This is a genomic window from Streptomyces sp. S3(2020) (assembly GCF_013044505.1).
GTDB lineage: Bacteria > Actinomycetota > Actinomycetes > Streptomycetales > Streptomycetaceae > Streptomyces.
Genome location: NZ_JABERD010000064.1, coordinates 1 through 47289, shown reverse-complemented (window position 1 = coordinate 47289; position 47289 = coordinate 1). Strand labels below are relative to the sequence as shown.

Annotated in this window: 43 protein-coding genes and 1 pseudogene; 33 read left to right on the top strand and 11 right to left on the bottom strand. The window is 69.9% G+C overall.

Annotated features, from left to right (window positions below):
• The coding region (locus HLK59_RS21605) for a hypothetical protein (RefSeq protein WP_171143137.1) at window positions 1–408 on the top strand (408 nt) is incomplete at its 5' end.
• Window positions 409–431: 23 nt separating this feature from the next.
• On the opposite strand, the gene HLK59_RS21600 is transcribed toward HLK59_RS21605, so the two are convergent.
• Entirely contained in the window at window positions 432–737 is a 306-nt protein-coding gene (locus HLK59_RS21600; protein ID WP_171143136.1) for a ferredoxin, read from the bottom strand.
• Window positions 738–1171: 434 nt separating this feature from the next.
• On the opposite strand from HLK59_RS21600, the gene arc reads away from it, so the two are divergent.
• From arc to prcA, 6 genes are all read left to right on the top strand, one after another.
• On the top strand, window positions 1172–2938 hold the full coding sequence (gene arc, locus HLK59_RS21595; RefSeq protein ID WP_171143135.1) for a proteasome ATPase: 1767 nt from the start codon (window positions 1172–1174) through the stop codon (window positions 2936–2938).
• Between the two features lie 245 nt (window positions 2939–3183).
• Entirely contained in the window at window positions 3184–4695 is a 1512-nt protein-coding gene (dop, locus tag HLK59_RS21590) for a depupylase/deamidase Dop (protein ID WP_346779788.1), read from the top strand.
• A 189-nt stretch (window positions 4696–4884) separates the two neighbouring features.
• The gene (locus HLK59_RS21585) at window positions 4885–5103 is read left to right on the top strand and encodes a ubiquitin-like protein Pup (RefSeq protein WP_206327399.1); all 219 of its coding nucleotides are present in this window, start codon (window positions 4885–4887) and stop codon (window positions 5101–5103) included.
• Window positions 5104–5127: 24 nt separating this feature from the next.
• Window positions 5128–5730, top strand: coding sequence for an endonuclease VII domain-containing protein (locus tag HLK59_RS21580; RefSeq protein ID WP_171143133.1), 603 nt, complete (start codon window positions 5128–5130; stop codon window positions 5728–5730).
• Window positions 5682–6527, top strand: a complete 846-nt coding sequence (gene prcB, locus HLK59_RS21575; RefSeq protein WP_171143132.1) for a proteasome subunit beta — start codon at window positions 5682–5684, stop codon at window positions 6525–6527. The genes HLK59_RS21580 and prcB overlap by 49 nt, the downstream gene beginning before the upstream one ends.
• A gap of 61 nt (window positions 6528–6588) precedes the next feature.
• Window positions 6589–7326 (top strand): proteasome subunit alpha, encoded by a 738-nt coding sequence (prcA, locus tag HLK59_RS21570; RefSeq protein WP_171143131.1) that lies wholly within the window; start codon window positions 6589–6591, stop codon window positions 7324–7326.
• A gap of 64 nt (window positions 7327–7390) precedes the next feature.
• Here prcA and HLK59_RS21565 read toward each other — a convergent pair whose 3' ends face one another.
• The gene (locus HLK59_RS21565) at window positions 7391–8410 is read right to left on the bottom strand and encodes a LacI family DNA-binding transcriptional regulator (RefSeq protein ID WP_171143130.1); all 1020 of its coding nucleotides are present in this window, start codon (window positions 8408–8410) and stop codon (window positions 7391–7393) included.
• A gap of 121 nt (window positions 8411–8531) precedes the next feature.
• Between HLK59_RS21565 and HLK59_RS21560 the strand changes: the two genes are divergently transcribed.
• The 12 genes from HLK59_RS21560 to HLK59_RS21505 all read left to right on the top strand — a co-directional run bounded on the left by HLK59_RS21560 (window position 8532) and on the right by HLK59_RS21505 (window position 20765).
• Window positions 8532–9791, top strand: a complete 1260-nt coding sequence (locus tag HLK59_RS21560; RefSeq protein WP_171143129.1) for an MFS transporter — start codon at window positions 8532–8534, stop codon at window positions 9789–9791.
• Between the two features lie 9 nt (window positions 9792–9800).
• Window positions 9801–11162 (top strand): Pup--protein ligase, encoded by a 1362-nt coding sequence (pafA, locus tag HLK59_RS21555; protein WP_171143128.1) that lies wholly within the window; start codon window positions 9801–9803, stop codon window positions 11160–11162.
• 128 nt (window positions 11163–11290) lie between these two features.
• On the top strand, window positions 11291–12292 hold the full coding sequence (locus tag HLK59_RS21550) for an FKBP-type peptidyl-prolyl cis-trans isomerase (RefSeq protein ID WP_171143127.1): 1002 nt from the start codon (window positions 11291–11293) through the stop codon (window positions 12290–12292).
• 60 nt (window positions 12293–12352) lie between these two features.
• Complete coding sequence (locus HLK59_RS21545) at window positions 12353–12724, top strand: FKBP-type peptidyl-prolyl cis-trans isomerase (RefSeq protein ID WP_171143126.1); 372 nt, start codon at window positions 12353–12355, stop codon at window positions 12722–12724.
• 129 nt (window positions 12725–12853) lie between these two features.
• Window positions 12854–13807 (top strand): WYL domain-containing protein, encoded by a 954-nt coding sequence (locus HLK59_RS21540; RefSeq protein ID WP_171143125.1) that lies wholly within the window; start codon window positions 12854–12856, stop codon window positions 13805–13807.
• An 18-nt stretch (window positions 13808–13825) separates the two neighbouring features.
• Window positions 13826–14878 (top strand): WYL domain-containing protein, encoded by a 1053-nt coding sequence (locus HLK59_RS21535; RefSeq protein WP_171143124.1) that lies wholly within the window; start codon window positions 13826–13828, stop codon window positions 14876–14878.
• Window positions 14875–15168 (top strand): hypothetical protein, encoded by a 294-nt coding sequence (locus tag HLK59_RS21530; protein WP_171143123.1) that lies wholly within the window; start codon window positions 14875–14877, stop codon window positions 15166–15168. The genes HLK59_RS21535 and HLK59_RS21530 overlap by 4 nt, the downstream gene beginning before the upstream one ends.
• A 10-nt stretch (window positions 15169–15178) precedes the next feature.
• Entirely contained in the window at window positions 15179–15373 is a 195-nt protein-coding gene (locus tag HLK59_RS21525; RefSeq protein WP_171143122.1) for a hypothetical protein, read from the top strand.
• A gap of 261 nt (window positions 15374–15634) precedes the next feature.
• On the top strand, window positions 15635–15925 hold the full coding sequence (gene tatA / locus HLK59_RS21520) for a Sec-independent protein translocase subunit TatA (protein WP_171143121.1): 291 nt from the start codon (window positions 15635–15637) through the stop codon (window positions 15923–15925).
• Between the two features lie 47 nt (window positions 15926–15972).
• Window positions 15973–16941 (top strand): twin-arginine translocase subunit TatC, encoded by a 969-nt coding sequence (gene tatC, locus HLK59_RS21515; RefSeq protein ID WP_171143120.1) that lies wholly within the window; start codon window positions 15973–15975, stop codon window positions 16939–16941.
• 31 nt (window positions 16942–16972) lie between these two features.
• The gene (locus tag HLK59_RS21510; RefSeq protein WP_171143119.1) at window positions 16973–17863 is read left to right on the top strand and encodes a diacylglycerol kinase; all 891 of its coding nucleotides are present in this window, start codon (window positions 16973–16975) and stop codon (window positions 17861–17863) included.
• Window positions 17864–17903: 40 nt separating this feature from the next.
• Window positions 17904–20765, top strand: a complete 2862-nt coding sequence (locus HLK59_RS21505) for a DEAD/DEAH box helicase (RefSeq protein ID WP_171143118.1) — start codon at window positions 17904–17906, stop codon at window positions 20763–20765.
• Window positions 20766–20829: 64 nt separating this feature from the next.
• On the opposite strand, the gene atzF is transcribed toward HLK59_RS21505, so the two are convergent.
• The 4 genes from atzF to HLK59_RS21485 are packed head-to-tail and all read right to left on the bottom strand — an operon-like array spanning window position 20830 to window position 27422.
• Window positions 20830–22473 (bottom strand): allophanate hydrolase, encoded by a 1644-nt coding sequence (gene atzF, locus HLK59_RS21500; protein ID WP_171143117.1) that lies wholly within the window; start codon window positions 22471–22473, stop codon window positions 20830–20832.
• A gap of 25 nt (window positions 22474–22498) precedes the next feature.
• A complete protein-coding gene (locus HLK59_RS21495; protein WP_171143116.1) occupies window positions 22499–26002 on the bottom strand; it encodes a 5-oxoprolinase/urea amidolyase family protein in 3504 nt (1167 codons plus the stop codon).
• A complete protein-coding gene (locus tag HLK59_RS21490; RefSeq protein WP_171143115.1) occupies window positions 25999–26601 on the bottom strand; it encodes an urea amidolyase associated protein UAAP2 in 603 nt (200 codons plus the stop codon). The genes HLK59_RS21495 and HLK59_RS21490 overlap by 4 nt, the downstream gene beginning before the upstream one ends.
• The gene (locus tag HLK59_RS21485) at window positions 26598–27422 is read right to left on the bottom strand and encodes an urea amidolyase associated protein UAAP1 (RefSeq protein ID WP_171143114.1); all 825 of its coding nucleotides are present in this window, start codon (window positions 27420–27422) and stop codon (window positions 26598–26600) included. Before HLK59_RS21485 ends, HLK59_RS21490 begins: the two co-directional genes overlap by 4 nt.
• Before the next feature lie 250 nt (window positions 27423–27672).
• Between HLK59_RS21485 and HLK59_RS21480 the strand changes: the two genes are divergently transcribed.
• The 6 genes from HLK59_RS21480 (at window position 27673) to HLK59_RS21455 (ending at window position 33088) form a co-directional block, all read left to right on the top strand.
• Window positions 27673–28299, top strand: coding sequence for a TetR/AcrR family transcriptional regulator (locus HLK59_RS21480; RefSeq protein ID WP_171143113.1), 627 nt, complete (start codon window positions 27673–27675; stop codon window positions 28297–28299).
• Between the two features lie 251 nt (window positions 28300–28550).
• Complete coding sequence (locus HLK59_RS21475; RefSeq protein WP_171143112.1) at window positions 28551–30134, top strand: ATP-binding protein; 1584 nt, start codon at window positions 28551–28553, stop codon at window positions 30132–30134.
• On the top strand, window positions 30131–30538 hold the full coding sequence (locus HLK59_RS21470) for a roadblock/LC7 domain-containing protein (protein ID WP_046261836.1): 408 nt from the start codon (window positions 30131–30133) through the stop codon (window positions 30536–30538). The genes HLK59_RS21475 and HLK59_RS21470 overlap by 4 nt, the downstream gene beginning before the upstream one ends.
• Window positions 30535–30942 carry a DUF742 domain-containing protein gene (locus HLK59_RS21465; protein ID WP_171143111.1) on the top strand — a complete coding sequence of 136 codons (408 nt, stop codon included), beginning with the start codon at window positions 30535–30537 and terminating at the stop codon, window positions 30940–30942. The genes HLK59_RS21470 and HLK59_RS21465 overlap by 4 nt, the downstream gene beginning before the upstream one ends.
• Window positions 30923–31543, top strand: a complete 621-nt coding sequence (locus tag HLK59_RS21460) for an ATP/GTP-binding protein (RefSeq protein WP_171143110.1) — start codon at window positions 30923–30925, stop codon at window positions 31541–31543. The genes HLK59_RS21465 and HLK59_RS21460 overlap by 20 nt, the downstream gene beginning before the upstream one ends.
• Before the next feature lie 63 nt (window positions 31544–31606).
• Window positions 31607–33088, top strand: coding sequence for a cytochrome P450 (locus tag HLK59_RS21455; RefSeq protein WP_171143109.1), 1482 nt, complete (start codon window positions 31607–31609; stop codon window positions 33086–33088).
• On the opposite strand, the gene HLK59_RS21450 is transcribed toward HLK59_RS21455, so the two are convergent.
• Together HLK59_RS21450 and HLK59_RS21445 are read right to left on the bottom strand one after the other, a co-directional pair.
• Window positions 33082–34029, bottom strand: a complete 948-nt coding sequence (locus HLK59_RS21450; RefSeq protein ID WP_171143108.1) for an RluA family pseudouridine synthase — start codon at window positions 34027–34029, stop codon at window positions 33082–33084. The genes HLK59_RS21455 and HLK59_RS21450 overlap by 7 nt on opposite strands.
• 141 nt (window positions 34030–34170) lie before the next feature.
• The gene (locus HLK59_RS21445; RefSeq protein ID WP_171143107.1) at window positions 34171–35697 is read right to left on the bottom strand and encodes an amino acid permease; all 1527 of its coding nucleotides are present in this window, start codon (window positions 35695–35697) and stop codon (window positions 34171–34173) included.
• 282 nt (window positions 35698–35979) lie between these two features.
• Here HLK59_RS21445 and HLK59_RS21440 point away from each other — a divergent pair, with 282 nt between their 5' ends.
• The 3 genes from HLK59_RS21440 to HLK59_RS21430 all read left to right on the top strand — a co-directional run bounded on the left by HLK59_RS21440 (window position 35980) and on the right by HLK59_RS21430 (window position 38516).
• A complete protein-coding gene (locus HLK59_RS21440) occupies window positions 35980–36570 on the top strand; it encodes a PadR family transcriptional regulator (RefSeq protein WP_171143106.1) in 591 nt (196 codons plus the stop codon).
• A 174-nt stretch (window positions 36571–36744) separates the two neighbouring features.
• Complete coding sequence (locus HLK59_RS21435) at window positions 36745–37743, top strand: ATP-binding cassette domain-containing protein (RefSeq protein ID WP_171143105.1); 999 nt, start codon at window positions 36745–36747, stop codon at window positions 37741–37743.
• Entirely contained in the window at window positions 37740–38516 is a 777-nt protein-coding gene (locus HLK59_RS21430) for an ABC transporter permease (RefSeq protein ID WP_171143104.1), read from the top strand. The genes HLK59_RS21435 and HLK59_RS21430 overlap by 4 nt, the downstream gene beginning before the upstream one ends.
• 58 nt (window positions 38517–38574) lie before the next feature.
• Here the strand turns inward: HLK59_RS21430 and HLK59_RS21425 are convergent, their stop codons facing one another.
• Together HLK59_RS21425 and HLK59_RS21420 are read right to left on the bottom strand one after the other, a co-directional pair.
• Entirely contained in the window at window positions 38575–39414 is an 840-nt protein-coding gene (locus HLK59_RS21425; RefSeq protein ID WP_171143103.1) for a siderophore-interacting protein, read from the bottom strand.
• A gap of 148 nt (window positions 39415–39562) precedes the next feature.
• On the bottom strand, window positions 39563–40492 hold the full coding sequence (locus HLK59_RS21420; RefSeq protein WP_240982561.1) for a 5'-3' exonuclease: 930 nt from the start codon (window positions 40490–40492) through the stop codon (window positions 39563–39565).
• Window positions 40493–40646: 154 nt separating this feature from the next.
• Here HLK59_RS21420 and HLK59_RS21415 point away from each other — a divergent pair, with 154 nt between their 5' ends.
• The 4 genes and pseudogenes from HLK59_RS21415 (at window position 40647) to HLK59_RS21400 (ending at window position 45084) form a co-directional block, all read left to right on the top strand.
• Entirely contained in the window at window positions 40647–41696 is a 1050-nt protein-coding gene (locus HLK59_RS21415) for a betaine/proline/choline family ABC transporter ATP-binding protein (protein ID WP_171143102.1), read from the top strand.
• Window positions 41689–43479: pseudogene (locus tag HLK59_RS21410) on the top strand (ABC transporter permease/substrate binding protein); the annotation flags it as partial. The gene HLK59_RS21415 and the pseudogene HLK59_RS21410, both read left to right, overlap by 8 nt.
• A gap of 319 nt (window positions 43480–43798) precedes the next feature.
• Window positions 43799–44368 (top strand): XRE family transcriptional regulator, encoded by a 570-nt coding sequence (locus tag HLK59_RS21405; RefSeq protein WP_171143101.1) that lies wholly within the window; start codon window positions 43799–43801, stop codon window positions 44366–44368.
• Window positions 44365–45084, top strand: coding sequence for a helical backbone metal receptor (locus tag HLK59_RS21400; RefSeq protein ID WP_171143100.1), 720 nt, complete (start codon window positions 44365–44367; stop codon window positions 45082–45084). Before HLK59_RS21405 ends, HLK59_RS21400 begins: the two co-directional genes overlap by 4 nt.
• Here the strand turns inward: HLK59_RS21400 and HLK59_RS21395 are convergent.
• On the bottom strand, window positions 45032–46171 hold the full coding sequence (locus HLK59_RS21395; RefSeq protein ID WP_171143099.1) for a TDT family transporter: 1140 nt from the start codon (window positions 46169–46171) through the stop codon (window positions 45032–45034). The two genes, HLK59_RS21400 and HLK59_RS21395, sit on opposite strands and share 53 nt — an antisense overlap.
• Window positions 46172–46241: 70 nt before the next feature.
• On the opposite strand from HLK59_RS21395, the gene HLK59_RS21390 reads away from it, so the two are divergent.
• Entirely contained in the window at window positions 46242–47171 is a 930-nt protein-coding gene (locus HLK59_RS21390; RefSeq protein ID WP_240982559.1) for a LysR family transcriptional regulator, read from the top strand.
• The last annotated feature ends 118 nt before the right edge of the window (window positions 47172–47289 follow it).

Sequence of the window (47289 nt, the reverse complement as noted above, 5' to 3'; positions counted from 1 at the left end):
GTCACCGCCCCCGACCCCACCGACATCGACTTCCCCATCGAATGCGGCCCGGTCAAGGCACTGGTGGTGAAGAAAGCCTCCGGCGACCTCGACGGCGACGGCAGGCCCGAAACCGTCGCCGTCGTCCACTGCGACGCCCCCATGGGCACCCCGCCCGACGGCGTCTACGTCCTCACCCAGGCCGCCGACGCCAAGACCCCCCGCGTCGTGGCAACCCTCGTCGACCCCAAGGACCGCATCACCGTCAAGACCCTCACGGTCTCCGACGCGACGGTCGCCGCCGACATGGTCGGCTACTCCTCGGACTCCGTACCCAGCTGCTGCCCCGACGTGAACACGAGCGCCAAGTGGCAGTGGAAGGACGGCGCGTTCGTCCGGTCCACGCCCGCAGGCGCCCACAGCGTCTAGTACGCACGCAGGGCGCCGAAGACTCAGCCCGCGTCGGGCCCGAACACCTCGACCCGGTCCGACACCCGCCGCACATGGATGCACTCACCGGGACACTCCTTGGCGGAGTCCACCACATCCGTCAGCAACGGCAGCGGCACCGGCGTCGTCGCGCCCTTGTCCTGGAGCAGCTCGTCACCCGAGCCCCGCACATAGGCCAGCCCGTCGATGTCCAGCTCGAACACCTCCGGCGCGTACTGCACACAGATACCGTCGCCGGTACAGAGATCCTGATCGATCCAGACCTCCAGAGCCTCACCGTCGGCCACGGCTTCCTGCTGCACGCTCATGTCTCCTGCCCCATCGGGTGCTGAACTCCCTCGACCCTACCCCCGGCCAACCGCACCCGACGGCCCCGCGGAGGCTGCCGCACGCCGTGACACGCCCCGCCCGTCCGTACACGCTCCGTCAACGAACTCAAGGCGCGATCGAGCCGTACCGGAGCCCCGACGGAGCGGGCCACGGGCGCCCGAGCCGGTGTTCCACGGGCCCCCGACCGGCGGCGCTGTGGGCAACTCGGCCCCGCCGTGGAAGATTTCGAGCACTCCGACCTTGGAACAGTCCGCTTCTGAAGCACGTTCACTGGGTATCCACACGGCGTAGAGGGATGGCGCAGGGTGACCGACGACACACCTTGACACTCATAGTGATCTAGGGGTTTCAATCGACACCCACCCAGGTAGGGTCTGGAAGCGTCCAGCTCCCCTTGGAGGAGGTGAGGACCGTGGCAGCCCACGACGACGACATGAACCGCGGCATCCGCCCGGGACGAGGGTCCGACGACCCGGCCGGGCAGATTGCCTACCTTGAGCAGGAGATCGCCGTCCTGCGACGCAAGCTCGCCGACTCTCCGCGGCACACGAGGATTCTCGAAGAGCGGATCGTCGAACTGCAGACCAACCTGGCCGGCGTGTCCGCCCAGAACGAACGACTGGCCAACACACTCCGCGAAGCCCGCGACCAGATCGTGGCCCTCAAGGAGGAAGTCGACCGGCTCGCACAGCCACCGGCCGGCTTCGGAGTCTTCCTGCAGGCCAACGAGGACGGCACCGCCGACATCTTCACCGGAGGACGCAAACTCCGCGTGAACGTCAGCCCCAGCGTCGAGCTCGAAGAGCTCCGGCGCGGCCAGGAGCTGATGCTCAACGAAGCGCTCAACGTGGTCGAGGCCATGGAGTTCGAGAGCGTCGGTGACATCGTCACCCTCAAGGAGATCCTCGAGGACGGCGAACGCGCACTGGTGCAGGGCCACACCGACGAGGAGAGGGTGGTGCGGCTCGCCGAGCCGCTGCTGGACATCACCATCCGCCCCGGCGACGCCCTCCTGCTCGAACCCCGCTCCGGCTATGTCTACGAAGTCGTTCCCAAGAGCGAGGTCGAAGAACTCGTCCTCGAAGAAGTTCCCGACATCGGCTACGAGCAGATCGGCGGTCTGGGCGGCCAGATCGAGGCGATCCGCGACGCGGTCGAACTTCCCTACCTCTATCCCGACCTGTTCAAGGAGCACGAACTCAGGCCCCCCAAGGGCGTCCTGCTCTACGGACCCCCCGGATGCGGCAAGACGCTCATCGCCAAGGCCGTCGCCAACTCGCTGGCCAAGAAGGTCGCCGAAGTCACCGGCCAGGCCCAGGGCAAGAGCTTCTTCCTCAACATCAAGGGCCCCGAACTCCTCAACAAGTACGTCGGCGAGACCGAGCGGCAGATCCGCCTCGTCTTCCAGCGTGCACGCGAGAAGGCCTCCGAGGGCACACCCGTCATCGTCTTCTTCGACGAGATGGAATCCCTCTTCCGCACCCGCGGATCCGGCGTCAGCTCGGACGTGGAGAACACCATCGTCCCGCAGCTGCTCGCCGAGATCGACGGCGTGGAAGGCCTGCAGAACGTGGTCGTGATCGGCGCCTCCAACCGCGAGGACATGATCGACCCCGCCATCCTGCGCCCCGGCCGCCTGGACGTGAAGATCAAGATCGAGCGTCCCGACGCCGAGGCCGCCAAGGACATCTTCGGCAAGTACCTGACCGAACGCCTCCCCCTGCACTCCGACGACGTCGGCGAGCACGGCGGCAGCAAGACCACCACGGTCCAGAGCATGATCCAGACCGCGGTGGAACACATGTACGCCGAATCCGAGGAGAACCGCTTCCTGGAAGTCACCTACGCCAACGGCGACAAGGAAGTCCTCTACTTCAAGGACTTCAACTCCGGCGCCATGATCGAGAACATCGTGGGCCGCGCCAAGAAGATGGCGATCAAGGACTTCCTCGACCACCAGGCCAAGGGCCTCAGGGTCTCCCACCTCCTCCAGGCCTGCGTGGACGAGTTCAAGGAGAACGAGGACCTGCCCAACACCACCAACCCCGACGACTGGGCCCGGATCTCCGGAAAGAAGGGCGAACGGATCGTCTACATCCGTACCCTCATCACCGGAAAGCAGGGCGCCGACACCGGACGCTCCATCGACACGGTGGCCAACACCGGTCAGTACCTGTAAAAGCGGGGCGGCTGCGGGTGCCCTCACCGGGTACCCGCAGCCGACTGTTTTTCAGGCAACTAACCGGAACAAGAGGCGTGCAAGGCAATGACGCAAATGATCTCCCCACCAGCGCAAAGCCGTTCTAGGCTCTTCGGTACCGCCGAGTCGCGCAGTGCGGGGACGGGCACCGCACACGCACCGGAGCGCCAGCGGTACTTGAGCGCCGCCCCCGACCGAGGGCGCCGCCGGGCAAGGAGGGCCGCATGACTGTACGGCGAGTAATGGGCATCGAGACGGAGTACGGGATCTCCGTCCCCGGCCACCCCAACGCCAATGCCATGCTCACCTCGTCCCAGATCGTCAACGCCTACGCGGCGGCGATGCACCGGGCCCGACGAGCCCGCTGGGACTTCGAGGAGGAGAACCCGCTGCGGGACGCGCGGGGCTTCGACCTCGCCCGCGAATCCGCCGACTCCAGCCAGCTCACCGACGAGGACATCGGCCTCGCCAACGTCATCCTCACCAACGGCGCACGCCTCTACGTCGACCACGCACACCCCGAATACAGCGCCCCCGAGGTCACCAACCCACGCGACGCCGTCCTCTGGGACAAGGCCGGCGAGCGCATCATGGCCGAAGCCGCCGAACGCGCCGCCCAGCTCCCCGGCGCCCAGCCGATCCACCTCTACAAGAACAACACCGACAACAAGGGCGCCTCCTACGGCACGCACGAGAACTACCTGATGAAGCGGGAGACCCCCTTCTCGGACATCGTGCGCCACCTCACCCCCTTCTTCGTCTCCCGCCAGGTCTTCGCCGGAGCGGGCCGCGTCGGCATCGGCCAGGACGGCCACGAACACGGCTTCCAGATCAGCCAGCGCGCCGACTACTTCGAGGTCGAGGTCGGCCTGGAGACCACCCTCAAGCGCCCGATCATCAACACCCGCGACGAGCCGCACGCGGACGCCGAGAAGTACCGCCGCCTCCATGTGATCATCGGCGACGCGAACCTCTCGGAGATCTCGACATACCTGAAGCTCGGCACGACCGCCCTGGTCCTGTCGATGATCGAGGACGGCTTCATCGCCGTCGACCTGGCCGTGGACCAGCCCGTCCGCACCCTCCACCAGGTCTCCCACGACCCCACGCTTCAGCGCCTGGTCACCCTCCGCAGCGGCCGGACACTCACCGCGGTCCAGCTGCAGATGGAGTACTTCGAGCTGTCCCGCAAATACGTCGAGGAGCGCTTCGGCTCCGACGCCGACGAACAGACCAAGGACGTCCTCGCCCGCTGGGAGGACACTCTCAACCGGCTCGAGAACGACCCCATGAGCCTCGCCGGCGAACTGGACTGGGTCGCCAAGCGCGAGCTCATGGAGGGCTACCGGCGCCGCGACGGCCTCGACTGGGACGCGGCCAAGCTCCACCTCCTCGACCTCCAGTACGCCGACGTACGGGCCGAGAAGGGCCTCTACAACCGTCTCGCCGCCCGCGGCCGCATCAAGCGCCTCCTGGACGAGTCCGACGTCGAGCGGGCCCGTACGAAGCCGCCGGAGGACACCCGGGCGTACTTCCGGGGCCGCTGCCTGGAGCAGTACGCCGACGACGTCGCCGCGGCCTCCTGGGACTCCGTGATCTTCGACCTCCCGGGCCGGGACTCGCTCCAGCGGGTCCCAACCCTCGAACCGCTTCGCGGAACGCGAAATCACGTCAAGGAGCTCCTGGACCGCTGTCGCACGGCGGAAGACCTGGTCAGGGTCCTGTCGGGCGGCTGACCCGGTACACGGACCATGTCGGCCGGACAGAGTGGAAATCCCACCGTCCGGGAATCATCGAGGTGGCCCCCGTACGTTGAGGAAACTGCGGGGCCGATGTCAGACCGGGCTTGTAGGGTCTGATCATCACCGATCGGCGGATAAGCCGACCTGGCGACCATGTCGGGCGAAACGAGCGGGGTGAGGGTTATGTCAACCAAGGACACCGGCGGCGGCCAGCAGAAGGCCACACGCTCCACCGAGGAAGTCGAAGAGGCGGCGCCGGAAGCGGCAGCCACCGAGGACCTCAAGGAGCGGCACGAGAAGCTCAGTGATGACGTGGACTCGGTTCTGGACGAAATCGATGATGTGCTCGAGGAGAACGCAGAGGACTTCGTTCGAAGTTTCGTTCAGAAGGGCGGCCAGTAGCCTTCGATTCGAAGGTTGCGGGGGATGGTCGTTTTGGAGATCGAAGACAGCGAGAAGCGCTGCTCGCGGTGCAAGCAACACAAGCCGCGAGCAGCGTTCGCGAGCAACAAGTCGATTCGGGACGGCCTGCAGTCGTACTGCCGGGAGTGCGCGGCTGCCTACCACCAGCAGCGCCAGGTAGCCAAAGGGCGCAATGTTCGGCCCAGGGTGGGCGTGCCCGAAGGGCACAAGTGCTGCCGTACCTGCGGCGAGATCAAACCGCACAGTGAGTGGACGCGGAACCGTAGCGCTTCGGACGGGCTGGCCACTCTCTGCAAGTCATGCAAGGCGATCAAGGGTCGCGCGGGCCACCTGAAGCGTCACTACGGCCTCACCGAAGCCGACCGTGACGAGATGGTCGCCTCTCAGATGGGGCTCTGCGTCATCTGCCTAAAGGCTCCAGCCGTACATGTGGATCATTGCCACAAGACGGGTAGGGTCCGTGGCGTACTGTGCTTCAACTGCAATTCGGCCATCGGCAAGTTGGGAGACGATCCCGACGCCGTCCGTCGGGCCGCCGCTTACCTGGAAGGAAACGCGTGGAAGCCAACACTCGTAGCACCGGGCGTCTACCAGCTGCCTTCCTGACGCCTGGGTCGTCCTCGTTCATGGACTTTCTGTCCGAGCACCAGCCGGAGATCCTGCCGGGCAACCGTCAACTGCCGCCGACGCAGGGTGTGATCGAGGCGCCGCACGGCACCACGATCGTCGGGGTGACGTTCCCGGGCGGGGTCGTCCTCGCCGGTGACCGGCGGGCCACGATGGGGAATGTCATCGCGCAGCGGGACATCGAGAAGGTGTTCCCGGCCGATGAGTACTCGGCGGTGGGTATCGCCGGTACCGCCGGTCTGGCCGTCGAGATGGTGAAGCTGTTCCAGCTGGAGCTGGAGCACTTCGAGAAGGTCGAGGGTGCGCAGCTGTCCCTGGAGGGCAAGGCGAACCGTCTGTCGACCATGATCCGTTCCAACCTCGGTATGGCCATGCAGGGTCTGGCCGTGGTCCCGCTGTTCGCGGGTTACGACGTGGACCGTGAGCGGGGTCGTATCTTCTCGTACGACGTCACCGGCGGCCGCTCCGAGGAGCACAACTACGCCGCCACCGGCTCCGGCTCGATCTTCGCGCGCGGTGCCATGAAGAAGCTCTTCCGTGCCGACCTGACGGAGGACCAGGCCACGATGCTCGTGGTGCAGGCTCTCTATGACGCGGCTGACGACGATTCGGCGACCGGTGGTCCCGATGTCGCCCGCCGGATCTATCCGATCGTCACCGTGATCACCGAGGACGGCTTCCGCCGGCTCACGGACGAGGAGTCCTCCGAGATCGCCCGCTCGATCCTGGAGCGGCGTCTGGAGCAGCCCGACGGTCCGCGGGCCGCGCTGCTGTAGCGGCGGATCCGGTTCTTTCAAGGTGATCGCAGTGACTTCGACAGAAAGGGACGGATAACCGGTGTCGACGCCGTTCTATGTCTCCCCCCAGCAGGCGATGGCCGACCGGGCGGAGTACGCCCGCAAGGGCATCGCCCGTGGCCGCAGCCTGGTCGTGCTGCAGTACGCCGACGGCATCGTGTTCGTCGGCGAGAACCCGTCCCGCGCGCTGCACAAGTTCAGTGAGATCTATGACCGGATCGGTTTCGCGGCCGCCGGTAAGTACAACGAGTACGAGAACCTGCGGATCGGTGGTGTCCGGTACGCCGACCTGCGTGGTTACACCTATGACCGTGACGACGTGACCGCCCGTGGTCTCGCCAACGTCTACGCCCAGACGCTGGGCACGATCTTCTCCAGTGCGGCCGAGAAGCCGTACGAGGTGGAGCTGGTCGTGGCCGAGGTGGGTGACACGCCTGAGGGTGATCAGATCTACCGGTTGCCGCATGACGGTTCGATCGTGGACGAGCACGGTTCGGTCGCGGTGGGTGGCAATGCCGAGCAGATCAGTGGTTATCTCGATCAGCGTCATCAGGACGGTATGAGTCTCGCCGAGGCTCTCAAGCTGGCTGTCCAGGCTCTGTCCCGGGACACCAATGGCACGGAGCGGGAGATTCCCGCCGAGCGTCTGGAGGTCGCGGTGCTGGACCGTACGCGTCCGCAGCAGCGTAAGTTCAAGCGCATTGTCGGTCGTCAGCTGGACCGGCTTCTCGAGGCCGGTGGCGCGGCCACCGAGGCGGAGAGCTCCGAGGAGGAGTAGTCCCGCGCCTCGTTTCGTCTCTTTGTGTGCCCCGGCCGATGTCCCGGCCGGGGCACAAGGGTGTTCAGGGGGCGGTGGGTGGCGCTGTGGAGCCTCGTACGACGAGTTCGACGGGGATGTCTCCGGCGTCGGGTGTGTGGCCTTCCAGGACGGCCAGCAGGGCGCGCATGCCGTGTTCGCCGAACAGTTCGGCGTCGAGTCGTACGGTGGTCAGTTCCGGGTCGAGGGCGGCGGCCAGGGCGATGTCGTCCACGCCGGTGACGGAGACGTCGTCGGGGACGCGCAGGCCTTTTCGGCGCAGGGCTTTGTAGGCGCCGGCGGCCAGTTTGTCGTCGTCGCAGACGACGGCGGTGGGGTGTGGGCCGGGTGTCCGGAGGGCTGTCTCGGTGGCTGCCAGGGCGCCTTCGATGGACATGGGGGTGGGTGCTGTGTGCAGTGAGGTGCCCGGTACCGCTGCGAGGCGTGCGGCGAGTTCACGCGCGCGTACGTCGAAGGTCCAGGAGGGGATGTCGGCGGCCAGGTGCAGGAAGCGTCGGTGTCCGAGGTTCAGCAGGTGGTCGGCGATCTGGCGGGTGCCGTCGGCGATGTCCAGGTTCACGGTCGCGGCGCCCAGGCTGCCGTGGGGGTCGCTGTCGAGCATGACGAGGGGGAGCTGGTCGCCGCCGCGGATGGCGGTGAGGGTGTCGGCGGCCATGGAGGAGGCGAGGACGCCGTCGAGGGCGGTCTGGGCGGAGGCGAAGGGGTCTCTGGCGGGGCCGACGCCTTCGGGGGAGGGGTACAGGACGACGCCGAAGCCGTGTTCGGCGGCGATGCGTGCGGCGCCGGTGTAGACGCCGGCGAAGAATTCCGTGGTGAGGGCGGGGACGACGAGCAGGACGGTGCGGGTGCGGCCGAGGCGGAGGTTGCGGGCGGCGAGGTTGGGGCGGTAGCCGAGTTCGCGGGCGGCCTGGCGGACGCGTTCGGCGGTGGCCTCGGAGACGCGGCCGCGCCATTTGTCGCCGAGTACCAGGGAGACGGCGGCCTGGGAGACGCCGACGGCCTGGGCGACGTCGCGGCTGGTGGGGCGTGCGCTGCCTCGTGCCACCGGCTGCCTGCTCTTTCATCTGGACTCGTCGTCAGCGCACATGGTACGTATGACGGAGGACGTTATACGTAAAACCTCATGCGTCACCGGCGTACGTCTCACGGCACGGGAAGGGCGGGACATGTCCGCGGGATACCTGGAGATCCTCAGGGCGAGGCACGCTGCGCGGTTGCTGGTCGGCACCCTCGTGGGCCGACTGCCGAACGCGACCGCCGCCATCGCGATCGTGCTGTTCGTGCGCGCCGAGGGCGGTTCGTACAGCCTCGCCGGAGCGCTCGCGGCGGTCTACGGTGTCGCCAACGCCGTCGGTCAGCCCGTGCTGGGCCGGCTGGTGGACCTGTACGGCCAGCCCCGCGTCCAGCTGCCCGCCGCGATCGTCTCGGCCCTCGGGATGGCCGCCTTCGCCTTCACCGGCCCCGACAGTCTCGCGGCCGCCTGTGTCGCCGTGGCCGTCGCGGGGCTCTTCACGCCGCCCCTGGAGGGCGGGCTGCGGGCGCTGTGGCCGAGCGTGCTGCGCAAGGAGGGGCAGGTGCACACGGCGTACGCGATGGACGCCGTGGCGCAGGAAGTCATGTTCACCGTGGGGCCGTTGCTGGTGACGGTGTGCACGTCGCTGTGGTCGGCCCGGGCCGCCCTGCTGGTCCTGAATGTCATCGGGGTGCTCGGCGCGCTCTCCGTGGTTCTCTCGCGCCCCTCGCGCGCGTGGCGTTCGGCGCCGCGCGAGGCGCACTGGCTCGGCGCGCTGCGCTCGCCCGGACTGCTGGCGCTGCTGGGCGCGTTCCTGTTCGTCGGTATCGCGCTGGGTTCCATCACGGTCGCCTCCGTGCCGTACGCCGACGACCACGGCGGGGACGCGGTGTACGGCTGGCTGATGGCGGCGATCGGTCTGGGTGCTCTCATCGGGGGCACGGTGTACGGCGCTCGGCGGTGGACCGGTGAGCCGGGGCGTCGACTGCAGGTGCTGGTGGCCCTGCTGGCGGTGTGTTATCTGCCGTTGCTGCTGATGCCCGGGGCGGTCGCCATGGTGCTGCTCACGGTGGTCGCCGGGGTGTTTCTGGCGCCTGCCATCGCCTGTGCCTTCGTGCTGGTCGACCAGCACGCGCCGCGGGGTACGGTCACCGAGGCTTTCTCCTGGCTTGTGACGACGTTCACCGTGGGTGCCTCGGTCGGAACGGGTGTCGCGGGGCCGGTCGTAGAGGCCGGAGGGGCCCTGTGGGGGTTTGCCGTGCCGGGTGTCGCGGGGGGTGTCTCCCTGCTGGTTCTGCTGGCCACCGGACGGGTCCTCGCAGCTCCCGGTGGGCGGGGGGTGGTTGCGGCTTCATCGGAAAATGATCCAAACCGTGCCGTCGAACCCCGTTTCAGCACAGGGGATCGGGCGTAATGTTCACTCATGGACCGCCGCATTTTCGGGCTGGAGAACGAGTACGGCGTCACGTGTACGTTCAGGGGACAGCGACGGCTGTCTCCCGACGAGGTGGCGCGGTACCTCTTCCGCCGTGTCGTGTCATGGGGCCGCAGCAGCAATGTCTTTCTGCGAAACGGCGCCCGCCTCTATCTCGATGTCGGGTCACATCCGGAATACGCGACTCCCGAATGTGACAACGTGACGGAACTGGTCACGCACGACAAAGCAGGCGAGCGCATTCTCGAAGGACTCCTGGTGGACGCCGAACGACGCCTGCACGAGGAAGGAATCGCGGGCGACGTCTACCTCTTCAAGAACAACACCGACTCGGCGGGCAACTCCTACGGGTGCCACGAGAACTATCTCGTCGCCCGCCACGGGGAGTTCTCCCGGCTCGCGGACATCCTCATTCCCTTCCTTGTCACCCGTCAGCTGCTCTGCGGCGCGGGCAAGGTTCTGCAGACCCCGCGTGGTGCCGTGTACTGCGTCAGCCAGCGGGCCGAGCACATCTGGGAGGGCGTCTCCTCGGCGACGACGCGTTCCCGGCCGATCATCAACACGCGCGACGAACCGCACGCCGACGCCGAGCGCTACCGCCGCCTGCACGTCATCGTGGGCGACTCGAACATGTCCGAGACGACCATGCTCCTCAAGGTCGGTGCGACCGACCTGGTGCTGCGCATGATCGAGGCGGGCACCGTGATGCGTGACCTGACCCTGGAGAACCCGATCCGGGCGATCCGTGAGGTCAGCCATGACATCACCGGCCGGCGCAAGGTGCGTCTGGCCAGTGGCCGGGAGGCCTCCGCGCTGGAGGTGCAGCGCGAGTACTACGAGAAGGCCGTGGACTTCGTGGAGCGCCGCGGTATCCGTACCGGAACGGTCGAGCAGGTCCTGGAGCTGTGGGGCCGGGTGCTGGACTCGATCGAGGCCGAGGACCTCGACCGGATCGGCACCGAGATCGACTGGGTCATGAAGTACCAGCTCATCGAGCGGTACCGGGCCAAGCACAACATGACCATGTCCCACCCGCGGGTCGCGCAGATAGACCTCGCGTATCACGACATTCACCGTCGTCGTGGTCTCTACTACCTTCTGGAGAGGAAGGGCCAAGCCGCCCGTATCTGCAACGACTTGAAGATCTTCGAGGGCAAGTCGGTGCCCCCGCAGACCACTCGGGCCCGTCTTCGCGGTGACTTCATCCGCCGGGCTCAGGAACAGCGTCGGGACTTCACCGTCGACTGGGTCCATCTCAAGCTCAACGACCAGGCTCAGCGCACGGTGTTGTGCAAGGACCCGTTCCGTTCCGTCGACGACCGGGTCGAGAAGCTGATCGCCGGTATGTGAGCAATGCGTTCCGGTTCGCCTTCCGGAACGCCACACGGGCGCCGTACGTTATCCGTACGGCGCCCTTCTCACGCCGTAGAGTTGCGCGCACGCCATCCACAAGATCGACCGATTACGAGGCTCTTACCGTGCGCCGACGCTCACTACTGATTGCCGTACCCGCAGGAATGGCCACGCTCGCCGCGTGCAATGACGACGGGGCGAGTTCGGCGGAGAGCAGCGACAGCGCGTCGCCCTCCGCCTCGGCCACGTCCGCCGCGCCGGCGCCGAAGATCGTGGACGGTCCGCTGCCGGCGATCACCGCGGGCGTGAAGTTCGGTGAGAAGCCCACCGTCGCCAAGGGCAGCGGTGACCCGTCCGACCAGCTCGCGGTGAAGACGGTCATCGCGGGCAACGGCAGGACGGCCGCCGAGGGCGACTTCCTGGTGGCGAACTACCTGGGTCAGATCTGGGACACGGCCAAGGTCTTCGACAACTCCTTCGACCGGGGTGCCGCGCTCGCCATCCAGCTGGCCCAGGCCAGCATCATCGACGGCTGGCGGTACGCGCTGGCGGGCAAGAAGGTCGGCAGCCGCGTCGAGTTCTCCGTCCCGCCCACCTGGGGCTACGGCAAGGAGGGCTATGCGGAGGGTGGCATCAAGGGCACCGACACGCTGGTGTTCGTGGTGGACATGAAGGGCGTGTACCCGGTCACGAGCTCCGCCAAGGGCACGAACGTGGCGCAGGACAATGTGGATCTGCCCAAGGTGGGGACGAACACCGACGGCAAGGCGCCCTCCATCGAGATCCCCAAGAAGGACGCGCCGACCAAGCTCGTGTCGAGTTACATCATCGAGGGTGACGGCGAGGAGGCGGCCGCCGACAGCAGCCTGCTCGTGCAGTACAAGGGTGTGCTGTGGGACTCCGGCAAGGAGTTCGACTCGACGTACGCCCGCAAGACCCTGACGTCGTTCTCGCTCGACGGGGTCGTCAAGGGCTGGAAGCAGGGTCTGACCGGCAAGAAGGTCGGCAGCCGGGTCCTCATCGTCATCCCGCCGGCCCTGGGCTACGGCGACAACCCGCCGAGCGGCAGCGGCATCGAGAAGGACTCGACGCTGGTCTTCACGGTCGACATCCTGGCGAAGCTCTGACCCCTTCGGGGTGTAAGACTGTGTGCGTTGCCTTTCCGCAGACAAGCAGGAGCTAGAGACGTGAGCATCGAGAAGCCCGAGATCGACTTCCCTGAGGGCGAAGCCCCGGCGGACCTCGAGATCAAGGACATCTGGGAGGGTGACGGCGAGGTCGCGCAGGCCGGTCAGAACGTGACCGTGCACTACGTGGGTGTCTCCTTCAGCACCGGCGAGGAGTTCGACGCCAGCTGGAACCGTGGTACGCCGTTCAAGTTCCCGCTCGGTGGCGGCCGTGTCATCAAGGGCTGGGACCTCGGCGTGCAGGGCATGAAGGTCGGCGGCCGTCGTCAGCTGACGATCCCCGCGCACCTCGCCTACGGCAACCAGAGCCCGACCCCGGCCATCAAGGCCGGCGAGACGCTGATCTTCGTCGTCGACCTGGTCGCCGTCTGATCGTCGTACGATCACTGTCGATCACCTGGGGTCCATGCCTGTCCGGGCATGGGCCCTCGGCTTTTGCCGCGCCACTTCGGGGCGGTACGGTCATCGTCAGTAAGCACCATAGGGAGGCGAAGGGCGTCGATGGCCATTGCCAAGGCCGAGCGGCTGATGAACCTGGCGCTGTGCCTGCTGGGGACGCGCAGGCCGCTGAGCAAGCGCGAACTGCGTGAGTCCATCGAGGCCTACCTCGAAGCAGGTAGTGACGACTCGTTCAACCGGATGTTCGAGCGTGACAAGGACGATCTGCGCGAACTCGGGCTCGTCATCGAGACCGTGGAGAACCTCGACGGCGAAGTCGGCTACCTCGCCCGCCGTGACAGCAACCGGCTGCCGCCCGTCACCCTCGACGCCGAGGAGGCCGCCGCCCTCGGTCTCGCCGCCAAGGTGTGGCAGCAGGCGCGGCTCGCGGGGGCGGCGAGCGGTGCCCTGCAGAAGCTGCGTGCGGCCGGGCTGCCCGAGGACTTCGACCCGTACGAGGCGCATGGCGCCCTCGAACCGCGGATCCCGGTGCACGAGGCCGCGTTCGAGCCGCTGATGCTGGCCTGCCGCGACCGCCGTCCGGTCGTCTTCGAGTACCGCAAGGCCACCGCCGCGCGCCCCGAGACCCGCCATGTCGAGCCGTGGGCGCTGGAGTGCTGGCGCGGCCACTGGTATCTGGCGGGCTGGGACCGCGACCGGGGCGCCGAACGGGTCTTCAGGCTGTCGCGGATCACCGGCAAGGTGCGTTCGCGTGGCGCCCGCTTCACCGCCGAGGTGCCCGACGTGGTGACCGTCCGCGAGACCGTCGCGAGCTGGGCGGGGGAGACCGCCGACCGCAGCGCGCGGATCCGGCTGCGCACGGACGCCGGCTACCCGCTGCGGGCGAAGGCCACCGCGGTGCGGGAACTGGGCGGGGGGTGGGACGAGTTGGAGATTCCGTACGGCCATGGCCTGGACGCCTGGCTGGTGGAGTTCGGGCCGGACGTGGTCGTCCTGGAACCCGCCGAACTGCGGGCCGATGTGGTGGACCGGCTGCGTGCCGTGGCCAAGGGCTGAGGGGGAGCGAGCAACACAGTGGCAGGCAAACCGGTCAGGCCCGTCAACGCCATCGACCAGACCCGGCGGATGCTCTCGCTGGTGACCTATCTGAAGGAGCGGCCCGGCGCCCGGGTCGAGGACGTCGCCCGTGCCTTCGGGATCACCGAGGACGAGCTCGTCTCCGACCTCGACGTGCTGCCCATGTGCGGCACCAGCTTCCGGGGCGGCGACCTCCTCGACATCGACACCGACGGCGAGCGCATCTGGTGGCACAACCCCGATGACGTCGCCGAGCCGCTGCGGCTCGCCGCCGACGAGGCCACCGCGCTGCTCGTCGCCGCCCGGGCCGTCTCGACCCTGCCCGGTCTGCGCGAGGGCGACCGGCAGGCGCTGCTGCGGGCCACGGCGAAGGTGGAGGCCGCGGCGGGGGAGCAGGCGGGGGCCAGTTCCCGGCTGTCGGTGACCTTCGAGTCCGAGGGCGGGGTGTTCGCCGACGTCGACCGCGCGATCTCCGAGCGGCGGCGGCTGTGGATCCGCTACTACTCGCCCGCCCGCGATGAGGTCACCGAGCGGGAGATCGACCCGATCCGCCTGGTCAGCGTCGGTCACACCTACGTCGAGGCCTGGTGCCGCCGCTCTGAGGCACGCCGTACCTTCCGGCTCGACCGGGTCGCCGAGATCAAGATCCTCGACGAGCCGTCCGCGCCGCCCGAGATAGAGCTGCGGGACCTCTCGCAGGCGCTGGTGCAGCCGGCCGCCGAGGACCCGGAGGTCGTGGTCGAGGTGAGCCCGGGTGGACGCTGGGTCGCGGAGTACTACCCGCACGACAGTGCGGATGAGCTTGCGGACGGCGGGCTGCGTATTACCCTGCGCACCCCCGACCCGACGTCCCTGCGGCGTCTGGCGCTGCGGCTCGGCCGCGACGGCCGGATCGTCTCGCCGCCCGAGCTCGCCGACAGCGCCCGGCTGGCGGCCCGCGAGGCGCTGGCGGCGTACGACGGGGTCGAGGCGCAGGGTTCACACCGAACTCATACGAACGGCGACGGGCAGTACGACGGTCAGTACGACAGGCAGGAGCAGGGGCTTTGAGCGAGTCGGCGACGTCTGGTGTGCAGGGGATGTCGGTGGCGTCCGCGTTCTCGGGAATGCGGAGCGTCTCCCCGATGGTGTTCCGGGCGGGCTGCCCGGACTGCCGCGGCCATTTCGAGCTCGCCGCCGGGGCCCTGCGGCTGGTCGTCGGCGCCACCAGCAAGACCACCTTCTACTCCTTCACCTGCCCCGACTGCGACACCTCCGTCCGCAAGCCCGCGGGGGAGCGGATCGTCGAGCTGCTGACCGGCGGTGGGGTCAGCACCCTGCGGCTGCACTCCACCCTCTAGGCTCGCCACCATGTTCTGGTCGATGTTCGCGATCGCTGTGGGTTTCCTGGGTCTTCTCGTGCTCGGAGTGCTCGCCGTGCGGGTCTTCCTGGAGGCGCAGCGGCTGGGACGGCAGGTCGCGGACTCGGCGCAGCGCATCGGCAGGGCCGCGGAGGATCTGGAGCGGGCCGCCGTGAGCACGGCCCGTTCTGTGGACGCGCTGTGAGTCCTGCTGTGCACAGGATGTGAGTCCTGCGCCGGAAGCGTTTTGGGTCACTTCGCCCTGTCACCCCGGGGTGCCGGGCAGGTACGCTGCTGGTCGCGGACCGGAGAACGAGGCCCGGGTCGCGGACCGGGAGTACGCACGGGGATTGCCTCACGTTCACCCCTGAGCGTTACGATCGCTGACAACACGATCGTTCGGACACCTGTCCGACCGGTCGGACAGCACCCCACTCCAGCCGCCTCGGTGAGAAGGTAAAGACTTATGTTCGGAAGGCTCGGCGCCCCCGAGATCATTCTCATCCTCGTCGTCATCATCCTGCTGTTCGGCGCGAAGAAGCTTCCCGACATGGCGCGCTCGCTCGGCAAGTCCGCTCGCATCCTCAAGAGCGAGGCGAAGGCGATGAAGTCCGAGGGCCAGGACAACGCGGCCGCCGCGTCCGCCCCGCCCCAGGACGACCAGCAGCCCCAGGTCCAGCGCACCATCCAGGCCGCTCCCGGCGATGTGACCAGCTCCCGCCCGGTCACCGAGCCGACGGACACGACCAAGCGCTGACGCAGGGCCGGTGACCTCCGGCCCGCCGCACGAGATGGGAACGTGGGTTGCTGAAGTCTGCCCGCAATGAGGAGAAGGATCCCGAGGGGCGGATGCCCCTTGCGGATCACCTTCGTGAGCTCCGCAACCGGCTCGCCAAGGCACTGCTGGCCATCGTCGTCGTGACGATCGTCGCCGCCTTCTTCTACAACGACATCATCAACTTCCTGACGAAGCCGATCCTGGACTCGATCGGCTGCGAGCAGAGCTTCGCGGAACTCGCCAGGTCGGCCTCCTCCGACCAGCAGACCGCTGAGAAGTGCGCCCGGATCACCATCAACGGTCTGCTCGCGCCCTTCAACCTGGCTCTCCAGGTCTCGTTGATGGCCGGTATCGTGGTCGCCTCGCCGATCTGGCTGTACCAGCTCTGGGCGTTCGTCGCCCCGGGTCTGCACCGGCACGAGAAGAAGTACGCCTATGCCTTCGTCTTCACCGGCGCCCCGCTGTTCTTCCTCGGTGCCTACTTCGCGTACTCGGTGCTCCCCACCACGGCGAAGGTGCTGATCGACTTCACGCCGAGCGGCAGCATCGACAACCAGCTCCCGCTGGACGATCTGCTCCAGCTCGTCACGCGCATGGTGATCGTCTTCGGTCTCTCCTTCGAGCTGCCCCTGCTGCTGATCTTCCTCAACCTCACCGGGATGATCACTGGCAAGCGGATGCTCGGCTGGTGGCGCGGGATGATCATGGGTATCACCGTGTTCGCCGCCGTCGCGACGCCGAGCACCGACCCGCTGAGCATGCTGGCGCTGGCCGGCCCCATCTGGGTGCTGTACTTCGGCGCGACGCTGTTCTCCCTGGTCAACGACAAGCGGCGACGCCGTCGCGACGCCGAGGGCCCCGATGACGACGAGGCCTCCGACCTGGACCTCACCCCCGAGGACATCGGTGAGATCGAGACGGTCTCCGCGAGCCGGGCACTGCCCGAGCAGGCGTCGGGACCGGACCGGGTCAACGGTTATGACGACGTGACCTGAAGATCGACGAGCCGCTCGTAGGGTCGGTGACGTGACCAGCGAGATCACCCTCTTCGTCAACCCCACCGCGGGTCGCGGCCGGGGCGCCCACGCGGCGCAGCCGGCCGCTTCCGCTTTGCGGGCGGCCGGTTTCTCCGTATGTACGGTCCTCGGGGAGAACGCCGAGGACGCCCTCACGCGCGCGCGTGCCGCTGTCGCGGACGGCACCGGCGCCCTGGTCGCCGTCGGGGGCGACGGCATGGCCAGCCTGGCCCTCCAGGCCGTCGCCGGTACCCGCACCCCGCTCGGCCTGGTCGCCGTCGGCACCGGCAACGACCTCGCCCGCGCCCTGGGCCAGCCGGTGCGCGACCCGGCCGCCGCGGGCCGGCGGATCGCCGAGGCCCTCAAGGGCGGCGACCTGCGTGACATCGACCTGGGGCAGGCCGACGGCCGCTGGTTCGGCACCGTCCTCGCCTCCGGCTTCGACTCCCGCGTCAACGACCGCGGCAACCGCATGCGATGGCCCACGGGCCGTTTCAGGTACGACGTGGCGTTGGTCGCCGAACTGGCCGCGTTCAAGCCCTTCCCGTACCGGATCAGGCTCGACGACGGCGAGGTCCGGGAGATCGACGCGACTCTCGTCGCGATCGGCAACGGATCGTCGTACGGCGGAGGCATGCGGATCTGTCCCGGCGCCGACCTCACCGACGGGCTGTTCGACATCACCGTGGTCGGGGACTGCACCCGGGCCACGCTGCTCAAGGTGTTCCCGAGCGTGTACCGGGGCACGCACGTCGACCATGCCAAGGTCACCGTGCACCGGGCGGCGAAGGTCGAGATCAGCGCCGTGGGGATCACGGGCTACGCCGACGGGGAGCCGCTCGGGCCGCTGCCGCTGACCGCGCGTTGCGTTCCGGGCGCGGTGCGCGTCGCGGGGCGCTGAAGTGCACGGACCCCGGGTTTGACAAGACGGGATCCGGATAATGATCGTCCTGTTGTCAGTGGCGCCCGGTACGCTCGAAAGCACGATGACAGAGGACCTCTCACCGGCCGAGCGGTACGCGGCCGCGCGCGTGCGCGCCGCCGAGCAGGCCACCGCGCTCGCCGACTTCCGCGAGATGTACGACTTCGGCCTCGACCCCTTCCAGATCGAGGCCTGCCAGGCGCTCGAGTCCGGGAAGGGCGTGCTGGTGGCCGCCCCCACCGGCTCGGGCAAGACGATCGTGGGCGAGTTCGCCGTCCACCTCGCCCTGCAACAGGGCAAGAAGTGCTTCTACACGACACCCATCAAGGCGCTGTCGAACCAGAAGTACGCCGACCTGTCGCGTCGTTACGGCGCCGACAAGGTCGGCCTGCTCACCGGCGACAACAGCGTCAACTCCGACGCCCCGGTGGTCGTGATGACCACCGAGGTGCTGCGGAACATGCTGTACGCGGGTTCGCAGACCCTGCTCGGGCTCGGGTACGTGGTCATGGACGAGGTGCACTACCTCTCCGACCGCTTCCGCGGCGCCGTCTGGGAGGAGGTGATCATCCACCTCCCGGAGTCGGTCACCCTGGTCTCCCTCTCGGCGACCGTGTCCAACGCCGAGGAGTTCGGCGACTGGCTGGACACCGTCCGCGGCGACACCGAGGTGATCGTCTCCGAGCACCGGCCCGTGCCGCTGTTCCAGCACGTGCTCGCCGGGCGGCGGATGTACGACCTGTTCGAGGAGGGCGAGGGCCAGAAGAAGGCCGTCAACCCCGACCTCACCCGGCTGGCCCGGATGGAGGCGCAGCGCCCGTCGTACCAGGACCGCAGACGCGGCCGTGCGATGCGCGAGGCCGACCGGGAGAGAGACCGCAGACAGCGGTCGCGGGTGTGGACCCCGGGGCGGCCCGAGGTCATCGAGCGGCTCGACGCCGAGGGGCTGCTGCCCGCGATCACCTTCATCTTCAGCCGGGCCGCCTGCGAGGCCGCCGTACAGCAGTGCCTGTACGCCGGTCTGCGGCTCAACGACGACGAGGCGCGGGGCAGGGTGCGCGCGCTCGTCGAGGAGCGCACCGCCGCCATCCCGACCGAGGACCTGCACGTCCTGGGCTACTACGAATGGCTGGAGGGCCTGGAGCGCGGAATCGCGGCCCATCACGCGGGCATGCTGCCGACGTTCAAGGAGGTCGTCGAGGAACTGTTCGTCCGGGGCCTGGTGAAGGCCGTGTTCGCGACCGAGACCCTCGCGCTGGGCATCAACATGCCCGCGCGGTCGGTGGTGTTGGAGAAGCTCGTCAAGTGGAACGGCGAGCAGCACGCGGACATCACGCCGGGCGAGTACACGCAGTTGACCGGGCGTGCCGGGCGGCGCGGTATCGACGTCGAGGGCCATGCCGTCGTGCTGTGGCAGCGCGGCAGCAGTCCCGAGCATCTCGCGGGCCTCGCGGGCACGCGCACGTATCCGCTGCGCTCCAGCTTCAAGCCGTCGTACAACATGGCGGTCAACCTCGTCGACCAGTTCGGGAGGCATCGCTCGCGCGAACTCCTGGAGACGTCCTTCGCGCAGTTCCAGGCCGACAAGTCGGTCGTGGGGATCTCGCGGCAGGTGCAGCGCAACGAGGAAGGTCTTGAGGGCTACAAGGAGTCCATGACCTGCCACCTCGGTGACTTCGAGGACTACGCGCGCCTGCGGCGGGAGCTGAAGGACCGCGAGACCGAACTGGCCCGGCAGGGTGCCAGCGAGCGGCGGGCCGAGGCGGCCGTCGCGCTGGAGAAGCTCAAGCCGGGTGACGTCATCCATGTGCCGACGGGCAAGTACGCCGGACTGGCACTGGTGCTGGATCCGGGGCTGCCCGCCGGGCGGTCCAACGGGCATCGCGGGTTCGAGCACCACGACGGGCCGCGCCCGCTGGTGCTGACCGCCGAGCGGCAGGTCAAGCGGCTCGCCTCGATGGACTTCCCCGTACCGGTCGAGGCGTTGGAGCGGATGCGGATCCCCAAGTCCTTCAACCCGCGCTCGCCGCAGTCACGCCGGGACCTCGCCTCCGCCCTGCGCACCAAGGCGGGGCACATCCCGCCGGAGCGGGCCCGCAAGAAGCGCTCGCAGGCCGCGGACGACCGGGAGATCGCGCGGTTGCGGACGGCCATCCGGGCCCATGCGTGCCATGGGTGCGACGAGCGTGAGGACCACGCGCGGTGGGCCGAGCGGTACCACCGGCTGCTGCGGGACACCTCGCAGCTGGAGCGGCGTATCGAGGGCCGCACGAACACCATCGCACGGACCTTCGACCGGATCGTCGCGCTGCTGACCGAGCTGGACTATCTGCGGGGTGACGAGGTCACCGAGCACGGGAAGCGGCTGGCGCGGCTCTACGGTGAGCTCGATCTGCTGGCCAGCGAGTGTCTGCGGGCCGGGGTGTGGGAGGGGCTCGCTCCCGCCGAACTCGCGGCGTGCGTCTCCGCGTTGGTGTACGAGGCGCGGGTCGGTGACGATGCGATGGCGCCCAAGCTGCCGTCGGGCAAGGCGAAGGCCGCGCTCGGGGAGATGGTGCGGATCTGGGGGCGGCTGGATGCCCTGGAGGAGGACTTCCGGATCACCCAGACCGAGGGTGTCGGTCAGCGGGAGCCGGATCTCGGGTTCGCCTGGGCCGCGTACATGTGGGCATCCGGTAAGGGGCTCGACGAGGTGCTGCGGGAGGCGGAGATGCCGGCGGGCGACTTCGTGCGGTGGTGCAAGCAGGTGATCGATGTGCTGGGGCAGATCTCGGCCGCGGCGCCTGTCTCCGGTGGGCAGGGGTCCACGGTCGCGAAGAACGCGCGTAAGGCGGTTGACGAGTTGCTGCGGGGGGTTGTGGCCTACTCGTCCGTGGGGTGACGGATGCGTTGGCGGGTGCGGGGGGACTGTGGCTGGTCGCGCAGTTCCCCGCGCCCCTAGGGAGTTATGCCTGCTCGGCGCTTACATATGACCGCCAGCCTCCGTACGACGTGATGTCCTCGGCGTTCTCCAGCGCGCTCGGTTCGCAGAGGAAGCCGGGGACCTGGATGCCGTCCGACAGCTCCACGCTGCCAAGGGTCATCGGGCGGGGGAGGGTGGACAGCAGGCGGCCCAGGCCCTCCGCCGGAAGGCGCCACACCTCTGCCTCGATCTGCGCGCCGCCCTCGCCGATGTGGACCAGGCCCGGCTTCGGGGGATCTGTACGGAGTGCGTGCAGACGGTAGACCGGGGCCGTGGTCGTCGTACGGTCCAGGCGGGCGCCCAGGGCCAGGAGCTGGGGGTTCAAGGGCTGGCCCGACAGGTGGGCGCCGACCACGGCCAGCCGTGTCTCCGGCTGGAGCAGCGCCGCGATCCGGGCGAGTCGTTCGTCCGTGTGCGCCGGGCCGATCAGCATCACGCCGAACGGGAGGCCGTTCGCCTCGCCCGCCGGGACGGCGATCGCCGCCTGGTCGAAGAGGTTGGTGGAGTTGGTGAAGCGGCCGAGGCGGGCGTTGGCGCCCAGAGGGTCGGCGGCGACCTCGGCGAGGGTGGGGTGGCCCGGTGTGGTGGGCAGCAAGAGGGCGTCCGCGTCGGCGAGTTCGGTTTCCGCGCGGGTGCGCAGGGCGGCCAGACGGTCCTGGTCGGCGTAGAGCTGGTGGGCCGGGATGTCACGGGCGCGGGTGATGATGCCGGCGACGGTGGGGTCGAGGCCGGTGCCGCCTTCTGAGGTCAACTTGTCGACAAAGGACCCCACCGCGGTGTACCGCTCGGCGACGAAGGCGCCCTCGTACAGCATCGCGGCGGCCTCGGTGAAGGGCGTGAGGTCGATCTCGCGAACCGACGCACCCGCCGCGACGAGCCGTTCCACCGCCGCCTCGTACGCCTGCGCCCAGCCCTCGTCCAGCTCGCCGAGCTGCTCCCGCGGCGGGACCGCGATCCGCCAGGGCCCCGGTGGGCGCCCCGGAAGGGCGGGCTGTGCACCGGTCGCCATGTGGGACAGCGCCTGCTCGGCTTCCGGGAGGGTGCGGGCGAAGACCGTCACGCAGTCGAGGGAGGCGCAGGCCGGGACGACGCCGGCCGTCGGGACCAGACCCCGGGTGGGCTTGAGGCCGACGATGCCGTTGAAGGCGGCCGGGACCCGGCCCGAGCCCGCGGTGTCGGTGCCGAGGGCCAGGTCGGCGATGCCGAGGGCCACCGCCACCGCCGAGCCGGAGCTGGAGCCGCCGCTGATGCGCTCCGGGTCGTGGGCGCCGCGTACCGCGCCGTGCGGGGAGCGGGTGCCGACCAGGCCGGTCGCGAACTGGTCCAGGTTCGTGGTGCCCAGGACGATCGCGCCCGCCGCCCGCAGCCGGGCCACCACCGGTGCGTCGGCCTCGGGGTGGTAGGCGTACGCCGGACAGCCCGCCGTGGTGGGCAGCCCCGCGACATCGATGTTGCCCTTGACGGCGAGGAGGCGACAGGCGAGGGGGAGGCGCTCACCGGCGGCCACGCGTTCGGCCAGGGCGCGTGCCTCCGCCTCGACCTCGTCCTGCGGGCGCAGGTCGATCCAGATCTCGGGGCGGTCCACGGCCTCGATGCGTGCGTAGGCGGCTCGGACTCTCGACAGCATGCGTTCCTCTTTCCGTTCGCGGGCTTCAGTTCACCGGTGCGAGCACGACCAGTGCCGTCCCCGCCTCCACCTGGTCGCCCGGCCTCGCCAGGATCTCCGTCACCACGCCGTCCATCGGTGCGTGCACCCTGGACTCCATCTTCATCGCCTCCAGCGCGAGCAACGGCTGGCCCACGCTCACCTCGTCGCCCGGTGCGACGTTCAGCTGCCACACGGAGGCCGCGAACTCCGCTTCGACGAGCCGGCCGCCCTCCGGGACCTCGACCGGCGCCTGGGGTGCGGCCGGAGCGCTCACCGCGTCCGCTCGGGCGAACTCGCCCGCCGCCTCCCAGGCATCCCGCTCGGCCCCGAAGGCGGCCTGCTGGCGGACCCGGAACTCCGCTATGGACTCGGCGTTCTCGGCGAGGAACCTCCGGTACGCGGAGAGAGAGAAGGTGCCCTCCTCGATCCGTGGCACGAACCGTCCGGACGTGATGTCGGCCCGCAGCTCCAGGAGTTCGTCGGCGTCGACCGGATACCACTTGATCCGATCGAAGAACCGCAGCAGCCAGGGCGACCCCGGCTCGAACGCGCCGCGCTGCTGCCACCCCGACCACACCTGGGTCGTACGGCCCACGAACTGGTAGCCGCCGGGCCCCTCCATGCCGTAGACGCACAGGTAGGCGCCGCCGATGCCGACGGAGTTCTCCGCGGTCCAGGTCCGGGCCGGGTTGTACTTGGTGGTCACCAGGCGGTGCCGTGGGTCCAGGGGCGTGGCCACGGGCGCGCCCAGGTAGACATCGCCCAGGCCCAGTACGAGGTACTCCGCGTCGAAGACCGTGTCGTAGACGTCGTTCACCGAGTCCAGCCCGTTGACCCTGCGGATGAACTCGATGTTCCACGGGCACCAGGGTGCGTCGTCCCGGACCCCCGCCATGTAGCGGGCGATCGCCTCGCGGGTCGCCGGGTCGTCCCAGGACAGGGGGAGGTGGACGGTCCGGGAGGGGACGACGAGCTCGTCGCTCGGGGGGAGGGATACGGTGATCTCCCGTACCGCGGCGAGGAGTTCGTGCTGCGGCAGGCGCCGTGGGTCAGTCTGGATCTGGAGTGAGCGGATGCCGGGCGTGAGGTCGGTGACCCCGTCCAGGCAGGCGTCGGTCACCGCCTCCATCAGGGCGTGGACGCGCATGCGCAGCGCCAGGTCGAGTTGCATCGGGCCGAACTCGACGAGGAGGTTGTCGTCGCCGCTGCGGCGGTAGGTCACATCGCCGTCGCGGGCGAGGATGCCTCCGTCGACGATGGCAGGGCGGGGCTCACCGTCGGTGTCCACGGGCAGGAACCGCACGGTGTCGCCGGGTCGCAGCTGGCCCAGCTTCCAGCGCTCGCCGCTGAGCACGGTCGCCGGGCACACGAAACCACCGAGCGAGGGGCCGTCCGGGCCCAGCAGCACCGGCATGTCGCCGGTGTAGTCGACGGCGCCGACGGAGTAGGGGGTGTCGTGGATGTTGGACGGGTGCAGGCCCGCCTCGCCGCCGTCGGTGCGCGCCCAGCGCGGCTTCGGGCCGACGAGGCGGACCCCGGTGCGGGCCGAGTTGAAGTGGACTTTCCAGTCGGCGGCGTAGAAGTCGTGGATGTCGTCCTCGGTGAAGAACTCCGGTGCCGCATGGGGGCCTTCGGCGGCGCCGATGTGCCAGGTCCGGGTGAACAGGGGCGGGTCGTCGACCGGCCTGCCCTCGGCTTGGCCGCCGCCGTGCAGGACGTCCCCCGTGCGCAGGGCGCGCCCGCCGTGGCCGCCGAAGCGGCCCAGCGTGAAGGTGCTCGCGCTGCCCAGGAACGCGGGTACGTCGAGCCCTCCGGCGAACAGCACATAGGTCCGCAGGCCGTGTTCACCAGGCGCCCCGATGTCCAGCACGGCCCCCGCGGGCACGGTCACCGGCTGCCACTGGGCAACCGCGGAGCCGTCCACGGTCACCGGTGCGGGCGCCCCCGTGACACACACGGTGGTGGCGTGGCTGAACCTCAACGAGGGGCCCTGGAGGGTGCATTCGAGCCCTGCCGCCCCCTCGTGGTTGCCGAGGGCCTGGTTGCCGAGCCGGAAGGACAGGTCGTCCATGGGGCCGCACGGGGGCACCCCGACCTGCCAGTAGCCGGTGCGGCCCGGCCAGTCCTGCACGGTGGTGAGGGTGCCCGCGGAGACGACCTCGATCCGAGGCGTGCGGTCGCGCACCCCGGCGAGGGTCGCCGTCGAGTGGGTCGCCCCGATGAAACGGGAGTCCGCGAGCGCCGCCCTGACCAGGCCCAGGTTCGTCTCGATGCCGTCGACGCGGGTGCGGGCCAGCGCCTCGTCGAGCCTGCGGAGCGCATGGGCCCGGTCCGAGCCGAACGCGATCACCTTCGCGAGCATCGGGTCGTACGACGTCGTCACCTCGGTACCGGTCTCCACCCAGCCGTCGACGCGCACGCCCGGCGGGAACTCGACCCGTGTCAGCAGTCCGGCGCTGGGCCGGTGTTCGCGGGACGGGTCCTCGGCGTAGATCCGGGCCTCGACGGCGTGACCGTGCGGGGTGTCCGGCTCGCGGACGACGTCGCTCTCGCCGCGGGCCAGCCGCAGCATCCAGGCGACCAGGTCGACGCCGTAGATCTCCTCGGTGACCGGGTGCTCCACCTGGAGGCGGGTGTTGACCTCCAGGAAGTAGGCCTCCTCGCGGGTGGCGTCGTAGACGAACTCGACGGTTCCGGCGGAGCGGTAGCCGACCGAGGCGCACAAGTCGTGGGCCGAGCGCGCGAGTTGCTCGCGCACGTGGTCCGGCAGGCCCGGTGCCGGTGCCTCCTCCAGCACCTTCTGGTTGCGGCGCTGGAGAGAGCAGTCGCGGTCGCCGAACGTGACGACCCGGCCCTCCCCGTCGCCGAAGACCTGCACCTCGACATGGCGGGCGTGCTCGACGAGGCGTTCCAGGAAGACACCGGCCGAGGAGAAGGAGGCGGCGGCGACACGCTGTACGCGCTCCCAGGCGTCCGCGAGTTCATCGCCCGAGCGGCATGCCGACATGCCGATACCGCCGCCACCGCCGGTCGCCTTGAGCATCACGGGGTAGCCGATGACCTCGGCCTGTGCGAGGGCCTCGGTGAGCGAGGCCAGCAGCCCTGTCCCCGGTGCCAGCGGCACCCCCGCCGACTCGGCCGCCGCCCGTGCCGTGTGCTTGGCGCCGAAGAGCTCCAACTGCTCCGGCGTCGGGCCCACGAACACGATCCCGGCCTCCTCGCAGCGCCGGGCGAACGCCGCGTCCTCGGAGAGGAAGCCGTATCCGGGGTGAATGGCGCCCGCTCCCGTGTCCTTGGCCGCCTTCAGCACCAGATCCGCGTCGAGGTACGACTCCTTGGCGGGCGCGGGACCCAGTCGTACGGCCTCGTCCGCGAGCCGTACATGAGGTGCCGTGCGGTCCGGGTCGGAGTACACGGCGACCGTGCGCAGGCCGAGTTCGCGGGCGGTGCGGATGATCCGTACCGCGATCTCGCCCCGGTTGGCGACGAGCAGGGTGTCGAAGGTCATGTGCCCGCTCCGCTGATCGTCATCTCCACGGCCGTCGGCTCGAAGCCGTTGCAGGGGTTGTTGATCTGCGGGCAGTTGGAGACGAGGACCAGGACGTCGCGCTCGGCGCGCAGGGTCAGTCTCAGACCGGGTGCCGAGATGCCGTCGACGATGCCGAGGGTGCCGTCCTTCTCGACCGGCACGTTCATGTACCAGTTGATGTTGGAGACCAGGTCCCGCTTGCCGAGGCCGTGACGGGCGCCCTCCGCCAGGAAGTTGTCCACGCACGCGTGCTGCGACCAGGTGTGGTGGCCGTACCGGAGTGTGTTGGACTCCTTGGAGCAGGCACCGCCGACCGTGTCGTGGCGGCCCACCTCGTCGTCGGCCACGGTCATCAGCGCGGTGTGCTCGTTGGACATCAGCACGGTGCCCGTGGTCAGGAAGACGTTGCCCTGGGCCTGGATCGTGTCGGGCGCGCTGTAGCGCACGGACGTGTCGTGGGCGTCGTAGACGAGGAAGTCGACGGCCTGGTTGCCGTGCAGATCGGTGACGGTGAGGGTCTGCCCGGCGCGGACGACGGCGGACCAGGCGGCACGGGCGGGAACGACGGTCGTGGTCATACGAGCCCCCTCGCGGCAAGGAGTTCGGCGGTGTTGAGGAAGGCGCGGCGGCCCTCGGGGGTGGCGTCCCACAGCGGGTCGCCGGGCCCGGTCGCGGTGGCACGCCAGGCGAGCACCTCCAGCGGGGTGCTGACGTAGTCGGGCCGTGGGTCGGCGGGGTGCGGCACGTTGGCGAGGAGCACGGTGACGTCCTGCTCGGTCCGCAGCGTCACGCTCCCGCCCGGGCCCGTCGATCCGGTGAAGTCGAGGGCGCCGTCCTCGCGGACCTCCACGCCCTGGAAGAAGGAGAGCGAGGGCGGCAGATCGCGCGGGGCGAGCCCGTTCTTCGCCGCCGCCAGCTTGAACAGCTCCCGTCCGGCGGGGGAGCCGGACTGCGGGGTGCCGTCGCCGTACCGCTCGGTGTTCCGTACGAGGGCGGAGGTGCCGCACAGGGCGTCGTGGCGGCCGGAGGTGTCGGCCACCAGCGAGGCGAGGACCCGGCCCTGGTCGGACAGGAGCAGCACGCCCTCACCCAGATAGGCGTTCCACTGCACCTTGACCGTGTCGGCCACGTTCAGCCGTTCCCAGGGCCGGTCCGCCGCGTACAGCAGCAGATGCGCGCAGGCGTCGCCGCGCAGGTCGGTCAGGCGCAGTTCGGTGCCGCGGGCGAGTACGCGGTGCGTGTAGTTGCCGCCCGCGACCGTCTCGGCCCAGACCAGGGGGCCCGCCTCGCGGGGCGGTCGCGGCCAGTCCGCGGCCGGCACGACGGGCATGGCCTCGGCGTGGGCGCCCTCCTGGGCGCGGGCGTGATCGCGGGCTCCGTAAGTGGTCGATGTCGCCATCGCGGGACCTCCGGCTCCGGTGCTATTTCTGTCGTGCGACAGAAATTAGGAGCGAGGTGGGTCGGAGGGATTGCCCGGGGGTTGCGGGGCGGTTACCGAGCCCTCACCCGTGTCGGTCGAGTCCTCATCCGTGTCGGCCGGGCCCTCGTCCGTGCCGGCCGGGCCCTCGTCCGTGCCGGCCGGGCCCTCATCCGTGCCGGCCGGGCGCTCTCGAAGATCACCGGATGGTGCCCTGTGCGAGGATCGGCGTATGGGAACGACGGGTGGACGGCGGGTCGGCAGACCGCGTGCCGCGCAGCGGCCGGACAGCGGGCTGGAGCCGCGTGACGAACTGCTCGCCGCCGCCGCGGAGTTGTTCACCACCCGGGGCTACGCGGCCACCACCACCCGGGCCGTCGCCGAGCGCGCGGGCATGCGGCAGGCGTCCATGTACCACTACGTCTCCGGCAAGGAGGAACTGCTCGCCCGGCTCCTGGAGTCGACGGTCACCCCGTCGCTCGGGTACGCCCGTGAGCTCCTCGCCGACGACGCGACCGCGGCCGAGGACCGGCTGTGGGAGCTGTGCCGCGCGGACGTGGAGCTCCTGTGCGGCGGCCCGCACAACCTGGGCGGCCTGTATCTGCTGCCCGAGGTGCGCGCCGAGCGGTTCGCAGGCTTCCACGCGGTGCGCGGCGAACTCAAGGACGCCTACCGGCAGTTGCTCGCCGCGACCCGCGCCGGCGGCGCGCTCGCCAAGAGCGAGCTCGATCTCCGTACGGATCTGTTGTTCGGGCTGATCGAGGGCGTCATCCTCGTCCGTCGCTCGGACCCCGACCGCCCGGTGGCGGTGTTTGCGGAAGCCACCGCGGACGCGGCCCTGAGGATCGCGGGCGCCTGACCTTCACCCGTCACGGTGAGTGGTTTTCGTATGCCTGTACGCCGTCACGCACCGTGTGCGAGCGAAGCCTCTGCGTGTAAATGGAGCCGAGAGTACTCCTTGTTCGCGCCCCATTTCAGGTGCTTGCTGAATATGACACGGCGATGATCCGGTCGGACTAAGCTCGCCCGCGGCGCACCGAGTTGAGATGTATTCGTGCGCTTGTTCCCTATGTATGCGCATCCAAGCCGATTCATTTTCGAGGGCCTTACATGGTGAGTGTTCAATCCCCACCCGTACGCCGTGAACTTCCCTACGCGCGCGTGCTGTTGCTCCCCGCGATACTGATGGCCGCGGCCACCGGAGCCGCAGCCGCCGTGGTCCAGGAACCGGCCCGTACGGCCGTCGTCTGGTGCGGCGCCGTCGCCACGCTCCTGGTGCTCGCGGCGGCTTCCGAAGTGGTGCGCCGTGGCCGGTCCCTGCGTGACCTACGTGCCGAGTACGCCCGTAACAGCGCGTATCTGGAACGACGGGTCGCCACCCACGAGCAGGACATGCTCCGCCTCGCGAAGGAGATCGCACCCGCCGCCATCCACCGGTTGCGATCCGGAAATTCCCCCGGGGAGGTGATTCGCCGCATCGGCGACATCGACCCCTCCTACCGCGAACTCCCCGAGTCGCAGTTGATGTTGATCAAGACGGTCCTCGACATCATCGACCGAGAGGAAGCGCTCCGCGACTCCACGCAGCGCTCCTTCGTCTCCATCGCCCGCCGCGTCCAGGCGATCGTGCACCAGCAGAACAACGAACTCCGCGAGATGGAGGAGGACCACGGCCGCAACCCCGAGGTCTTCGACGACCTCCTGCGCATCGACCACGGCACCGCGCTGATCGGCCGCCTCGCCGACTCCATCTCCGTGCTCGGCGGCGGCCGCCCCGGCCGTCAGTGGCCCGATCCCGTCCCGCTGTACAGCGTGCTGCGCGGCGGCATGTCCCGCATCCTGGAGTACCGCCGCATCAAGCTGGACTCCATCGCCCAGGTCAACATCCGCGGCATCTCCGTCGAGCCGGTCATCCACGCCGTCGCGGAGCTCCTGGACAACGCCACCCGCTACTCGCCGCCGCAGACCAAGGTGCACGTCACCGCGAGCGAGGTGCAGACCGGCGTCGCCGTCGAGATCGAGGACGCCGGCGTCAGCTTCAGCGAGGAGGCCCGGGCCAAGGCCGAGGGCATGCTGGAGAACGCCAAGGCCGGTGTCGACCTCCAGGACCTGGGCGATTCCCCGCGCCTGGGCCTGGCCGTCGTCGGCCGGCTGTGCACGCAGTTCAACATGCAGGTCTCGCTGCGCTCCTCGGCGTACGGCGGCGTCCGCGCCGTCCTGATCGTGCCGCGCGAGATGATGACCAGCGATCCGGCGCCCGGACTCGCCCACGGCATCGGCGCCGGCGCCGTCCCGAAGACCGAAGGTGCGCTCGAAGGTCCCAAGCGCGCACCGAAGAGGCGGCGCCCCACCAGCCCGCGCATCCCCGTCGGCGTGTCCATGGAGGACGACGTCCCCGAGGTCACCGAGTGGACCGCCGGCGGGCTGCCGCAGCGCCGCAGCCGGGTCAAGACGCCGCTGCACCAGCGGTTCGCCGAGCAGGCGGCCATCGAGAAGGCCGAGCGGGAGGGCAAGCCGACCATCTGGTCGACGCCCGCCCCCGCCCCCGAGCCGGACAAGAAGGAACCCGAGCCCGGACTGTGGGTCGAGGCCTTCTGGAACGGACTCAAGGGCGACCCCGACCCGAGCGCATCCACCCAGCAGACCACCGAGCCGGCCCGGACCGAGGCCGACGACGAGAGGGACCACACGTGATCCAGCAGCGCGCCAACTTCGACTGGATGCTCAAGGATCTCGCCGACGGGGTACCGGGCATCGAGATGATCGTGGTGCTCTCCGCCGACGGCCTGCGCATCGCGCGCTACGGTGGCGACCCGGACGCAGCCGACCGCGTCGCCGCGGCCTGCGCGGGGCTCCAGAGCCTCGCCCACGCCGTCGCCCACGAGATCCCGGACAGCGACGGCCGGATGAAGATGGTCATCATCGAGATCAACGGCGGCTACTTCTACCTGATGGCCGCGGGCGCCAACGCCTATCTCGCGGTGCTCTCCGACGTGGTCGCCGAACCCGGTCTGATGAGCAACCGCATGCGCGACCTCGTCGTCAGAATCGGCGCCCATCTCACCAGTCCGCCCCGGCGGAACGGGCAGACCGTATGACTCCTCCGCAACGCCGGCGGCGGTACCCCAGTCAGGCACCGGAGGAACCGCCCCCGAAAGTGGTGGGCGAGGGCACCGGAAAACGCCCCCCGGAACGGCTCTACGTGGTCGCCGGGCCGGACGGGGAGCGGGCCGACCTCGACCTGGTCGCCTTAATCGTGGCGCGCGCCGACCCGCCGCCCTCCGCCACCCCTGAGCAGACGGCGATCCTCCGGCTCAGCACGGCCCCGATCTCGGTCGCCGAGCTCTCGGCCTATCTGAGCCTGCCGTTCAGTGTGATGACCGTCCTGCTCACGGAGATGCTGACGGCCGAACTGGTGACGGCGCGCGCCCCGATCGTCCGCCAGGCGCTCCCCGACCGTTCCCTTCTCGAAGCGGTGATGCATGGACTTCAAAGGCTCTGACACCATCCCCGGACCACGCTCGGAGGATCAACTGCCGCACACGGCCCAGGCCGCGGTGAAGATCGTGATCGTGGGCGGCTTCGGAGTCGGCAAGACGACGATGGTCGGATCGGTCAGCGAGATCAGGCCGCTGACCACCGAGGAGACCATGACCCAGGCCGGGATCGGGGTCGACGACAACTACGGCTCCGAGACCAAGACCGCCACCACCGTGGCCATGGACTTCGGACGCATCAGCATCACCGACCAACTCGTGCTCTACCTCTTCGGCACCCCCGGCCAGCAGCGCTTCTGGTTCCTGTGGAACGGACTGTTCGAGGGCGCGCTCGGCGCGGTGGTGCTGGTCGACACCCGGCGTCTGGAGGTCAGCTTCGACGTCATAGGACGGCTCGAAGAGCGCGGAGTGCCCTTCATCGTCGCCGTCAACTCCTTCCCGGACGGGCCCCGTTACCCCATCGCGGACCTGCGCGGCGCACTCGACCTGGACGAGGGCATCCCCATCGTGGAATGCGACGCACGCCGCCGGGCCTCCAGCCGCGACACCCTGATGACCCTGATGCGCTTCCTGCACTCGCTCGCGCTGACGGGCCGCCTCACCTGACCGCCCGCTGACCTCACCCGACCCCGACTCCCCAGCAACCGGATCCACTTCGGAGCGATCACAGTGACGCCTGAACCCCAGTCCCTGACCGGCGCCGACCCCACGGCCGGCCCGCCCCCCGGCTGCCCCGCCCACGGCCGTGGCCCCGGAGGGCTGCACCGGCTCTACGGCCCCGAGGCGGAGGACCTCGAAGGCCTCTACGAGAAACTCCGTGAGGAGCACGGCCCGGTGGCGCCCGTCCTCCTCCACGACGACGTGCCGATGTGGATCGTCCTCGGCCACGCCGAGAACCTCCACATGGTGGGCACGCCCTCGCACTTCTGCCGGGACAGCCGCATCTGGACCCCGCAGATCGAGGGCATGGTCAAGCCCGACCACCCGATGATGCCGCACATCACCTGGGCGCCCATCTGCTCCTACGCCGAGGGCGACGAGCACCTGCGCCTGCGCGGCGCCGTCACGGGCGCCATGTCGACCATCAACTACCGCTCCATCCGGCGCCACATCAACCGCTACACCCAGCGGCTGGTCAACGAGTTCTGCGAGGCGGGCGAGGCCGAACTCATCGCCCAGTTCGCCGAGCATCTGCCGATGGCCATCATGTGCGAGATCTTCGGCATGCCGGAGGAGTACAACGACCGGCTCGTACAGGCCACCCGCGACCTCCTCAAGGGCACCGAGACCGCCAACGCCAGCCAGGCGTACGTCATGGGCGTCCTCCAGGGTCTCGCCGCCCGCCGCCGCGAACAGCCCGACGACGACTTCGCCAGCCACCTCGTGCTGCACCCGGCGAAGCTCACCGACGACGAGGTCACCACCCACCTGTGGCTCGTCCTCCTCGCGGCCTACGAGGCCACGGTCAACCTCATCGGCAACGTCCTGCGCGCCGTGCTGACCAACCCGGGCTTTCGCGCCAGGCTCAACGGCGGCCAGATGACGGTCCCGCAGGCGGTCGAGCAGTCGCTGTGGGACGAGCCGCCGTTCAGTACGGTCTTCGCCTACTACGCCAAGCAGGACACGGAGCTGGGCGGCCAGCGCATCCGCAAGGGCGACGGTCTGCTGTTCGGTATCGCGCCGGGCAACATCGACCCGCGGGTCCGGCCCGACCTGGACGCCAACATGCAGGGCAACCGCTCGCACCTCGCCTTCGGCGGCGGCCCGCACGAGTGCCCCGGCCAGGACATCGCCCGTGGCATCGCCGACACCGGTGTCGACGCGCTGCTGATGAGGCTGCCGGACGTCCAACTCGACTGCGACGAGGACGAGTTGGACTGGCGCCAGTCGATCTCCTCGCGCCACCTCGTGGAACTGCCCGTCCGCTTCGCGCCCAAGGCGCAGCAGGACATCATGGAGAAGCCGGGCCACGCCCCGGTCCCGCAGCAGCGGCCCGGCTGGCAGGTCGGCACGGAGCGGCCGCAACCCACGGCCGTCGAACCCCAGCCCCAGCCTGAGCCCGCCGCCCCGCCCCAGCCCGCGCCGACGCCCGAACCGGCCCGCCCGATGGGCGCCTGGCGCCGCCTCCTGCGCTGGTGGCGCGGTTACTGACCGGCCCAGGCGCCGTGGTCGGCCCAGGCTCCCAGTACCCGAGTGCTCCGGAACCGGTGCTCCGCCCCCGTGATCGGATCGGTGAAGTCCAGTGCCCGCGCCAGCAGTTGGAGCGGCCGCCGGAACTCACCGGCCGGCACGGGGGCGGCGACCTCCGGATACAGCGGGTCGCCGAGGATGGGGACACCGAGGGCGTTCATGTGGACGCGCAGCTGGTGTGTCTGGCCGGTGGTGGGAGTGAGCCGGTACCGGCCCAACCGGTCACGCCGGTCCATGAGTTCGACACGGCTGACGGCGTTCGGCTCGCCCTCCACCTCATAGGCGGCCAGCACCCCGCGCTCCTTCACGATCCGGCTCCGCACGGTCACCGGCAGGGCGAGTTCGGCATCGTAGGGCGCGACGGCCTCGTACTCCTTGCGTACCCGCCGGTCCCGGAACAGCGACTGGTAGGCGCCCCGCTCCTCGGGTCGCACCGTGAACAGCACCAGTCCGGCGGTGAGCCGGTCCAGCCGGTGCGCGGCACCGAGCGCCGGGATGCCGAGTTCCCGGCGCAGCCGCGCGAGCGCGGTCTCGGTGACATGGCTGCCGCGGGGGGTGGTGGCGAGGAAGTGCGGTTTGTCGACGACGACGATGTGCTCGTCGCGATGCGCGACCTCCAGGGGGAAGGGCACGGGCACCTCGTACGGCAGCTCGCGGTGGAACCACACGTACATGCCGGGCACGTACGCGGCGTCGGGTGCCACGGGGACGCCGTCGGCCCCGACGACGAGCCCCCGGACCAGCATCCCGTCGACGACTCCGTCGCCCGCCCCCCTGAGCCGCTCCACCAGGTACTCCCGCACGGTGGCCCAGTCACCTTCACCCGGCAGCCGCACACGCACCGGGTCGATCCCGTCGCGCTGCGGCAGCGGGGCGGGCGGGGGAGCGGTGCGGCGTCTCATCGGGATCAAGCGTACGGGGTGCCTCCGGCGGTTGGCCGGGCGACTGAGGGGGTGCCGGGATTTGTCGGTGGTCGGGTGCTGCGCCGTCGTGGCTTGTCGCGCCCACGCGGCGGAGCCGCAAATCGACACAGCCCCGCGCCCCTAGGGGGTTGCAGTGGCCCTGTGCCTGCAATGGAGCCGCCAGCCCAACCCCAGTACCAGCGTCGCCCCCAGGAACAGCACCGTGAACCACTGGAAGTACCAGTGGCCGCCCGCCGGGTCGTAGACCTCTGCCCTCGGCCAGGCCAGGTTGACCGTCATGAACAGGCCGTAGAGGAGGGCGAGGGCGTTGACCGGGACGCCCCAGCGGCCCAGGGAGAAGAGTTTCCCACCCTTTTCGTCCGTGCCCTCGGAGGTGAAGCGGCCGCGGAGGCGGGCGATCAGGAGGGGGCCGGTGACCATCGCGTACGCCAGGTACAGCATCACGATGCAGGTCGTGCCGATCGCCAGGAACGCCTCCGGGGAGGCGAAGTTGAGGAGCAGCAGGGCCGCGGCGAGGACGCCGACCACCAGGGCGGGGGCGCCCGGCATGCCGGTGCGGGGGTGGACGCGTGCGAGGCGTGCCGCGAAGGGGAGCTGGCCGTCGCGGGCCATGGAGAACAGCATCCGGCAGGCCGCCGTCTGGATCGCGAGGGTCGCCACCGCGATGGCCACCACCACGTCGGCCAGCAGCAACTTGCCGACCCCGTCGCCCAGGCTGCTCGTGAGGACGTAGCTCAGCCCGTCGACCGCCAGGTGTCCGTCGGTCAGGCTGGGGGCCGCCAGCAGGCCGCCCAGCACGATCAGACCGCCGAGGAGGCCCGCCGCACCCAGCGCGGTGAGGATCGTGCGGGGCGCGGTGCGCCGTGGATCGCGGGTCTCCTCGCTCATCTCACCCGCGCTGTCGAACCCGATCATCACGTACGCCGCGGTGAACGAACCCACCAGCAGGGCACCGAACAGGCCGGACTGGGCCGCGCCCTCGGTGTGGAAGGTGATGCCGGGCGTGCGCTCGGAGTGGGTGAGCAGCAGCACGACGATCAGGACCGCGCCGATGATCTCGGCCGTCACCCCGACCCGGTTGATCACGGACATCACCCGGTTGTCGAGCACGTTCACGAGTGTCGTCAGCGCGAGCAGGAACACGCCCAGGAGCGCCGCGTTGGCCGCCCCGTCCGCCGAGGTCGGCGCGGGGTCGGTGCCGATCAGCTGGAAACCCGACCAGATCGCCGGCAGCACCATCTGGAGTGCCAGCGCGGCCGCCGCGACCACCACGATCTGCCCGATCACCATGATCCAGCCGGCGAACCAGCCGAAGGTGAGGTTCGACAGCCGCGACGACCACTGGTAGATCGCGCCCGAGATCGGATAGCGCGCGGCCAGCTCCGCGAAGCAGGCGGCCACCATCAGCTGCCCGACCAGCACCGCCGGCCAGGCCCAGAAGAAGACGGGGCCGCCGAACGCGTACCCGAAGGCGAAGAACTGGAAGACCGTCGTCAGGACGGAGATGAAGGAGAACCCGGCCGCGAACGACGCGTACCGGCCCAGGCTGCGGTGGAGTTCCTGGCGGTAGCCGAACTCGGCGAGCGAGCGGTCGCCGGGGGGCTGCGGTGGATCGGGGCGGACTTCGGAGGGGCTGGTTGTCGTCACGGCGGCACCTGCCTTCGGCGGCGGAAGAGCGGGACAGCGGTGCGGGCGCTGAGTTCCTGTCGGGCGACAGAATTCCTGTCGGGCGACAGAAATTAGGGAGCCGCTGTTTCACCCGCGTGACGCGGCCATGTCGAAGGTGGGCCCAAGTCCTCACCTGTCTTGCGCATCCCGTCCATACGCGATACATCGTGTCTATTGACGGGTTGTCGTGGGTCGCGATATGTTCGGCTACGGATATTCGGATGCGAAGTAGAGATGTAGGGACGTGAGGTGAACCGGGCCGTGAAACGTCGCAAGCTCCGCAACCCCTTGGCGCTCGCCGTGCTGGCGACCCTGTGGCAGAAGCCGATGCATCCCTACGAGATCGCCCAGACCCTGCGCCGCCAGGGCAAGGACTCCAGCACGAAGATCAACTACGGCTCGCTCTACACGGTCGTGCAGAACCTCGAGAAGCACGGCTTCGTCGAGGTCACCGACGTGCAGCGGCAGGGCAACCGGCCCGAGCGGACCGTCTACGGCATCACCGCGGCCGGCCGTCAGGAGACCACCGAGTGGATGTCGGACCTGGTCGCCTTCCCGGCCAAGGAGTACCCGATCTTCGAGACCGCGCTCTCGCTGCTCGGCGTGCTGCACCCCGACGACGTGGTGTCACTGCTTCAGGAACGGCTGGAGGCACTGGAGGTCCAGGTGGCCGCCGGCCGGGGCGCACTGGAGAAGCTCTACGAGACGCTGCCCCGGCTCTTCCTGGTGGAGAACGAGTACCAGCTCCACATGATCGAGGCGGAGGCGCGGTGGGTCCGTGGCCTTCTCGACGAGATCAGGAGGGGCGAACTGCCCGGCATCGACGAGTGGAAGGCGTTCCACGAACCGTGACCTGACGAAGAACAGGCCCCGGCAGGGCTGTTGGAGCAGCCCGCCGGGGCCTCGAACCCCGAGCTGAATCCGCCGTGAGGCACATCCAGGCGATCGAGGTGCGGCACACCCAGGATAGCCCGGTGCCCCTCACGCGGATCAGCTGTCATCCGCTCACCCAGGAGAGCACCTGTCATGAACACCCGTGCGCCCGCAGTCGAGGCGCGTCAGCTGATCAAGACCTACCCGGGTGATGTCACCGCCCTCAACGGCATGGACATCACCGTCGAACCCGGCACCGTCTTCGGCCTTCTCGGCCCCAACGGCGCCGGCAAGTCCACCACCGTCAAGATCCTCACCACCCTGGCCCGCCCCGACTCCGGCACGGCCGCCGTCGCCGGTCACGACGTGCTGCGCCACCCGGACCGGGTGCGCCGCGCGATCGGCGTGGTCGCGCAGAACTCCGGCGCCGACCCCGGGGCCACCGGCCGCGAGAACCTCCGGCTCCAGGGCAGGCTCTACGGGCTGAAGGGAGCCGGCCTCGACCGGCGCGTGGCCGAACTCCTCGACCGCTTCACCCTCGCCGACGCCGCGGACCGTCAGGTCAAGGGCTACTCCGGCGGTATGCGCCGCCGCCTCGACGTCGCCCTCGGTCTGGTGCACCGCCCCGAGGTGCTCTTCCTCGACGAGCCCACCACCGGTCTCGACCCCCAGGCCCGCACCGCGATGTGGGACGAGATCAGTCGGCTCTCCGGTGAGGAGGGGCTGACCATCCTGCTCACCACGCACTATCTGGAAGAGGCCGACCGGCTCGCCGAACGCGTCGCCATCGTCGACCGCGGCCGGGTCGTGGTCGAGGGCACCCCGGACTCCCTCAAGGGCGAACTCCGCGGCGACGCCGTCCACCTGGAGCTGCGCTCCGGCGTCGGCGAAGCCGGTCGTACGCTGCTCGGGAACGCCCTCGGCGGACTGCCGGGCGTGCACGAGATCCTGGTCGACGGGCACCGCGTCAGCGTCCGCGCCGACGACGGAGGGGCCACGGTCCCCGTACTGCTGGGGGCACTCGAGCGCGCCGGGGTCGGCGTCGTCGCCGCGACGGTCGCCCGGCCCTCGCTCGACGACGTGTATCTGCGCTACGCGGGCCGCCGCTACTCCGAGGCCGACGAGCCGGCGCTCGCGGGAGGTGCCCGATGAGCACCGCCGTCTCCCAGACCTGGTACATGACGCAGCGTCAACTCATGGTGTTCGTACGGCAGCCCGCGTATGCGGTCATCACCCTGATCCAGCCGGTGATCTGGCTGTTCCTGTTCGGCAGCCTGTTCCGGAAGGTCGTCGAACTCGGCGGCTTCGGCACCACCTCGTACCTCGACTACCTCGTCCCCGGCGTGGTCGTGATGAGCGCGCTGAGCTCCAACATGTGGGCCGGGATGACCACGCTCGACGAGATCCAGCGCGGCACCCTGGACCGCTTCCTGACCACGCCGGTCAGCCGGGCGGCGCTGATGAACGGCAACGTGGTCAACAACGGCCTGGTGACCGCCGCGCAGTCGGTGATCATCGTGCTGCTCGGGCTGCTGGGCGGGGCGGACTACCCGGGCGGGGTCGCCGGGATCGCCGTCCTGGTCGTCGCCTCGGTGCTGCTCGGCACCGTCTTCGGGGCGCTGTCCAACGCGCTGGGCATGCTGGTGCGGGAGCGGGAGTCGATCATCGGGATCAACACGTTCCTGCTGCTGCCGCTCACCTTCCTGTCCAGCGCCTTCATGGCACCGGACCAGATGCCCGGCTGGATGCGGCACGTCGCCGACTTCAACCCGCTCGACTGGGCGATGGTCGCGGGACGTTCGGCGCTGTCCGGCCACCCCGACTGGAGCGCGGTGCTCCTGCGGGGTGGCGCGCTGCTCGCGCTGGCGGTGGCGGCGGTGTGGCTCTCGATCCGCACGTTCCGGTCGTACCAGCGCTCCGTGTAGCGGTGTGGGAGGGCGCTCAGGCGCCCTCCCACATTCATATCTGCCAAAAGGGAAAGGGTCAGGCGGGCGTGCCCTCCTGCTCCGCCTCGATCCGCGCGTTCCAGTCCCGCTTCGAGGCCTGCCAGCCGTCCTCGTTGTGACCGAGCCGCCAGTACCCGGAGATCGACAGGTCCTCGCGCGGGATCTCGCGCTCGACGCGCAGCAGATGCCGCAGCTGCTTCACGAAGTGCGCCTCGCCGTGGACGAAGGCGTGCACCCGGCCCGCCGGGAACTCCAGTGTCCGCACGGCCTCGGTGAGCGCCTCGCCGACCGGCCGGTCCCCGCGGTGCAGCCAGACGACCTCCACATCGGAGTCGATCTTCTGCTCCTCCTCGGGCCCGGAGACCTCGATGAAGGCGTGCGCCGTGGCGCCGTCGGACAGCACCTCCAGGGAGCGGGCGATCGCGGGCAGCGCGCTTTCGTCGCCGACGAGCAGATGCCAGTCGGCGGCGGGATCGGGCGTGTAGGCACCGCCGGGCCCCATGAACCGCACGGTCTCGCCCGGCTGCACGCTTGCCGCCCAGGGTCCCGCGAGGCCCTCGTCGCCGTGGACCACGAAGTCCAGGGTCAGCTCACGGTGTTCGGCATCCCAGTGGCGCACGGTGTACGTCCGCGTCACCGGCCACTGCTCGCGCGGGAACTCCTCGCGGATGCGCTCCATGTCGAAGGGCTCCGGATAGATCGCACCCCCGGCCGGGAACAGCAGCTTCACGTAATGGTCGGAGCAGGTGTCCGCCGCGAAGTCGGCGAGCCCCTCACCTCCGAGCACCACACGCTGCATGTGTGGGGTCAGCCGCTCGGTGCGGACGACCTGAGCGGAATGCGGCTTCCGCGGCTTGCGTCCCGGTCGTTCTGCCATGGCGGCCTCCCTGCCTTTTCGCTTAGGCTTACCTAAGTTAGCATCTCCCCCCTACTTAACACCCCTTGTATGAGGGCAAGATTAAGCCATTGTGGAGAGTGGCGATCCCCTCTGAAGAGAAGCTCATTCACTCAGCAGAGAACATGATTTACGGTGCCAGGGTCGTCAGCAGCCGCTGCAAGGAACCGCCCAGCCCCCAGCGGGCCGCCAGCCGCTCCACCGCCGCCGGGTCGCGCGGGCCGCGCGGCACCGCCGTGTCGACCTCCGGGAGCGGCACGTCGTCCGCGACCTTCACGACCTTGGGCGCCACCGCGACATAGGGCCGGGACTCGTCAAGACGCTTGCGCTGCGAGGGCGTGAGCTTCGCCTTCGGGTCGTCGACCGCCGCCATGATCCCGGCGAGGTCGCCGAACTCCGCCAGCAGCTTGGCCGCCGTCTTCTCCCCGATGCCGGGCACCCCCGGCAGACCGTCGCTCGGGTCCCCGCGCAGCGTCGCCAGATCCGCGTACCCCCTCCCGTCCACCCCGTACTTCTCGCGCAGCCACGCCTCGTCCGTGAGCTGGAGGGTGCCCACGCCCTTGAGCGGGTACAGCACCCGCACCCCGCGTCCGTCGTCCACCAGCTGGTACAGGTCGCGGTCGCCGGTGACGATGTCGACCGGGCCCTTCGCTCGCGCGGTGAACGTGCCGATCACGTCGTCCGCCTCGTACCCCGCCACGCCCACGCGCGCGATGCCGAGCGCGTCGAGGACCTCCTCGATGACCGGGACCTGCGGCGAGAGCGTGTCCGGCACCTCCTCCTCGTCCGGCCCCGCCTCGCGCTCCTCGGCGACGCGGTGCGCCTTGTAGGAGGGGATCAGGTCGACCCGCCACTGCGGACGCCAGTCGGCGTCCATGCAGGCCACCAGCTCGTCGGGATGGTGGTCCTTGACCAGGCGGTCGATGAATTCCAGCAGCCCGCGCACGGCGTTCACCGGCGTGCCGTCCGGGGCCTTCACGGACTCCGGGACGCCGAAGTAGGCGCGGAAGTAGAGGGAGGCGGTGTCGAGGAGCATCAGTCGTCCGGTCACGCCTCGCATCATGCCGTACGGCGCCGACAACCCTGTGAACTGGGCCACGCGGGTGTTTGCGCCATGAAGGCAGGGGCAGGCGCGGCTGATCGGAGCGGCACCGGTTGCTCGTTCAACTGTCTGCGGCCGTCTTCCGCCCCTGTTCCCGAGCCAAGAGGTACGTGTGTCAGCCAGCCTGGAAGCCGAACATCTCTACAAGGTGTTCGGCAGACGACCGAGTGAGGCAGTGGAGAGACTGCGCGATGGAGCCGACCGGGAGGAGCTGCGCGCCGACGGCACCACCGCCGCGGTCGTCGACGCCTCCTTCACCGTGGAGCCCGGCCAGATCTTCGTCGTCATGGGACTGTCCGGATCCGGCAAGTCCACGTTGCTGCGCATGCTCAACGGCCTCCTCGAACCCACCGCAGGACACGTCCGCTTCGACGGGCAGGACCTGACCGCCCTCGGCGACCGTGAGCTGCGCGCGGTCCGGGCGACGAAGATCAGCATGGTCTTCCAGCACTTCGCGCTCTTCCCGCACCGCAGCGTCCTGGAGAACGCCGCCTACGGCCTCGCCGTGCAGGGCGTTCCCCGCGCCGAGCGCGACCGGCGTGCCACCGAGGCCCTGGCCCTGTGCGGGCTGACCGGCTGGGAGAAGTCCTGGCCCGACGAGCTCTCCGGCGGCATGCAGCAGCGCGTCGGCCTGGCCCGCGCCCTCGCCACCGATGCCGACCTGCTCCTCATGGACGAGTCCTTCAGCGCCCTGGACCCGCTGATCCGCCGCGACATGCAGGACCAGCTCCTGGAGCTCCAGAAGACCCTGAAGAAGACCATCGTCTTCATCACCCACGACCTCAACGAGGCCATGCGCCTGGGCGACCGCATCGCCGTCATGCGCGACGGACGCATCGTCCAGACCGGCACCGCCGAGGACATCCTCGTGCGGCCCGCGGACGACTACGTGGCCTCCTTCACCAAGGACGTCGACCGCGCGCGGGTGCTGACGGCCTCCGCCGTCATGGACACCGACGTCCGCGGCGTCGAGGCCGACTGCGGCTGTGCGAGCGGCTGCGAGACCGCGACGCCCGACACGCCGTTCACCGAACTCTGCGCGATCAGCGCCCGGTCGACCCACCCCGTGGCGGTGCTGGACGAGCAACGGAAACTCGTCGGAGTGGTCCCGAGCAGGCGCCTGATCGCCTTCCTCGGCGAGGCGGAGGCCGCGCATGCCTAGGATCCCGCTCGGCGACTGGGTCAACGACGCGGTCGACTGGCTGCTCGGCCACATGGCCTGGCTCTTCGACTTCCTCAAGACCGTCTTCACCGGCGCCTACGACGGTATCGACGCCGTCCTCCAGGCGCCCCGACCACTGCTCCTCGCGGGCATCTTCGCCATCGTCGCCTTCTGGCTGCGCGGCACCACGGCCGGAGTCCTCACCTTCGCGGGGTTCGCCTTCATCGACTCCCTGGAACTGTGGGAAGACGCGATGGTGACCCTCTCGCTGGTCCTCGTCGCCACGATCATCGCCCTGGTGATCTCCGTGCCCGTCGGCATCTGGGCGGCCCGCTCCGACCGGGTCAGCGCACTGGTCCGGCCGGTCCTGGACTTCATGCAGACGCTGCCCGCGATGATCTACCTCATCCCGGCGATCCTCTTCTTCGGCACCGGCGCCTCCGCGGGCATCGTCGCCACCCTGATCTTCGCGCTCGCCCCCGGAGTGCGCATGACCGAGCTGGGCATCCGCCAGGTCGACAAGGAACTGGTCGAGGCGGCCGAGGCGTTCGGCACGACTCCCAGGGACACCCTGCTGCGGGTCCAGCTCCCGCTCGCCCTGCCCACCGTCATGGCCGGCGTCAACCAGGTCATCATGCTCGGCCTGTCGATGGCCGCGATCGCCGGCATGGTCGGCACCGGCGGCCTCGGCGGCCGTGTCAACGAGGCCATCGGACAGCTCGACGTGGGCCTCGGCTCCGAGGCGGGCGTCGCCATCGTGATCCTCGCGATCTACCTCGACCGTATGACCGGCGCCCTGGGCGCCCAGGTCTCCCCGCTGGGCCGCCGCGCCGCCGCCAAGGCGCGTGCCGCACAGGGCCTGAGGTTCCGGTCCTACCGCCCCCGTCCGCAGGTCGCCGTCATCGGCGTGGTGGTCCTCGCCCTCGTCGCGGGCGGCATGGGGATGTTCGGTGCCGAGGACGACAGCGCCACCCCGGTCGGCGAGAACGTCGGCCAGGGCGAGAAGGTCAGCATCGGCTACATCCCCTGGGACGAGGGCGTCGCCTCCACCTTCCTCTGGAAGGAGCTCCTGGAGGAACGCGGCTTCGAGGTGGAAGCCGAGCAGCTCGACGCCGGCCCGCTCTACACCTCCCTGGCCTCCGGCAACATCGACTTCCAGACCGACGCCTGGCTGCCGACCACCCACGCCGAGTACTGGAAGAAGTACGGCGACCAGTTGGACGACCTCGGCTCCTGGTACGGCCCGACCTCCCTGGAACTGAGCGTCCCCGCGTACATGAAGGGCATCGACTCCCTGGCCGACCTCAAGGGCCGGTCCACCGAGTTCGGCGGGAAGATCACCGGGATCGAGTCCAGTGCCGGAATGATGGGCCTGCTCAAGAGCAAGGTCCTGGCGGAGTACGGCCTCGACAAGGAGTACGAGGTCGTCGACAGCTCCACGCCGGCGATGCTGGCCGAGCTGAAGCGGGCGTACAGCAAGCAGGAGCCGGTCGTCGTCACGCTCTGGTCGCCGCACTGGGCGTACAGCGACTACGAGCTCAAGAAGCTCAAGGACCCGAAGGGCGCCTGGGGCAAGGGCGACGGGGTGCACACGGTGGCCCGCGAGGGCTTCGCCGACGACAACCCGGTCGTCGCCAAGTGGCTGAAGGACTTCACGATGAGCGAGAAGCAGCTCACCGGTCTGGAAGCCGAGATCAACAAGGCGGGCAAGGGCAGGCAGCAGGACGCCGTACGCACCTGGCTGAAGGCCAACCCCGGACTCCTCGACAAGCTCGCACCGGTCTAGGACACCGCCACCCCCGCCGAGGCGAAGCGGCCCGTCGACGTACGCGATCCATGAGAAGGATCCGGACAACCACATAGAGCTATGCCGCCCCCTGAGCCTCAGGGGGCGGTCGTCGTCAGCTGGTTCGTCCTGACGGGGGAAACCCCGCACGGGGCGGTGGGGGAGCTGATCTACTGGCCGGAGTTGGCGAGATGGCCCTCGCGCGGTTTACGGCAATGTGACGGGCGCATGAAACGGTTTGCCGAACATGCGTAGGGTGCAGACAACTCATCAGAGAGTGTGAACGGACCGACGAGCGAAGGAGGGAGCCGGAGCGATGGGCGACCACAAAGAACAACCCTTGCGGGTCGGCGCGGCCGTCAGGCGACGACGCCGTGCGCTGGAGCTCACCCTCGCCGTCGTGGCCGAACGCAGCGGCCTGTCGGTGCCGTTCCTCAGCCAGATCGAGAACGAGCGGGCACGGCCCAGCCAGAGCTCCCTGGAGAAGGTCGCCGACGCCCTGCGCACCACCGCCGTGGAACTCCTCGCCGCCGCCGACCCGGCGTGCAGCGTCGACGTCGTCCGCGCCGACGACACCGATCCGGAGTGCCGCTCCCGGGCGCGTTCCCTGGTGCGCGGTCACCATCAGATGCACGCCCAGGAGTTCACCGGCGACCATGACGCCGGCCGTGAATTCCAGTTCCGCAACGACCAGTTGATGTACGTCGCCGACGGCGCGGTGGAGATCGAGGCGGAGGGCCGGGCGTACCGGCTCGGCCGCGGCGACACGCTCTACCTCACCGGTGGCGTACGGCACCGGTGGCGGGCCACCGTGCCCGAGACCCGGGTCGTGGTCGTCGCCGTGGCCGAGCACATCGAGGCGGTCCGGGACCGGCCACGCGCGTGAGGGTCGTCTCCCTGGTCCCGTCCCTCACGGAGGCGGTGGCCCGTACCGTCCCCGGCGCCCTGGTCGGTGCCACGGACTGGTGCACCCACCCGGCCGACCTCGACGTCACGCGCGTGGGCGGCACCAAGAACCCCGGGCTCGACCGCATCCTCACCCTCGCCCCCGACCTCGTCGTCGCCAACGAGGAGGAGAACCGCGAACCGGACCTCGCCGCTCTGCGCGAGGCGGGCGCCGAGGTCCTGGTGACGGAGGTACGGGACATCCCGCAGGCCTTCGGGGAACTGGCCCGCGTACTGGAGGCCTGCGGCGCGCGGACCCGCCCGCGCTGGCTGGACGAGGCGGAGTCGGCGTGGCAGGCGCTGCCGGAACCCTCGTACCGGACGACGGCCGTGGTGCCGATCTGGCGCCGCCCCTGGATGGTGCTGGGGCGCGACACCTTCGCAGGGGACGTGCTGGCGCGCCTGGGCGTGGACCACGTGCACGCGACGCACCCCGAGCGCTATCCGCGGATCCCGGTCGACGACCTGAACGCGGCCGCACCGGACGTCGTCGTCCTCCCGGACGAGCCCTACCGCTTCACCCCGGACGACGGCCCGGACGCGTTCCCCGGCCTGCCCTGCGCCCTGGTCAGCGGCAGGCACCTCACCTGGTACGGCCCGTCCCTCACCGAGGCGCCAGGGCTGCTGACGAAGGCCCTGCGAGCAGCGCACCGCTGAGCAGCCCGCGCGCGGTGTGCAGGGCGGCGGTGGCCCAGGCGGCGACGAGGACGACGTACAGCGCGACGGCGAGCCACTGGAAGGCGAGGAGTCCGGTGTGCCGGGCCAGCCCCTCCGCGCCGGTGACACAGGTACCGACCGGGAAGGTGAAGGCCCACCACGTCATCGCGAACCCCATGCCCGCCCGCCGGGCCCGCAGGACATGCGCGGTGGCGAGCGCGAACCACAGCAGCGCGAACCCCGTCACGGGCACGCCGTAGAGAACGGCGAGGACGCCGAAGCCTCCGCTGTAGGGCGCGGGTACGACACCGGGCGCGATGTCCGCGAAGTGGTTGACGGCGGTCGTGGACTGGCCCAGCGGGCCCAGCACGAGGAACAGGGTCGGGGTGAGGGCGAGGGGCAGCGGGCCGCCCGTGACGATCCGCCCGAAGACGAGCGGCAGCATGAGCAGCGTCGCGAGCAGGCTGATCCCGAACATCGCCACACACGCGAGCAGCAGGGTCTCCCGCGCCTGCCCGGCCGGGAGATGGGGCACGAGCAGCGGTCCGAGCGCCGCCGACACCATGGGCGCGACGAGCGGCAGCAGCCACACGGGCGTGGCCTGTGACGGCTCGACCCGATGGCGTACGGCCATGAGGTACGGGACGGCGACGGCCGCGGTGAGTCCGACGGCCGTGCCGGCGGTGAACAGCACGGCGTCCAGAGCGACCGCGGCCCGCGTGCCGATCCAGTCGGAGCCGACCGTGAGGGCGCCGCCGCCGACGGCGAGCAGGGCCATGGAGAGGCAGCCGTAGAAGGGCGCCATGGCCGGGTCGAGGAGATGGGCGCGCGCCTGGTCCCGATGGTGGGTCCAGTGCAGGGCGCGGGCGCACAGCAGGACGAGGAGGAGGGCGAGGGAGAGCGCCCAGACGCCGGTGAGGGCGGTGCGCAGACCGGGAACGGAGACCGGCAGTCCGGCTCCGGCGGTGGCGACGACGGCGGTGCCCATGACGGTGGCGTACCAGTTGGGTCCGAGGTGACGGACGGCGATGGCGCGCGCGGGACGTGCGGTGGCACGGGGGAGAAGGGGCTGGGCTGCGGTGACCATGATTCGACGATCGCGCGGTGGTGCGGCGGCCACCAGGGACGACGCCTCTATGAGGACATAAACTGGATTTATGAGCAGTGAGCGGGAGGGCTCTCCCTCGACCCCCGGTGGCATGCTGGCGCACCGCGTCCCCGACCTGGGGGCGCTGGAACTGCTCCTGGCGGTGGCCCGGCTCGGCAGCCTGGGTGCGGCTGCGCGGGAGATCGGCATCACCCAGCCGGCGGCCAGCAGTCGCATCCGCTCGATGGAACGTCAGCTGGGCGTGGCGCTGGTGGACCGCTCGCCGCGCGGCTCCCGTCTCACGGACGCGGGTGCGCTGGTGACGGACTGGGCGCGGCGGATCGTGGAGGCGGCGGAGGCGTTCGACGTGGGGGCGCAGGCGCTGCGGGACCGGCGGGACTCGCGGCTGCGGGTGGCGGCGAGCATGACGATCGCGGAGTATCTGCTGCCGGGCTGGCTGCTGGCGTTGCGCGCCCAGCGTCCGGACACGGCGGTGTCGTTGCTGGCCGGCAACTCGGCGGCGGTGGCGTCCCGGCTGCTCGCGGACGAGGCGGACCTGGGGTTCGTGGAGGGCCTCACCGTGCCGACGGGCCTCGACTCGGTCGTGATCGCCCATGACCACCTGATCGTGGTGACGGCCCCGGCCCACCCCTGGGCGCGCCGCCGACGGGCCCTGGCGGCCGACGAGTTGGCGGCGACCCCGTTGATCCTCCGCGAGGAGGGCTCGGGTACCCGGCAGGTGCTGGACGCGGCGCTGGGCGGTCTGGCGAGGCCGCTGATCGAGCTGTCCTCGACGACCGCGGTCAAGGCGGCGGCGGTGAGCGGGGCGGGCCCGGCGGTCCTGAGCGAACTGGCGGTGGGGGAGGAACTGGCGATGCGGAGGCTGGTCCGGGTACCGGTGGAGGGCGTCTCGCTGGCCCGGGACCTACGGGCGGTCTGGCCCACGGGACACCGACCGGTGGGACCGGCCCGGGAGTTGCTGTCGCTGACGCGGGGGTAGGCGCTCTTGAGCTCTTCAGCCCGTCTGGGGGCGCAGCCCGTAGGGGCGGCGGGGGCGAAAACCCTTGGCGCGCACCGCGGTCGACCCGCACGATGCCGCCTGGCTCTTATACCCATCT

Excerpts from the sequence above, each read along its gene's own strand:
- HLK59_RS21600 (WP_171143136.1), bottom strand. The coding sequence starts at position 737 with ATGAGCGTGCAGCAGGAAGCCGTGGCCGACGGTGAGGCTCTGGAGGTC.
- dop (WP_346779788.1), top strand. The coding sequence starts at position 3,184 with ATGACTGTACGGCGAGTAATGGGCATCGAGACGGAGTACGGGATCTCC.
- HLK59_RS21585 (WP_206327399.1), top strand. The coding sequence starts at position 4,885 with ATGTCAACCAAGGACACCGGCGGCGGCCAGCAGAAGGCCACACGCTCC.
- HLK59_RS21580 (WP_171143133.1), top strand. The coding sequence starts at position 5,128 with ATGGTCGTTTTGGAGATCGAAGACAGCGAGAAGCGCTGCTCGCGGTGC.
- HLK59_RS21560 (WP_171143129.1), top strand. The coding sequence starts at position 8,532 with ATGTCCGCGGGATACCTGGAGATCCTCAGGGCGAGGCACGCTGCGCGG.
- pafA (WP_171143128.1), top strand. The coding sequence starts at position 9,801 with ATGGACCGCCGCATTTTCGGGCTGGAGAACGAGTACGGCGTCACGTGT.
- HLK59_RS21540 (WP_171143125.1), top strand. The coding sequence starts at position 12,854 with ATGGCCATTGCCAAGGCCGAGCGGCTGATGAACCTGGCGCTGTGCCTG.
- HLK59_RS21525 (WP_171143122.1), top strand. The coding sequence starts at position 15,179 with ATGTTCTGGTCGATGTTCGCGATCGCTGTGGGTTTCCTGGGTCTTCTC.
- tatA (WP_171143121.1), top strand. The coding sequence starts at position 15,635 with ATGTTCGGAAGGCTCGGCGCCCCCGAGATCATTCTCATCCTCGTCGTC.
- HLK59_RS21505 (WP_171143118.1), top strand. The coding sequence starts at position 17,904 with ATGATCGTCCTGTTGTCAGTGGCGCCCGGTACGCTCGAAAGCACGATG.
- atzF (WP_171143117.1), bottom strand. The coding sequence starts at position 22,473 with ATGCTGTCGAGAGTCCGAGCCGCCTACGCACGCATCGAGGCCGTGGAC.
- HLK59_RS21495 (WP_171143116.1), bottom strand. The coding sequence starts at position 26,002 with ATGACCTTCGACACCCTGCTCGTCGCCAACCGGGGCGAGATCGCGGTA.
- HLK59_RS21490 (WP_171143115.1), bottom strand. The coding sequence starts at position 26,601 with ATGACCACGACCGTCGTTCCCGCCCGTGCCGCCTGGTCCGCCGTCGTC.
- HLK59_RS21485 (WP_171143114.1), bottom strand. The coding sequence starts at position 27,422 with ATGGCGACATCGACCACTTACGGAGCCCGCGATCACGCCCGCGCCCAG.
- HLK59_RS21480 (WP_171143113.1), top strand. The coding sequence starts at position 27,673 with ATGGGAACGACGGGTGGACGGCGGGTCGGCAGACCGCGTGCCGCGCAG.
- HLK59_RS21475 (WP_171143112.1), top strand. The coding sequence starts at position 28,551 with ATGGTGAGTGTTCAATCCCCACCCGTACGCCGTGAACTTCCCTACGCG.
- HLK59_RS21465 (WP_171143111.1), top strand. The coding sequence starts at position 30,535 with ATGACTCCTCCGCAACGCCGGCGGCGGTACCCCAGTCAGGCACCGGAG.
- HLK59_RS21460 (WP_171143110.1), top strand. The coding sequence starts at position 30,923 with ATGGACTTCAAAGGCTCTGACACCATCCCCGGACCACGCTCGGAGGAT.
- HLK59_RS21450 (WP_171143108.1), bottom strand. The coding sequence starts at position 34,029 with ATGAGACGCCGCACCGCTCCCCCGCCCGCCCCGCTGCCGCAGCGCGAC.
- HLK59_RS21435 (WP_171143105.1), top strand. The coding sequence starts at position 36,745 with ATGAACACCCGTGCGCCCGCAGTCGAGGCGCGTCAGCTGATCAAGACC.
- HLK59_RS21430 (WP_171143104.1), top strand. The coding sequence starts at position 37,740 with ATGAGCACCGCCGTCTCCCAGACCTGGTACATGACGCAGCGTCAACTC.
- HLK59_RS21425 (WP_171143103.1), bottom strand. The coding sequence starts at position 39,414 with ATGGCAGAACGACCGGGACGCAAGCCGCGGAAGCCGCATTCCGCTCAG.
- HLK59_RS21420 (WP_240982561.1), bottom strand. The coding sequence starts at position 40,492 with ATGCGAGGCGTGACCGGACGACTGATGCTCCTCGACACCGCCTCCCTC.
- HLK59_RS21405 (WP_171143101.1), top strand. The coding sequence starts at position 43,799 with ATGGGCGACCACAAAGAACAACCCTTGCGGGTCGGCGCGGCCGTCAGG.
- HLK59_RS21395 (WP_171143099.1), bottom strand. The coding sequence starts at position 46,171 with ATGGTCACCGCAGCCCAGCCCCTTCTCCCCCGTGCCACCGCACGTCCC.
- HLK59_RS21390 (WP_240982559.1), top strand. The coding sequence starts at position 46,242 with ATGAGCAGTGAGCGGGAGGGCTCTCCCTCGACCCCCGGTGGCATGCTG.